47 protein-coding genes and 3 tRNA genes (1 of these 50 running past the window's edge) are annotated in these 53039 nt (G+C 66.8%); 19 read left to right on the top strand and 31 right to left on the bottom strand.

The genetic code is table 11. The annotated features are described in order from the left end of the window. Nucleotides 1-109: 109 nt before the first annotated feature. From H3H37_RS18280 to ybiB, 8 genes are all read right to left on the bottom strand, one after another. Nucleotides 110-535: a hypothetical protein gene (locus H3H37_RS18280; RefSeq protein WP_182165113.1), complete on the bottom strand. Its 426-nt coding sequence runs from the start codon at nucleotides 533-535 to the stop codon at nucleotides 110-112. Between the two features lie 103 nt (nucleotides 536-638). Then, a tRNA-Ile gene (locus H3H37_RS18275) sits at nucleotides 639-717 on the bottom strand. A gap of 104 nt (nucleotides 718-821) precedes the next feature. After that, complete coding sequence (gene rpoD, locus H3H37_RS18270; protein ID WP_182165111.1) at nucleotides 822-3071, bottom strand: RNA polymerase sigma factor RpoD; 2250 nt, start codon at nucleotides 3069-3071, stop codon at nucleotides 822-824. Nucleotides 3072-3566: 495 nt separating this feature from the next. After that, nucleotides 3567-5363 carry a DNA primase gene (gene dnaG / locus H3H37_RS18265; protein WP_182165108.1) on the bottom strand — a complete coding sequence of 599 codons (1797 nt, stop codon included), beginning with the start codon at nucleotides 5361-5363 and terminating at the stop codon, nucleotides 3567-3569. Between the two features lie 93 nt (nucleotides 5364-5456). After that, the gene (locus H3H37_RS18260) at nucleotides 5457-5906 is read right to left on the bottom strand and encodes a GatB/YqeY domain-containing protein (protein WP_182165106.1); all 450 of its coding nucleotides are present in this window, start codon (nucleotides 5904-5906) and stop codon (nucleotides 5457-5459) included. A gap of 161 nt (nucleotides 5907-6067) precedes the next feature. Further along, the gene (gene rpsU / locus H3H37_RS18255; protein ID WP_008451879.1) at nucleotides 6068-6280 is read right to left on the bottom strand and encodes a 30S ribosomal protein S21; all 213 of its coding nucleotides are present in this window, start codon (nucleotides 6278-6280) and stop codon (nucleotides 6068-6070) included. 185 nt (nucleotides 6281-6465) lie between these two features. After that, on the bottom strand, nucleotides 6466-7677 hold the full coding sequence (locus tag H3H37_RS18250) for a BaiN/RdsA family NAD(P)/FAD-dependent oxidoreductase (protein WP_182165104.1): 1212 nt from the start codon (nucleotides 7675-7677) through the stop codon (nucleotides 6466-6468). Between the two features lie 185 nt (nucleotides 7678-7862). Then, a complete protein-coding gene (ybiB, locus tag H3H37_RS18245; protein ID WP_182165102.1) occupies nucleotides 7863-8849 on the bottom strand; it encodes a DNA-binding protein YbiB in 987 nt (328 codons plus the stop codon). Nucleotides 8850-8955: 106 nt separating this feature from the next. Between ybiB and H3H37_RS18240 the strand changes: the two genes are divergently transcribed. Further along, on the top strand, nucleotides 8956-10014 hold the full coding sequence (locus H3H37_RS18240; protein ID WP_182165100.1) for a 3-deoxy-7-phosphoheptulonate synthase: 1059 nt from the start codon (nucleotides 8956-8958) through the stop codon (nucleotides 10012-10014). A 173-nt stretch (nucleotides 10015-10187) separates the two neighbouring features. Then, nucleotides 10188-11228: a tRNA (adenosine(37)-N6)-threonylcarbamoyltransferase complex transferase subunit TsaD gene (tsaD, locus tag H3H37_RS18235; protein ID WP_182165098.1), complete on the top strand. Its 1041-nt coding sequence runs from the start codon at nucleotides 10188-10190 to the stop codon at nucleotides 11226-11228. A 29-nt stretch (nucleotides 11229-11257) separates the two neighbouring features. Here tsaD and H3H37_RS18230 read toward each other — a convergent pair whose 3' ends face one another. From H3H37_RS18230 to ybaK, 5 genes are all read right to left on the bottom strand, one after another. Beyond that, on the bottom strand, nucleotides 11258-12562 hold the full coding sequence (locus H3H37_RS18230) for a metal-dependent hydrolase (RefSeq protein ID WP_182165096.1): 1305 nt from the start codon (nucleotides 12560-12562) through the stop codon (nucleotides 11258-11260). Nucleotides 12563-12670: 108 nt separating this feature from the next. Continuing rightward, a complete protein-coding gene (locus H3H37_RS18225) occupies nucleotides 12671-13714 on the bottom strand; it encodes a sensor domain-containing diguanylate cyclase (protein ID WP_182165094.1) in 1044 nt (347 codons plus the stop codon). A 136-nt stretch (nucleotides 13715-13850) separates the two neighbouring features. After that, the gene (locus tag H3H37_RS18220) at nucleotides 13851-14498 is read right to left on the bottom strand and encodes a DsbA family oxidoreductase (RefSeq protein ID WP_182165092.1); all 648 of its coding nucleotides are present in this window, start codon (nucleotides 14496-14498) and stop codon (nucleotides 13851-13853) included. Nucleotides 14499-14640: 142 nt separating this feature from the next. Beyond that, complete coding sequence (gene plsY / locus H3H37_RS18215) at nucleotides 14641-15279, bottom strand: glycerol-3-phosphate 1-O-acyltransferase PlsY (RefSeq protein ID WP_182165090.1); 639 nt, start codon at nucleotides 15277-15279, stop codon at nucleotides 14641-14643. A 112-nt stretch (nucleotides 15280-15391) separates the two neighbouring features. Then, complete coding sequence (gene ybaK, locus H3H37_RS18210) at nucleotides 15392-15883, bottom strand: Cys-tRNA(Pro) deacylase (RefSeq protein WP_182165088.1); 492 nt, start codon at nucleotides 15881-15883, stop codon at nucleotides 15392-15394. Nucleotides 15884-15921: 38 nt separating this feature from the next. Between ybaK and H3H37_RS18205 the strand changes: the two genes are divergently transcribed. Next, a complete protein-coding gene (locus H3H37_RS18205) occupies nucleotides 15922-16932 on the top strand; it encodes an endonuclease/exonuclease/phosphatase family protein (protein WP_182165086.1) in 1011 nt (336 codons plus the stop codon). Here H3H37_RS18205 and H3H37_RS18200 read toward each other — a convergent pair. Beyond that, nucleotides 16929-19382, bottom strand: coding sequence for a sensor domain-containing protein (locus tag H3H37_RS18200; RefSeq protein ID WP_182165084.1), 2454 nt, complete (start codon nucleotides 19380-19382; stop codon nucleotides 16929-16931). The two genes, H3H37_RS18205 and H3H37_RS18200, sit on opposite strands and share 4 nt — an antisense overlap. Before the next feature lie 376 nt (nucleotides 19383-19758). On the opposite strand from H3H37_RS18200, the gene H3H37_RS18195 reads away from it, so the two are divergent. Next, nucleotides 19759-20967: an efflux RND transporter periplasmic adaptor subunit gene (locus H3H37_RS18195; protein ID WP_182165082.1), complete on the top strand. Its 1209-nt coding sequence runs from the start codon at nucleotides 19759-19761 to the stop codon at nucleotides 20965-20967. A 3-nt stretch (nucleotides 20968-20970) separates the two neighbouring features. After that, entirely contained in the window at nucleotides 20971-24096 is a 3126-nt protein-coding gene (locus H3H37_RS18190; protein WP_182165080.1) for an efflux RND transporter permease subunit, read from the top strand. Between the two features lie 77 nt (nucleotides 24097-24173). Here H3H37_RS18190 and H3H37_RS18185 read toward each other — a convergent pair whose 3' ends face one another. From H3H37_RS18185 to H3H37_RS18170, 4 genes are all read right to left on the bottom strand, one after another. Further along, complete coding sequence (locus H3H37_RS18185; RefSeq protein ID WP_182165137.1) at nucleotides 24174-24374, bottom strand: hypothetical protein; 201 nt, start codon at nucleotides 24372-24374, stop codon at nucleotides 24174-24176. 73 nt (nucleotides 24375-24447) lie between these two features. After that, complete coding sequence (xerD, locus tag H3H37_RS18180) at nucleotides 24448-25350, bottom strand: site-specific tyrosine recombinase XerD (RefSeq protein WP_182165078.1); 903 nt, start codon at nucleotides 25348-25350, stop codon at nucleotides 24448-24450. Beyond that, complete coding sequence (locus tag H3H37_RS18175; RefSeq protein ID WP_182165076.1) at nucleotides 25326-25847, bottom strand: methylated-DNA--[protein]-cysteine S-methyltransferase; 522 nt, start codon at nucleotides 25845-25847, stop codon at nucleotides 25326-25328. The genes xerD and H3H37_RS18175 overlap by 25 nt, the downstream gene beginning before the upstream one ends. A gap of 439 nt (nucleotides 25848-26286) precedes the next feature. Next, on the bottom strand, nucleotides 26287-27273 hold the full coding sequence (locus tag H3H37_RS18170; RefSeq protein ID WP_182165074.1) for a TRAP transporter substrate-binding protein: 987 nt from the start codon (nucleotides 27271-27273) through the stop codon (nucleotides 26287-26289). 136 nt (nucleotides 27274-27409) lie between these two features. Between H3H37_RS18170 and H3H37_RS18165 the strand changes: the two genes are divergently transcribed. Both H3H37_RS18165 and H3H37_RS18160 read left to right on the top strand, forming a co-directional pair. Next, on the top strand, nucleotides 27410-29422 hold the full coding sequence (locus tag H3H37_RS18165; protein ID WP_182165072.1) for a sensor histidine kinase: 2013 nt from the start codon (nucleotides 27410-27412) through the stop codon (nucleotides 29420-29422). A 3-nt stretch (nucleotides 29423-29425) separates the two neighbouring features. Continuing rightward, the gene (locus H3H37_RS18160) at nucleotides 29426-30013 is read left to right on the top strand and encodes a response regulator transcription factor (RefSeq protein ID WP_182165070.1); all 588 of its coding nucleotides are present in this window, start codon (nucleotides 29426-29428) and stop codon (nucleotides 30011-30013) included. A gap of 28 nt (nucleotides 30014-30041) precedes the next feature. On the opposite strand, the gene queG is transcribed toward H3H37_RS18160, so the two are convergent. Then, a complete protein-coding gene (queG, locus tag H3H37_RS18155) occupies nucleotides 30042-31142 on the bottom strand; it encodes a tRNA epoxyqueuosine(34) reductase QueG (RefSeq protein ID WP_182165068.1) in 1101 nt (366 codons plus the stop codon). Between the two features lie 72 nt (nucleotides 31143-31214). On the opposite strand from queG, the gene tsaE reads away from it, so the two are divergent. The 3 genes from tsaE to H3H37_RS18140 are packed head-to-tail and all read left to right on the top strand — an operon-like array spanning nucleotide 31215 to nucleotide 34001. After that, complete coding sequence (tsaE, locus tag H3H37_RS18150) at nucleotides 31215-31700, top strand: tRNA (adenosine(37)-N6)-threonylcarbamoyltransferase complex ATPase subunit type 1 TsaE (RefSeq protein ID WP_182165066.1); 486 nt, start codon at nucleotides 31215-31217, stop codon at nucleotides 31698-31700. After that, on the top strand, nucleotides 31664-33139 hold the full coding sequence (locus tag H3H37_RS18145; protein ID WP_182165064.1) for an N-acetylmuramoyl-L-alanine amidase: 1476 nt from the start codon (nucleotides 31664-31666) through the stop codon (nucleotides 33137-33139). Before tsaE ends, H3H37_RS18145 begins: the two co-directional genes overlap by 37 nt. 22 nt (nucleotides 33140-33161) lie before the next feature. Then, nucleotides 33162-34001 (top strand): D-hexose-6-phosphate mutarotase, encoded by an 840-nt coding sequence (locus tag H3H37_RS18140; protein WP_182165062.1) that lies wholly within the window; start codon nucleotides 33162-33164, stop codon nucleotides 33999-34001. Between the two features lie 39 nt (nucleotides 34002-34040). On the opposite strand, the gene H3H37_RS18135 is transcribed toward H3H37_RS18140, so the two are convergent. Next, nucleotides 34041-35120, bottom strand: a complete 1080-nt coding sequence (locus tag H3H37_RS18135; protein WP_182165060.1) for a carbonic anhydrase — start codon at nucleotides 35118-35120, stop codon at nucleotides 34041-34043. A gap of 137 nt (nucleotides 35121-35257) precedes the next feature. Continuing rightward, nucleotides 35258-35902 carry a VTT domain-containing protein gene (locus tag H3H37_RS18130; RefSeq protein ID WP_182165058.1) on the bottom strand — a complete coding sequence of 215 codons (645 nt, stop codon included), beginning with the start codon at nucleotides 35900-35902 and terminating at the stop codon, nucleotides 35258-35260. 174 nt (nucleotides 35903-36076) lie between these two features. Between H3H37_RS18130 and H3H37_RS18125 the strand changes: the two genes are divergently transcribed. From H3H37_RS18125 to H3H37_RS18105, 5 genes are all read left to right on the top strand, one after another. Continuing rightward, the gene (locus H3H37_RS18125) at nucleotides 36077-37021 is read left to right on the top strand and encodes a peptidylprolyl isomerase (RefSeq protein ID WP_182165056.1); all 945 of its coding nucleotides are present in this window, start codon (nucleotides 36077-36079) and stop codon (nucleotides 37019-37021) included. Nucleotides 37022-37053: 32 nt separating this feature from the next. After that, a complete protein-coding gene (gene mutL / locus H3H37_RS18120) occupies nucleotides 37054-39021 on the top strand; it encodes a DNA mismatch repair endonuclease MutL (protein WP_182165054.1) in 1968 nt (655 codons plus the stop codon). A gap of 35 nt (nucleotides 39022-39056) precedes the next feature. Continuing rightward, a complete protein-coding gene (gene miaA, locus H3H37_RS18115) occupies nucleotides 39057-40013 on the top strand; it encodes a tRNA (adenosine(37)-N6)-dimethylallyltransferase MiaA (protein ID WP_182165052.1) in 957 nt (318 codons plus the stop codon). Nucleotides 40014-40128: 115 nt separating this feature from the next. Next, nucleotides 40129-40205: transfer RNA gene (locus tag H3H37_RS18110), tRNA-Met, on the top strand. A 47-nt stretch (nucleotides 40206-40252) separates the two neighbouring features. Then, nucleotides 40253-40329: transfer RNA gene (locus H3H37_RS18105), tRNA-Met, on the top strand. A 62-nt stretch (nucleotides 40330-40391) separates the two neighbouring features. Here the strand turns inward: H3H37_RS18105 and H3H37_RS18100 are convergent. Further along, nucleotides 40392-40853 (bottom strand): MarR family winged helix-turn-helix transcriptional regulator, encoded by a 462-nt coding sequence (locus H3H37_RS18100; RefSeq protein ID WP_182165050.1) that lies wholly within the window; start codon nucleotides 40851-40853, stop codon nucleotides 40392-40394. A 134-nt stretch (nucleotides 40854-40987) separates the two neighbouring features. Between H3H37_RS18100 and H3H37_RS18095 the strand changes: the two genes are divergently transcribed. From H3H37_RS18095 to H3H37_RS18085, 3 genes are all read left to right on the top strand, one after another. Beyond that, nucleotides 40988-42031 carry an alpha/beta fold hydrolase gene (locus H3H37_RS18095; RefSeq protein ID WP_182165048.1) on the top strand — a complete coding sequence of 348 codons (1044 nt, stop codon included), beginning with the start codon at nucleotides 40988-40990 and terminating at the stop codon, nucleotides 42029-42031. Nucleotides 42032-42111: 80 nt separating this feature from the next. Beyond that, nucleotides 42112-42921, top strand: a complete 810-nt coding sequence (locus H3H37_RS18090) for an alpha/beta fold hydrolase (protein WP_182165046.1) — start codon at nucleotides 42112-42114, stop codon at nucleotides 42919-42921. A 99-nt stretch (nucleotides 42922-43020) separates the two neighbouring features. Further along, nucleotides 43021-44178 (top strand): thioredoxin family protein, encoded by a 1158-nt coding sequence (locus H3H37_RS18085; protein WP_182165044.1) that lies wholly within the window; start codon nucleotides 43021-43023, stop codon nucleotides 44176-44178. Nucleotides 44179-44252: 74 nt separating this feature from the next. On the opposite strand, the gene H3H37_RS18080 is transcribed toward H3H37_RS18085, so the two are convergent. The 9 genes from H3H37_RS18080 to H3H37_RS18040 form a co-directional block, all read right to left on the bottom strand. Next, complete coding sequence (locus H3H37_RS18080) at nucleotides 44253-44801, bottom strand: TPR end-of-group domain-containing protein (protein ID WP_182165042.1); 549 nt, start codon at nucleotides 44799-44801, stop codon at nucleotides 44253-44255. A 52-nt stretch (nucleotides 44802-44853) separates the two neighbouring features. Continuing rightward, on the bottom strand, nucleotides 44854-45237 hold the full coding sequence (gene pcaC / locus H3H37_RS18075) for a 4-carboxymuconolactone decarboxylase (protein WP_182165040.1): 384 nt from the start codon (nucleotides 45235-45237) through the stop codon (nucleotides 44854-44856). Nucleotides 45238-45293: 56 nt separating this feature from the next. Further along, the gene (locus H3H37_RS18070; RefSeq protein ID WP_220456488.1) at nucleotides 45294-45581 is read right to left on the bottom strand and encodes a type II toxin-antitoxin system RelE/ParE family toxin; all 288 of its coding nucleotides are present in this window, start codon (nucleotides 45579-45581) and stop codon (nucleotides 45294-45296) included. A 2-nt stretch (nucleotides 45582-45583) separates the two neighbouring features. Further along, nucleotides 45584-45808, bottom strand: a complete 225-nt coding sequence (locus H3H37_RS18065) for an addiction module protein (protein WP_182165036.1) — start codon at nucleotides 45806-45808, stop codon at nucleotides 45584-45586. A gap of 67 nt (nucleotides 45809-45875) precedes the next feature. After that, nucleotides 45876-46670 (bottom strand): 3-hydroxybutyrate dehydrogenase, encoded by a 795-nt coding sequence (locus H3H37_RS18060; RefSeq protein WP_311197543.1) that lies wholly within the window; start codon nucleotides 46668-46670, stop codon nucleotides 45876-45878. 2 nt (nucleotides 46671-46672) lie between these two features. Further along, entirely contained in the window at nucleotides 46673-48058 is a 1386-nt protein-coding gene (locus H3H37_RS18055) for a GntP family permease (RefSeq protein ID WP_182165034.1), read from the bottom strand. Nucleotides 48059-48357: 299 nt separating this feature from the next. Continuing rightward, nucleotides 48358-49884: a sigma-54 interaction domain-containing protein gene (locus H3H37_RS18050; RefSeq protein ID WP_182165032.1), complete on the bottom strand. Its 1527-nt coding sequence runs from the start codon at nucleotides 49882-49884 to the stop codon at nucleotides 48358-48360. Nucleotides 49885-49901: 17 nt separating this feature from the next. Then, nucleotides 49902-50951: a helix-turn-helix domain-containing protein gene (locus H3H37_RS18045; protein ID WP_182165030.1), complete on the bottom strand. Its 1050-nt coding sequence runs from the start codon at nucleotides 50949-50951 to the stop codon at nucleotides 49902-49904. 149 nt (nucleotides 50952-51100) lie between these two features. After that, nucleotides 51101-51883, bottom strand: coding sequence for a substrate-binding periplasmic protein (locus tag H3H37_RS18040; RefSeq protein WP_182165028.1), 783 nt, complete (start codon nucleotides 51881-51883; stop codon nucleotides 51101-51103). Nucleotides 51884-52211: 328 nt separating this feature from the next. Between H3H37_RS18040 and H3H37_RS18035 the strand changes: the two genes are divergently transcribed. After that, nucleotides 52212-53039: the 5' portion of an SDR family NAD(P)-dependent oxidoreductase gene (locus H3H37_RS18035; RefSeq protein ID WP_182165026.1), read on the top strand. It continues 9 nt past the right edge of the window; only the first 828 of its 837 coding nucleotides appear in the window; it begins with the start codon at nucleotides 52212-52214; its stop codon lies beyond the right edge, outside the window.

The following is a 53039-nucleotide window of genomic DNA, read 5'->3' as shown; positions in this document are numbered from 1 at the left end:
AGTAAAGCCACGTCGATCACTCCGATCTCCTGTCGAAAGGACAGGAAGGATTGTGCTATGAACGTGGGTCAGATTCCGTTGCAAATTCGTGGGGAAGATGGGTCAATTTTCAATGCAAATTAACACTAAGAGCCGCTACTTCCAAACGAACACTGGTAGTGGACAACTTTTTCTTTGTCCGCGAGGAGATGTGAACTGAGCGTTTGTCGATGTAGTCGTAAATCGCTCCGGGAGCATTTTGCAAATTTACCAACGAGTATCCACCGAGCTCCTCTAACACCGCTTTTATGCGCTGGGCCTCGGTATCACGCGTACGGTCCTTTTTTGTCAGATAGGTTTGCGATTGTGAATATCGTTCCCATGCCTCGGAAAGTGTGATGTCGCTTGTCGTCGCGACGGCGGCCTGCTCGCCAAGAACCGAAGTCTCAGCAATGACGGCCGCGTCCCTTGTCAGAAAAACTTTATCGAACTTCGGGAACCCGGCGCGCCGAATTTGAACACGAAACCGACCGTTAGGTAGCTCAATGACTGACATAAACAACTCCGCCTCTATTTTCCATGTGCAATATCTTTGCACAACGGAATGAGCACGGTCAAGAAAAAAGGGGTTACGATTTAACGTAACCCCTTGATTTTATTGGTAGGCCTCCCCGGAGTCGAACCGGGCACCAACGGATTATGAGTCCGCTGCTCTAACCAGGCATGAGCTAGAGGCCCAGGGTGCTGCTGTTGCGCTGGGGTCCGGTGCCGGCACCCGCTCACGCGTTCGTTGTGAAAACGAACCCGAGAGGATAAGCGGCATCCGGGACGCTAGTCAAGTCTTAGTTACCTTCGAGGAAGCTCTTCAGCTTGTCCGAACGCGATGGGTGACGCAGCTTGCGCAGGGCTTTCGCTTCGATCTGGCGGATACGCTCGCGGGTCACGTCGAACTGCTTGCCCACCTCTTCCAGCGTGTGGTCGGTCGACATTTCGATGCCGAAGCGCATGCGCAGCACTTTCGCTTCGCGCGGCGTCAACGAGTCGAGCACGTCCTTCACCACGCCGCGCATCGAGGCGTGCAGCGCGGCGTCGGACGGCGCCAGCGTGTTGTTGTCCTCGATGAAGTCGCCCAGATGGGAATCGTCGTCGTCGCCGATCGGCGTTTCCATCGAGATCGGCTCCTTGGCGATCTTCATGATCTTGCGGATCTTGTCCTCTGGCATCTCCATCTTGATGGCCAGCGTGGCTGGGTCCGGCTCGGCGCCCGTCTCCTGCAGGATCTGGCGCGAGATGCGGTTCATCTTGTTGATGGTCTCGATCATGTGCACCGGGATGCGGATGGTGCGCGCCTGGTCGGCGATCGAGCGCGTGATGGCCTGGCGGATCCACCACGTGGCGTAGGTCGAGAACTTGTAGCCGCGGCGGTATTCGAACTTGTCCACCGCCTTCATCAGGCCGATGTTGCCTTCCTGGATCAGGTCGAGGAACTGCAGGCCACGGTTGGTGTATTTCTTGGCGATCGAGATCACCAGACGCAAGTTCGCTTCCGTCATTTCGCGCTTGGCCTTGCGCGCCTTCATTTCACCGGCCGCCATCTGGCGGTTGATGTTGCGCAGGTCCGGCAGCGGCAGCACGACGCGCGCCTGCAGGTCGATCAGCCGTTGCTGCAGTTCCTTGATGGTCGGGATGTTGCGGCCCAGGATGGCGCTGTAGGCGTGGCCGGCGGCCACTTCGCCGTCGACCCAGTCCAGATTCGTTTCATTGCCGGGGAAGACCTTGATGAAGTGGGCGCGCGGCATGCCGCACTTGTTGACGGCCACGTCGAGGATCTGCTTCTCGATGTGGCGCACTTCGTCCACCTGGCCGCGCAGCGTGTCGCACAGCTTTTCCACCACCTTGGCCGTGAAGCGGATGCCCAGCAGTTCCAGCGAGATCGCTTCCTGCGCCTTCACGTAGGCCTTGGAGTTGTAGCCGTCCTTTTCGAAGGCCTTGCGCATCTTGTCGAACTGCATGGAGATGACGTCGAACTTCTCCAGCGCCGTCGCCTTCATCGCTTCCAGCTGTTCGGCCGAGAAACCGGCGGCGCCCGACGTGCTGGGCTCTTCCTCCTCTTCCTCTTCCTCTTCTTCCTCTTCTTCCTCTTCCTCGTCGTCCTCGCTGGCGGCGGCCGGGGCCGGCGCGGCGGCGGCGGCCGCTTCCTCGTTCTCGTCGACCAGGCCGTCGACGATCTCGTCGATCTTGATCTCGTCGGCGCGGATGCGGTCGGAGGCGGCGATGATCTCGGCGATCGTCACCGGGCAGGCGGAAATGGCCTGGATCATGTCCTTCAGGCCATCCTCGATGCGCTTGGCGATCTCGATCTCGCCTTCGCGGGTCAGCAGTTCCACCGAGCCCATTTCGCGCATGTACATGCGCACCGGGTCGGTGGTGCGGCCAAAGTCGGAGTCGACCGTGGAAAGCGCGGCCTCGGCCGCCGCTTCCGCCTCATCGTCGCTGGTGACGGTGGCCACGTTGTCCGACAACAGCAGCGTCTCGGCATCGGGCGCGTGCTCGTAGACGGCGATGCCCATGTCGTTGAAGGTGCCGATGATGCCTTCGATCGCTTCCGGATCGACGATGTTCTCGGGCAGGTGGTCGTTGATCTCGGCATAGGTCAGGAAACCGCGTTCCTTGCCGAACTTGATCAGGGTCTTGAGTTTCTGGCGCCGGCGCTCGAGTTCTTCCTCGGTCGCTTCCGTGTCCGACGAGAACGCATCTTTCAGCAGCGCCTTTTCCTTGGCCTTGCGGTCCTTGGCCTTGGCCTTGTCCACCGCCTTGAGCTCGGCCCGTTCGACGGCGTTCAGGGCCGCCACTTCGTCGTTCTCGGGCTGGAATTCCTTGGGCTTGCGGCCGCGCCGGCCCGGCACTTTCACCGTCGGCAGGACGTAGCCGGACGTGTCGATGGCGGCCAGCGTGGCCGCATCCGTCGTCTGGCTCACCGCCGGCGGATTGCTGGCGACGCGCGTTTCCGGCTTGTCCGTCGCTTTCGCAGACTTGGCGGTCACTTTGCTGGGCTTCTCAGCCGCTTTGGATTCAGGTTTCTTGGTTGGCACAGGCGCTTTCGATTACACAACGACTTGCTTATTTAGGATAAAGTTTCTTGCGGCCCTTGTGGGACCTCTGTCTTCGAACTTGCCGACCACACAAGTCCGACAATACTACGACTTACTTACACCTTGTTGGGCACGATCCGCGTCCACAACAGATTCCCTACCGACGGCCAAGACAGCCGTTTTCGGCAGAAATTCTACTGCATTTGACATGCGTGTGGGGGCTGGGAGCCATGACTGGTTCACGGGCGAACGGACCGTCCGCCATCGGCCGCACGTTCATGCGCCGGTTCAACCAAAGCCGGCCCTGGCCGCCGACGCTGCCTGACTGCGCCGATCAAGAGCCTAACTTGCTAAAAAACAAACACACTCTGAACTGAAAAACGATGCCAAAATAGACAACACTTAGCGTTTTATTATAGCACGCACATTTGCAATTTCCAGAGGGCAGGCGGCCGCCCCACCCTGTGGCAAATCATGCCCGCCCCTGTGACAGGCCTAGCGGTGCGACAACTCCGCCTCTGCCTCGCGCAACAACTGATCTTGCTTCGAGGTAATTTCGCGGTAGCGCACGCCCAGCTCGTCGGACGACAGGCCGGCCGCCAGCAGATCATGCAATTGCTGCTTCAAGGCATCGTTCTTGACCTGGCGGATGGCGCCGCGCAGGAACAGGCGCACGGCGTCGAAATCGGACTCGGGCTCCTTGACGATCTCGGCGATGATGGCGTCGTATTCGTCGCCCTGCGACTTCAAGTGTTGCGCAAAAGCAGCAAAACCACCGTTCGGCCCCATGGCCTGGGCTTGCGCCACGAGCTGGGCCAGCCGTTCGGCCGGTTCCGGGCCGAAGAACTGGAACGCGGCCAGCGCGTCGGCGTCGATGTCGAGCGCCAGCGGCGGATGCGCCACCAGCAGGCGCACGATCTGCAATTCCAGGCCGACGGGCACGGGCCGGCCGCTGCGCGGCGGCGCCTGGCGCGCCACGGCCACCGGCTTGGCCAGCTCGAACAGCGCTTCGATCTCGGACGGCGTGCTCTGCGTCAACTGCGCCAGCGCGCGCACGATCTGCAGCCGCAAGGCCGACGGCGCCATCGCCTGCAGCAGCGGCTTGGCGTCGAACTGGGCGCGGGCCCGGCCTTCCGGCCCGTTCAGGTCATGCTCGCCGACCACCTCCTTGATCAGGAACTGCGACAGCGGCATCGCTTCGTGGATTTCCTGCTCGAACGCTTCGGCGCCGTGGGCGCGCACATAGCTGTCCGGGTCGTGCTCGGTGGGCAGGAACAGGAATTTGATGGTCTTGTTATCGGACACGTGGGGCAGGCAGGCCTCCAGCGCGCGGCGGGCGGCGCGGCGGCCGGCCTTGTCGCCGTCGAAGCTGAAGATCACGTTGTCCGTCTGGCGCAGCAGTTTCTGCACGTGGTTGGTGGTGCAGGCCGTGCCCAGCGTGGCCACGGCCTGCGGGAAGCCCATCTGGGCCAGCGCCACCACGTCCATATAGCCTTCCGTCACCAGCACGTAGCCGGCGTCGCGGATGGCCTGGCGCGCCTCGAACAGGCCGTACAGCTCGAAGCCCTTGGAGAACAGCGGCGTTTCGGGCGAGTTCAAGTATTTTGGTTCGCCATGGTCGAGCACGCGGCCGCCGAAGGCGATCACCTGGCCCTTGGTGTTCTTGATGGGGAACATGATGCGCTCGCGGAAGCGGTCGTAGCGCTTGCGGTTGCCGCCATCCTCGTCCACCTTGTCGATCACGAGGCCGGATTCGGCCAGCACCACGGCTTCGTAGTCGGGGAACACGGCGCGCAGGTTGTCCCAGCCGGCCGGCGCGTAGCCGAGGCCGAAGCGGGCCGCGATCTCGCCCGTCAGGCCGCGGTTCTTCAGGTAGGCAATGGCGTTGGTGGCGCCGCGCAACTGGGCCCGGTAGAAGTCGCAGGCGCGCGTCATGGCGTCCGTCAGGGCCATGCTGTGGGCCTGCATCTGGGCGCGCTGGGCCGGCGGGATCTTGTCGTCCTGCTCAGGCACCACCATGCCCACGTTCTGCGCCAGTTCCTTGACGGCGTCCACGAAGCCCATGCCCGAGTATTCGATCAGGAAACCGATCGAGGTGCCGTGCGCGCCGCAGCCGAAGCAGTGGTAGAACTGCTTGGTCGGGCTGACCGTGAAACTGGGCGATTTTTCGCTGTGGAACGGGCACAGGCCCATGAAGTTGGCGCCGCCCTTTTTCAGCTGCACATAGCGGCCCACGATGTCGACAATGTCGACCCGGTTCAATAAATCGGCAATGAAAGATTGGGGTATCACGGGCTGGCGCGGCCTTGTTTTGGATCAGACTATACCGCCGCACCGGGGCCGGCCTTGCGGCGGCTCAAGGTGCGGCGGCGAACTTCTCAACTATTACGCGGGGCTCAGGGCCTTCTTCACCAGGGCCGACACGACGGTCATGTCGGCGCGACCAGCCAGCTTGGGTTTGACGATGCCCATCACCTTGCCCATGTCCTGCGGACCGGCGGCGCCCGAGGCGGCCACGGCGGCGGCCACTTCGGCCGCGATCTCCTCGTCCGACAAGCCGGCCGGCATGTAGGCCGACAGCACGGCCAGTTCCGCTTTTTCGATCTCGGCCAGGTCGGCGCGGCCGCCGGCTTCGAACTGGGTGATGGAATCCTTGCGCTGCTTGATCATCTTTTCCACGATGGCGATGGTCTGGGCGTCGTCCAGTTCGATGCGCTCGTCCACTTCCTTGCGCTTGATCTCGGCGATCAGCAGGCGGATCGTGTTGAGCTTGCCGGTTTCCTTGGCGCGCATGGCGGCCTTCATGTCTTCGGTGATTTGTGCTTTCAAGCTCATGGCGATCTTTCTATCAAAATAAACAGTTTATAAATGAGAAAACCCGCTGCGGCGAACCGGAGCGGGTAAGCGACTCATCTGGACCAACGGCATCCAAACGCTGCGCAACATGGCCCGAGGCGACATACGCCGCACTACCGGGGCCAGCTGCCAGAGCAGTCTTAGAACAGTTTCTTAGGCAGTTGTTGGCTGCGGATGCGCTTGTAGTGGCGCTTCACGGCAGCTGCCAGCTTGCGCTTGCGCTCAGCCGTTGGCTTTTCGTAGAACTCGCGTGCGCGCAGTTCGGTCAGCAGACCGGTTTTTTCGATGGTGCGTTTGAAGCGACGCATTGCGACTTCGAACGGCTCGTTTTCTTTAAGGCGAATAGTGGTCATGTAAAAATTCAAACCGTTGAGGTTATAGGAAGAAAGAGACTATAGCAGCTTTTATCCAAAAATGGAAGATGCCTGGCCGCCGAAACGGCCCGCCATGCGGCTTTCAGTCAACAAAACTTAGGCCGGAGTGCAATCTTTCCCGCATCTCAAGGCCAACTGCCGCTACTTCAAGGTCGGCCAGTATATCAGACTGCTTGCCCGGCCGCCACACCGGAGGCCCACGCCCACTGGAAGTTGTAGCCGCCCAGCCACCCGGTCACATCCACCGTCTCGCCCACGAAGTACAGGCCGGGCACCTTGGTGGCCATCATGGTCTGCTGCGACAGTTCGCGCGTGTCCACCCCGCCGCGCGTCACCTCGGCCTTGCGGTAGCCTTCCGAGCCGTTGGGCACCAGCGTCCACTGGTTGATGGCCTGGCCCAGCCGGCGCAGCTGGGCGTCCGGCATATCGGCCAGGCGCGCGTCGAGCGCAAAGCCGTGGGCCAGCAGCAAGCCTTCGGCCAGCCGGGCCGGCAGCCACTGGGACAGGACATTGCCCAGTTGCTTCTTGATCGTGCCCTTGCCCTCGATCAGGGCCTGGGCCAGATCCATCTCCGGCAGCAGGTTGATGACGATGGGCGTGCCCGGCTGCCAGTAGCTGGAAATCTGCAGGATGGCCGGGCCGGACAGGCCACGGTGGGTGAACAGCAAATCCTCGCGGAAGCGCCCGCCCGTCGGGTTACGGCCCTTGAAGCTGCCGGTCTCCACATCCACTTCCAGCGCGATGCCGGCCAGCGGCACGAACGGCTTCCACGCCGCCTCGTCGAAGGTGAGCGGCACCAGCGCGGGGCGCGGCTCGACCAGTTTCAGGTCGAACTGGCGCGCGATGCGGTGGCCGAAATCGGTGGCGCCAATCTTGGGGATGGACAGGCCGCCCGTGGCCACCACCACGCTGGCGGCCTCGATGTCGCCGCAATCCGTTTGCAGCAGGAAGCGGCCATCCACCTGGCGCTCGACGCCGGCCACCTTGCACGGCATGCGCCATTCGACGCCGCCGGCCGCGCATTCATCCTTGAGCATCTGGATGATCTGCTCGGCCGAGTCGTCGCAGAACAACTGGCCCTTGTGCTTCTCGTGGTAGCCGATGCGGTGCTTCTTCACCAGCGCGAGGAAGTCCTGGGCCGTGTAGCGCGACAGCGCACTCTTGCAGAAGTGGGGATTGTCGGACAGGAAGTGCTGCGGGCCCGCGTGCAGATTGGTGAAGTTGCAGCGCCCGCCGCCGGAGATGCGGATCTTTTCGGCCAGCCGGGCCGCATGGTCGAGCAGCACCACGCGCCGGCCCCGTTGGGCCGCCACGGCCGCGCACATCATGCCGGCCGCGCCCGCGCCGATTACTGCCACATCAAACTGTTTCGCCATGTTGTTTCCGGTCCCGCTTCATTACAAAGGCGTGATTGTACTGTGGGACGCTCGAACCACGTCGTTCCCGCGCAGGCGGGAACCCATGCTGAGCATCTGCATTCGCGGTCTATGGGTTCCCGCCTGCGCGGGAACGACGGATCGAAGGTTCTCGAAGTGTCCCTATGTACCGGAGCGCCAACCGCTCAGGCCAGCGATTCGCTCGCGTGCAGGCGCGAGCGCAGCGTGCGCGAGACCAGCACGATCTGCGCCACCTGCTCGGCGATCGACGGCGGCACCGGCACCTCGCCGCGCAGCACCGATTCGATCCAGGCGGCCGTGGTGGCGGCGTCCTTCTCCTCGGGAAGCACGGGCAGCTCTTGCACCAGGGTCTGCTTGGGCACCAGCATGGTGCGCAAGCCGCCGTGGAACCAGTCGATCTGCTGGGCCTTGTTGGCGTTGGCCACGGTCTCGCCTTCCGTGCCGCGCATCAGGAAGGCGTCGCCGCGCTCGTGCGGGGCGGCCGTGGTGAAATACTCACCCAGCATTTCCAGGTACTCGGGGTGGGTGTAGGACACCAGCCGCAGCGCCGGCCCGGCGAACGGCTGCATGATCTTGACCAGCGTGTGGGTGGAATTGCGCACCCCCAGCACACCGCGCAGCGCCAGCATGCGCGCCAGCTTGGGCGCCAGCGCGTCGATGGTGATGAAGGCGGCGCGGCCCTGGGCCATCGCTTCCTCGGCCTCGGCATGGTCCTGCGCGGCGGTCACGCCCAGCGCCTCGAACACCTCCGCCGTGGCGACCCGGCCGACGTCGCGCGCCACACCGTGCACCAGCACCGGCACGCCTTCGCGCGCCAGCAGCATGGCCAGCAGCGCCGTCAGGTTGGCCATCTTGCGCGCGCCGTTGTAACTGGGGATGAGCACGGGCGCGTACGGCCCCGGCGGCGCGGCCAGCGGCGCGAACGAGGCTTCGGCCGCGTCCAGGAAACCGGCGATCTCCTCCACCGATTCGCCCTTGATGCGCATGGCCAGCAGGATGGCGCCCAGTTCGAGGTCGGAAACGCGGCCATCCAGCATGGCCTGGTACAGGTCGTGGGCGTCCTCGCGCGTCATGCTGCGGGCGCCGTTTTTGCCGCGGCCTATCTCCTTGATGAAGCGGGCGGCTGGGAAGGGGGTGTCGGGTGTCGTCATGCCGATAGCTTACACGGAATTGACGCGGTGCAGCGACGCCGGGCCCGTTCGCGCCATTTCAGCTACACTATGGCTCCCCCGGAAAACACCACAGCAGAGAACCACCATGATCTCCCCAGATATCGAAAACATCAACGTCACCTCGTTCGGCCCCATGCCGTCGCCGGAAGCCCTGCACGCCAAGCTGCCGCTGACCGACCTGGCCTCGGACACAGTGATGAAGGGCCGCGAGGCGCTGCGCAACATCATCGACCGCAAGGACAAGCGCCTGTTCGTGGTGGTCGGCCCCTGCTCCATCCACGACCCGGTGGCCGGCCTCGATTACGCGCGCCGCCTGAAGGCGCTGCAGGAGGAAGTGGCCGACACCATGCTGCTGGTGATGCGCGTGTATTTCGAAAAGCCGCGCACCACGACCGGCTGGAAGGGTTACATCAACGATCCGGACATGGACGATTCGTTCCGCGTGGACGTGGGCATGGAGAAGGCCCGCCAGTTCCTGCTCGACGTGTGCGAACTGGGCCTGCCCACGGCCACCGAGGCACTGGACCCGATCTCGCCCCAGTACCTGGGTGACCTGATCGCGTGGACGGCGATCGGCGCGCGCACCACGGAATCGCAGACCCACCGCGAAATGTCGTCCGGCCTGTCCACGCCGGTGGGCTTTAAGAACGGCACCGACGGCGACATCGGCATCGCCATCAACGCCATCCTGTCGTCGGCCCATCCGCACTCCTTCCTGGGCATCAACAGCCAGGGCAACGTGGCCATCGTGCGCACGCGCGGCAACGCCTACGGCCACGTGGTGCTGCGCGGCGGCGACGGCCGCCCCAACTACGATTCGGTGTCGATCGCTATCGCGGAACAGGCGCTGGCCAAGGCCAAGCTGCCGGCCAACCTGGTGGTGGACTGCTCGCACGCCAACAGCTACAAGAAGCCGGAACTGCAACCGCTGGTGATGGCCGACGTGATCCATCAGATCGTCCAGGGCAACAAGTCGCTGGTGGGCGTGATGATCGAATCGAACATCGTGGCCGGCAACCAGAAGATCCCGACCGACCTGAGCGAGCTGAAATACGGCTGCTCCGTGACGGACGCCTGCATCGACTGGGACACCACGGCCAAGATGCTGCGCGACGCGGCAGCCCAGCTGCGCCACCGGCCGTAAGCCACACGGCGCAGGCATACTACGCAGTCGCGCAGCGCGGGCGTAACGGCACGCCTGCGCTGTGGCGGCGCCGTGGCGCCCCGTCCCGGCGCCGCTCCGTGCCCGCCGCCGCGCAGACCGGCACGGCGCTTTCCTTTACAATGGCGGATTACCTGTTCACATCCGCACTCTTCATGATCGTTCTCGGCGTCGAATCCTCCTGTGACGAAACCGGCCTTGCGCTGTATGACACGCAACGCGGCCTGCTGTCGCACGCCCTCCATTCCCAGGTGGCCATGCATGAGGAATATGGCGGCGTGGTGCCGGAACTGGCTTCGCGCGACCATATCCGGCGCGCCATCCCGCTGCTGAAAAAGACGCTGGACGGCGCCGGCATCGCCATGGCCGACATCGACGCCATCGCCTACACGCAAGGGCCCGGCCTGGCCGGCGCGCTGCTGGTCGGTTCCTCCATCGCCTGCAGCCTGGGCCTGGCGCTGGACAAGCCGGTGCTGGGCGTGCACCACCTGGAAGGCCATCTGCTGTCGCCGCTGCTGGCATCGCAGCCGCCCGCATTTCCGTTCGTGGCGCTGCTGGTGTCGGGCGGCCACACCCAGCTGATGCGGGTCGATGGCGTGGGCCAGTACACGCTGCTGGGCGAAACGCTGGACGATGCGGCCGGCGAAGCGTTCGACAAATCGGCCAAGCTGCTGGGCCTCGGTTATCCGGGCGGCCCCGCCATCTCGCGCCTGGCCGAATTCGGCGACCCGCTAGCCTACACGCTGCCGCGCCCGATGATGCACACCAAGGATTTCAATTTCAGCTTCTCGGGCCTGAAGACGGCCGTGCTGACGGTGGTGAAGAACCACCAGGAACAGGTGATCGCCAACATCTGCGAGCAGGACAAGGCCAACATCGCGCGCGGCTTCGTGGACGCCATCGTCGACGTGCTCACGGCCAAATGCGTGAAGGCGCTCAAGCACACGGGCCTGAAGCGACTGGTGATCGCCGGCGGCGTGGGCGCCAACGCGCAGCTGCGCGCCTCGCTCAACGCGGCCGCCGCGAAGAAGCGCTTCAAGGTCTACTACCCCGAGCTGGAGTTCTGCACCGACAACGGCGCCATGATCGCCTTCGCCGGCGCCATGCGCCTGCAGATCAATCCGCAGGCGGCCCAGCGCGACTATTCGTTCAACGTGCGGCCACGCTGGCCGCTGGACGAGCTGCGGGTCATCTAAGCTCCCCTTCCCTCCCGATACACGCGGCGTCAACGCGCCGCAGCCGGCGCGCTGCGCCGGCCCTCGGCCAGCGTGGCCTGCGCGGGCGTCGTTGGCGCGGGCATGGCCAGCAGATCGGCGCGCGGATCAGCCCAACCGGGCACGCCCTGCGGACAGGCATCGCCACGCATCGCCCCGAAATGCAAGGTGGTGAAATTGCCGCGCGGCGTGGTAGCGAAACGGTAGTCGGACGCCTCGCCCGTGGCCATGGACAGCGCGGGCGCGCGGGCGAAGCGCAGCCAGGCATTGACGTGGCAATCGTCGCGCTGCAACTGGCGCAGCGCTTGCAGGCTGGCCGTGACCTCGCTCATTTCGACAATGGCCGGTGCAAGCGTGACCCTGCCCCCCTCGTCCACCAGCCGGCGCGGGCAGGCCAGCGGCGCCAGCCAGCCGGGCGCCAGGCTGGCCACGCCGCGCCGCATGCGATAGCGGCCCGCCGCCTCGTCGCTTTCCACCGACACGAAATTCCAGCACAAGGGCTGGGACGGATAGGCCGTCATGGCCACGTCCAGCACGCGCCCGGCCGGATCAATGTGCTGCAGCGCGGCCCGGATGCGCTGGCCGCCGACGTGCGACGCCACGCCCTGCCCCGCCACATACACGCCGCACAGCCCCAGCGCCAGCAACAGCGCCGCGCGTCCCTGCGCGCCGGCCCGGTGCTGCACCATCCCCAGCAGCAAGCCGGTGCCCAGCAAGGCCGCGCACGAGGCCGCGCCCAGGTAGCCTTGGGCTGTGAAGAACAACAGCGCGGCTACCGGCACGGCCAGCGCCGCCACGCGCGCGCGCCGCGTGGCCAGCATCATGGCCAGTGGCGCGCCGAACGCGATCCAGTACAAGGGCTCGACGATGAACACCATGTCGCCATAAAACCAGCGGCCATCGAAGGGATAGAACGGATGCAGGCCGTAGGAATTGGTGTAGTCGAGCAGCAGGTGCAGCCCCAGGCCGGCGGCGATGCTGCCCGCCAGTCCCCAACGGGCGGGCCGGCTGGCCCGCAGCAGGGCGCGCGCGGCCGGCCAGCATAGCCACAGCAGCGCGGCCAGCGCCAGCGCCTGCGGCAGCGCATACAGCAGCGTGTGGGTGTGGCCACGGTGGTTGAGCAGGTAGCCCAGCGGATCGGGCAGGCGCCCCGAGAGCAGGATGTCGAGATCGGGAAAATTGCTGGCCAGCGCGCACGCGGTCAGCAGCAACCGGCGCCGCGTGCGGGCCAGCCGCGTATCAGCCTCCGGTGGCAGGCTGCGTTCCAGCAGCTCGCCCACGCCCAGGCCGACGACGGTGTGTGTGATGTTATCCATGCACGGCATCTTACCGGATGCCGGATGGCGGCGCCGGGGGCCACTACCATGCGGGCCGGCGCCTCAGGCAACGCAGACAACGCGGGCAACGCGGCCCGGGCAGGCAGCTCAGTAGGCGATCTGGTTGCGGCCCGATTGCTTGGCCCGCAGCAGGGCCGCGCCGGCCTGGCGCAGCAGGCTGTCGCCGTCCGCGATCTCCATGTGGTTGAACGCGCCCACGCCCACGCTGGCCGTCATGGGCAGCACGCGCGAGCCCACCAGGTGCTGCTGCGCCTCGATCTTGATGCGCAGGTTCTCGGCCAGCTTGCAGGCGCCATCGAACGGGGTGTTGGGCAGCACGATGCAGATTTCCTCGCCGCCGTAGCGGGCCGGGATGTCGATCACCCGCACGCTCTCGCGCAGCATGCGGCCCACGCTGGCCAGCATCTGGTCGCCCACGGCCGGGCCGTGGGTGTCGTTAATCTGGCGGAAGTGGTCCAGGTCGATCATCAACGCCGACAGCGGCGCGCGGAAGCGCTTGGCGCGCGCCGATTCGAACTTCAGGCGCTGCAGCAGCGAACGGCGGTTGTGCAGGCCGGTCAGCTCGTCCGTGATGGTCAGCTGTTCCAGCTCGCGCATCGAGTCGCCCAGCGCCTTTTCCTTGGCCCGCAATTCGATCAGTGCCATGGCCTGGCGCGCCAGCCGCGCCAGCACCTGGCGCTGCTCCTCGCTCAGCCGGCCCGGCACGGTGTCCATCACGCACAGCGTGCCGATGGCGAAGCCGTCGGACGAGGTCAGCGCCACGCTGCTGTACATGCGCATGAACGGCGCGTTGGTGGTCAGCGGCATGTGGGCCGTGCGGTAATCGGCGCGCAGGTCGGTGATTTCGGTGGCGCTGTCGCCGAGGATGGCCAGCGAGCAGTAGCAGTCGGTGCGCGGCAGCGCGGACAATTCCATGCCCGTGTGGGCCTTGATCCAGACCCGCTCCGCGTCGACCAGTGAAATGAAGGAATACGGTACGTTGCACAACCTGGCAGCGAGCTCGGTGAGGAAATTGAATTCCTCGCTGGCGGGGGTGTCAAGGATGTTGTAACGGTGCAAGGCGGCCAGGCGGAACTGGTCGGTTTGCGGCCTCGCCGTGGGCAAGACGTGGATTTTTTCTGCGGCCAGCATAAGCCCCCCAAAGCAGCGCTATCGATACCGGCGACGGGATAGCCGGAGTGGCCGGCCCGAGCCTTTTGCTACTTTGACAGTTTATCGTAAAACAGGGGCGGCGGGCGCGCATCTGGGCCGCGTCCGCCACCATTTTTTATGACTCCGTCATGATCTGGCGCAGCGCGCGCTCGAATACCTCGACGGGTTGGCCGCCGGAAATCAAATGGCGCTGGTTGATGATGATGGCCGGCACGGAATTGATGCCATGGCGGGCGAAGAATTGCTCGCGCTCGCGCACCTCGTCCGCGTATTGATTGCTTTCGAGAATCTCCGACGCCGTGGCCGGGTCCAGGCCCGCTTCGCCGGCCAGGCGCACCAGCACGTCGTGCGCGCTGGGGTTGAGGCCACGGCTGAAATACGCTTCCAGCAAGGCCAGCTTGAGTTCCTTCTGGCGTCCTTCCAGCTCGGCCCAGTGCAGCAGGCGGTGGGCGTCGAAGGTGTTGTAGATGCGGCTGCGCTGGTCGAGCGCGAAGTCGAAGCCCACCTCGGCGCCACGGGCGCGGATGGCGGCCCGGGTCTGGGCTTGCTGCTCGGCGCTGGCGCCGTATTTCTGCATCAGGTGTTCGGTGATGTCCTGGCCTTCCGGGCCCATGTTGGGGTTCAGTTCGAACGGCTGGAAATGCAGCGTGACGTCGGCCTCGTCGCCGATGCGGGCGATGGCCGCATCCAGCGCCTTCAGCCCGATGGCGCACCAGGGGCAGGAAACGTCGGACACGAAATCGATGGTCAGGGGGGTAGTCATGTGGGGCCTTTGCAATGGTGACGCGCCGCGCGAGGTGCCGGCGCCCGCGCCCCAGATGGCGGCGGCGCGGCAAAATTCAAGCGGGCCGGACGGGCCAGGCCCTGCGCCGGCCCGCTGCGCTCAGTGGCGCTTACTCTGATGCTTACTTATGCTTGCTGGCGCCAGGCTTGGCGGCGCCGGCGCTCTTGCTGCCGATGCGGCTTTCCTTGCCAGCCAGCAGGTTCGAGATGTTATGGCTGTGGCGGTAGGCCAGCAGCACGCTCATGGCCACCACGGCGAACAGCTGTGGCTCCACGCCGAACAGCAAGCCATAGTAGAACGGCGCGAACAAGGCTGCGATCAGCGCCGCCAGCGAGGAGTAGCGGAACGCGAACGCCACCACCAGCCAGGTGGCCAGCGTGGCCAGGCCCAGCCAGGGGTTCAGGCCCAGCAGCACGCCCAGCGCCGTGGCCACGCCCTTGCCGCCCACGAAGCGGAAGAACACCGGCCACAAATGGCCGAGGAACACGGCGATCGACACCAGGGCGATGGTCATGTCGCCCACCTGGAACTGGTCGGCATAGCGGATCGCCAGCCACACGGCCAGCCAGCCCTTGGCGCCGTCGCCGATCAGGGTCATGATGGCGGCCTTCTTGTTGCCACTTCGCAACACATTGGTGGCGCCGGGATTCTTGGAACCGTAGGTGCGCGGGTCGGCGATGCCGAACAAAGCGCTCATCACGACGGCGAACGAGATCGAGCCCACCAGATAGGCGGCCACGGTCATCCATACTGTATTCATTGTGTCCCTTTGCAGATAATTCCCGGCGCGCTGGGCCGGGGGAGGCTGAATATACACCAAGCCCGCACGCCATCGGGAAAATTGTGTGGTTCTGGAAACAGCGGAGGTCCGCTCAATCGGCCAGCGCGCAGTTGACCGGGCGCGCGTTCAGCACATCCACCAGCACCTGCGGCGCGATACCCACCAGGTAGCCGCGCCGGCCGCCATTGATATAAATCGTTTCCAGGTCGAGGATGGACTGCTCCACGTAGACCGGCATGGCCTTGCGGGTGCCGAACGGCGAGGTGCCGCCCACCTGGTAGCCGCTGTGGCGCTGCGCCACTTCCGGCTTGCACGGCTCGACCGACTTGCAGCCGATGGCGCGCGCCAGGTTCTTGGTCGACACCTTGCAGTCGCCGTGCATCAGCACGATCAGCGGCTTGGCCGCCTCGTCCTGCATCACCAGCGTCTTGACCACGTGGTGCTCGTCCACGCCCAGTTCACGCGCCGACACGGTGGTGCCGCCATGGTCTTCGTAGTCGTAGGGGTGCTCGCTGAACGCCACCTTGTGCTTGCGCAGCAACTGGGTAGCCGGGGTTTCCGAAATGTGTTCTTTCTTTGCCATGCCGTGATACGCTAAACGTTCCTAAGGAGTGTCGCATTATGCCGCAAGAAATTCGCCTTGCCACTTTCAATGTTTGCAACCTGGCCCCGCCGGGCGCGAAATTGTATGACAACCTGGCGCCGCTGACGGCGGCCGAATACGAGGCGAAAATCGATTGGACGGCGCGCCAGCTCGACCAGCTCGACGCCGACGTGGTGGGGCTGCAGGAAGTGTTCAGCCTCGACACCCTGCGCGCCGTGCTGGCGCGCTGCCGGCGCTACGATGGCGCCACCGTGGCCGGCGTGGCGCCCGATCCGCTGGCCGAGCGCCTCACGCCGCAGGTGGCGCTGATCTCGCGCCTGCCGCTGGCCGGACCGGCCTCCAGCCACCCCGCCTTCCCCGCCGGCGTGGCCATGCCCTCCGCCTGCCGCGACGCCGACCGCTACGCGCGCGCGCCCGTGCACGCGCCGGTGCTGCTGCCCGGCGGCGGCGTACTCGATGTGCTGGTGGTGCACCTGAAGTCGAAACGGCCCGACTACAGGAACGGCGGCGGCGACGCCAACGGCGTCAATGGCGGCATTGGCGCCAACGGCGGCGCCGATCCCATGCAATACGCCCAGGCCAACCTGCGCTCGCTGATCCGGCGCGGCACGGAGGCGGTGGCGCTGCGCGCGCTGGCGCATGAACTGGCGCTGGGCCCGCAGCGGCCGTGCGTGGTGCTGGGCGATTTCAACGACATGATCGATGCCGTCACCACCGGCATCGTGCTGGGCGCCGGCGCCCCGTGCCAGCCCGGCGAGGAACTCCGCGGCCGGCTGTTCGATTGCAACCAGATCCAGCTGCGCCAGGACCAGGCGCGCCACTTGGGCTACACCAACGTCCACGAAGGCCGCTACATGACCATCGACCATGTGCTGGTGTCGGAGCAGTTCCACCCCGCCTCGCCCCACGCCATCGGCGAGGTGCTCGACGTGAGCTACCTGAACGACCACCTGCTGCTGCAACGCCCGGAGGCGTCCGACCATGGCCAGGTGCTGGTGCGGCTGCGCCTGCACGGCGCGCCGGGCTAAGCCCGGTCCATGCCGTCGCCGCGCAGGTAGCTGCCCTGGTACTGGTCGCAGCCCTGCTCGCGCAGGTACTGCAACTGCGCCGCCGTCTCCACGCCCTCGGCCAGCACCTTCATCTTCAGGCTGTGGGCCAGCGCGATGATGGCGCTGACCACGGCCGCCTCGGCCGGCTCGTGCTCGAAGTCGTTGACGAAGGAGCGGTCGATCTTGAGCTTGTCGACCGGGCAGTCCTTCAAGTGGCCCAGCCGCGAGTAGCCGGTGCCAAAGTCGTCGATCACCAGGCTCACGCCCATGGCCCGCAGGTTCTGCAGCGTAGCCAGTGCGCCGCCGCCATCGTGCATCAGCACCGTTTCCGTGATCTCCAGCGCCAGCAGCGACGACGGCAACGCCGACGCCGCCAAGGCCTCGCGCACCGTGGCCGCCAGGCCGCGCTGCATGAACTGGCTGGGCGACAGGTTGACGGCCACCACCAGCGGCCGGCCTTCGTCCTGCCAGCCGCGCGCGTGGCGGCACGCCTCCTGCAACACCCAGGTGCCGATGGCCACCATCAGGCCGCAGTCCTCGGCCACGCCGATGAAGCGGGACGGCGCCAGCAGGCCCAGTTCCGGATGACGCCAGCGCACCAGCGCCTCCATCCCCAGCACCTGGCCGGTGGCCATATCCAGCTCGGGCTGGAAGGCCAGCTCGAACTGGCGTTCGGCCACGGCGCGCCGCAGGTCGCTCTCGAAGCGCAGGCGCTCCGTGATCTGCAAATTCATCTCGGCGTTGAAGAACTGGTAGCGGTTGCGGCCATGCTGCTTGGCGTGGTACATGGCCAGGTCGGCGTGGCGCACCAGCGTGTCGGCGTCGGTGCCGTCACCGGGGTAGACGGCGATGCCGATCGAGGTGGTCACGTCGAGCCGGTGCTGCTCCAGCACATACTGCTGGGTGATCGATTGCAGCACGGTGGCCGCCACGTGGGCCGCCTGGTCCACGGCGCCGATGTCGGTCAGCACGATCAGGAATTCATCGCCACCCTGGCGGCTCACCGTGTCCACGGCGCGCACGCAGCGCACCAGCCGGGCGGCCACTTCGCGCAGCAGCAGGTCGCCCACGTGGTGGCCCAGCGCGTCGTTGATGTGCTTGAAGCGGTCCAGGTCCAGGAACAGGATGGCCATCAGGCTGTGGTGGCGGCGGGCCGCCGTCAGCGCCAGGTTCAGCCGGTCCAGCAGCAGCGCGCGGTTCGGCAGGCCGGTCAGGAAGTCGTGTTCGGCCTGGTGGCGCGTCTGGGCCTCGGCCTGCTTGCGCTCCGTGATGTCCGACAGCATGCCCATGTAGTTGCACACCTGGCTGCGGGCGTCGCGGATGGCCGTCAGCGTCAGCCAGGCCGGGTAGCGCTGGCCGTTGGCGCGCACTGCCCACACTTCGCCCTGCCAGTGCCCGCCCGCCTCCACGGCAGCCAGGATGCGTTGGTACTGGGCCTCGTCCTCGATGCCGCAGCGGTGCGCGCCCAGCGGCTGGCCCAGCATCTGGGCGCCGTGGAAGCCGGTCACGTCGCTGTAGGCGCGGTTGACGGCGGCGATGACGTGCCCGCCATCGGTGAGCACGATGGCGTCGCGGCTGTTCTCGAACACCTGGGCCGCCAGGCACAGCGACTGCTCGGCCGCCTTGCGGACGGAAATGTCGCGGATCACCGTGTAGAACGTGGGCTGGCGGTCCAGCGTCACGGAGGTCATCAGCACCTCGGCCCAGAACGGCTGGCCGGCGCCGTTCAGGTAGCGCCAGTCGTAGCGCAGGTTGCCCTGCGCGCGCGCTTGCCGGGCCCGCAGGCGGGCGGCGGCGGCCGAGGCCTCGCCGTCGGCCTGGCACGGCGGCGACAACTGGGCCAGCGTGCGCCGCAGCAGGGCGTCCTTGCCGGCGCAGCCGAACAGGGACAGCGCGGCCGGGTTGGCGGCGGCGATGCGGCCGCGCCGCAGCAGCACGATGGCGTCGCACGAGCGCTCGACCAGGTGGCGGAAATTGGCGCCGGCCGCCAGCCGTGCGCTGTCCTCGGCCTTGCGGGCCGTGATGTCGACGTCCATGCAGAAGATCTGTTGCGGCACGCCGTCGCGTCCGACCGGGAACATGGTGGAATAGATCCACACGGCGCGCCCGTCGGGCAGCCGCATGCACCAGTCGCGCGCGGCGCCGGGCCGGCCCGTGCGCCACACGCGGTCCAGGGCAGCGGCGTAGTCGGCGGCCCGGCTGGCCGGACGCATCAGCGCCTCCAGCGGCCGGCCCAGCGCGTGCTCCGTGGCCACCCCGTACAGCCGGGCGCTGCTATGGTTCCAGAACCGCACGATGCCGTCCCGGTCCACGCTGCGCACGGCCACCAGCGGCGTGACCTCGATGGCGGCCACCAGGTGGGCGATCAGGTCGAGCGCCTGGTGGCCGGGGCCGAGGTAGCGCTCGCCGCTGGGTACTGGAAGACTCACGTTGGCCTCACGAAAGATATGCGCTCAACCGCGCTCAAGCCATTTTTCCTTGGCCCGCGCACGCCCGTTTGACTTCGCTCAAGAAAGCCACGCCCTGCCCGGCGCGCGCCAGCATTGCTTACCACAAACCAACAATCCGGACGGCCGCGCGGGTCCCGGCGGTGGCGCTGGCGTCCGTTTTTTTGCAGCTCACGCCCGTTTTCTTGCGCTTTGTCGCATTCCGGTGGCGGCGGACGCCCGGACTTCATAAAGTGACAAGATGCGTTCAACGGCAGACGGAGGCAAGGGGGACAGGACTGCCCCCCTTCCAACTATGCGGTGCGCTGCAACCGGTCCCTGGCGCCCCGCCGCCCCCATTCCACAAGAAGACGACGACATGAAAATCGAGACCCTGCCTCCCCAGCCTGCCGTGCGCCGCCACCGCTGGCGCGTTCCTGTGATCGCCGTGGCCGTGCTGGGCCTGGCCGGCGGCGGCTGGGCCCTGCTGCGGCCCCAGCCCACGGCCGCCCACGCCAGCGAACCGGCCCCCAGGAAAGCCGAGGCGCCCCCGGTGCTGGAACTGGCCGCCACCGACGTGGCCAGCATCACGGCCCGTTCGCTGGCGCAGCGCTTGCCGCTGTCCGGTTCCCTGGCGCCGCTGAGCCAGGCCACCGTCAAATCCAAGGTGTCGGGCCAGGTGGAGCTGACCACGGTGCAGGAAGGCATGGCCGTCACGGCCGGCCAGGTGCTGGCGCGCATCGACCTGGCCGACCTGCGGGCCCGGCTGGCCCAGCAGCAGGCGGCGCTGGACGAAGCCCAGGCCAAGCTGTCGCTGGCCACCAAGAACGAGGCCAGCAGCCAGGCCCTGCTCAAGCAGAAATACATCGCCCAGACCGCGTACGACGCCACCCAGAACAGCGTGGAACTGGCGCGCGCCAACGTCAAGGCGGCCGCCGCCGCCGTCGAGGTGGCGCGCATCGCCGTCAACGATGGCGTGATCCGCGCCCCCATCAGCGGCATCGTCAGCAAGCGCCACGTGCAGGCCGGCGAGAAGCTGGCGCCCGACATGCCGGTCTACACCATCGTCAACCTGGCCGAGCTGACGCTGGAGGCGCAGGTGCCGGCGTCCGAGATCCCGCGCATCGCCGTGGGACAGGAAGTGCGTTTCAACGTGGACGGCTTCCAGCAGCGCGAATTCACGGGCAAGGTGGCCCGCATCAACCCGACCACGGAGGCCGGCTCGCGCTACATGCTGGTGTACGTGGCCGTGCCCAACGCCGACGGCGCGCTGCGCGGCGGCATGTTCGCCAAGGGCAGCCTGGTCACGGCCCGCTCGGCCGTGGCGCCGCTGGTGCCGCTGGCGGCCGTGCGCACGGAACAGGGCCGGCAAGTGGTGTACACCATCGTCCAGGACAAGGTGGCCGTGCAGCCCGTGGTGCTGGGCATGCGCAACGAGGACGAGGGCTATGCCGAGGTGACGGACGGCCTGGCGCCCGGCGCCAGCGTGATCGTGGCCAAGCTCGATGGCCTCAAGGCCGGCAACCCCGTCAAGCTGCCAGCACGCGCGGCCGCGCCCCGCCCGGCGCAACTGGCGCAAAAGGACTGAGCCATGTGGATCACCAAAGTCAGCATCCAGAATCCCGTGTTCGCCACCATGGTGATGGTGGCACTGGTCGTGCTGGGCCTGTTCTCCTACCAGGGACTGGGCCTGGAAGCCATGCCCAACGTGCAGATCCCCGTGGCCATCGTGGAGGTGCAGTATCCGGGCGCCTCGCCCGAGGCGGTGGAGAACGACATCACGCGGCCGCTGGAAGACATCATCAACACCGTCAGCGGCGTCAAGACCCTGCGCTCCAATTCGTGGGAAGGCCGGGCCGGCGTGTACATCGATTTCAACCTGTCCACCAACATGGACAAGGCCATGCAGGACATCCGCGACAAGGTGGCGCTGGTGCGACCGCGCTTCCCCAAGGAGGCCAAGGACCCGTTCATCGCCCGCGTGGAAGGCGAGAACGAGCAGCCGATCGTGCAATTGAGCCTGACCGCCAGCGCCCACTCGCTGCGTGAACTGTCCACGCTGGCCGACCAGGTGATCACCAAGCGCTTCCAGGCCGTGCCCGGCGTGGGCCAGGTGCGCCTGACGGGCACGCGCGCGCGCCAGGTGCTGGTGAGCTTGCGCCCGGCCGACATGACGGCCCAGGCCGTGGGCGTGGACGAGGTGATCGCCGCCATCCAGGCCACCAACACCAACCTGCCGGCCGGCAGCATCAGCTACGGCGCCAGCGAACAACTGGTGCGGGTGGAAGGCAAACTGAAACAGGCGCGCGATTTCAGCAAGATCATCGTGGCGCGCCGCGCCAACGGCCCCGTGTTCCTCGACCAGGTGGCCAGCGTGGTCGACGGCGAGCAGGAGGAACTGTCGATCTCGCGCCTGAACGGCCAGCGCGCCATCTCGATCGAGATCACCAAGCAGCAGGACGCCAACGTGGTGGCGGTCGGCACCGGCATCCAGCAGGTGGCGGCCGACCTGAAAAAGACGCTGCCGGCCGACATCGCGCTCAAGGTGCTGAATGACGATTCCGTGCGCGTGCAAAGCCAGCTCACCAACGTCAAGGAAACCATCATCGAGGGCGCCGTGCTGACCATGGTGATCGTGTTCCTGTTCCTGCACTCGTGGCGCAGCACCATCATCACCGGCCTCACGCTGCCGATCTCGGTGATGGCCAGCTTCATCGCCATGAAGGCGTTCGGCTTCACGCTCAACTTCCTGACGCTGATGGCGCTGTCGCTGTGCATCGGCCTGCTGATCGACGACGCCATCGTGGTGCGCGAGAACATCGTGCGCCACCTGGGCATGGGCAAGGACCACCGCCGCGCGGCCGGCGACGGCACCAACGAGATCGGCCTGGCCGTGATGGCCACCACCTTCGCCATCGTGGCCGTGTTCGTGCCGGTGGCCTTCATGCAGGGCATCATCGGCCGCTTCTTCCTGCAGTTTGGGGTGACGGTGGCGGTGTCGGTGCTGGTGTCGCTGTTCGTCAGCTTCACGCTCGACCCCATGCTGTCGTCCGTGTGGCGCGATCCGGTCGAGGACCGCTTCAAGTATGCGCCCTGGCTGGGCCGCTTCATGGCCTGGCTGGAAGGCGGCGTGCACCGCCTGCACGGCGTGTACGGCAAGGTGCTGGCGGTGGCGCTGCGCTGGCGCAAAACCACGCTGGCCGTGGCCCTCGCCCTGTTCGTGGCCAGCCTGGCGCTGGTGCCCATGATAGGCGGCGAGATGTTCCCGGACACGGACGATGGCCGCATCTTCATGCGCTTCAAGACCCCGGTCGGCTCCAGCCTCGAATACACGGACAGCAAAGTGGCGCAGGCCGAGGCGGCGCTGAAGGCCTTCCCCGAGATCGTCGACGTGCTGTCGCGCGTGGGCACCCAGGACGGGCGCAACACGGCCGACGTGATCATGAAGCTGAGCGACCTGAAAACGCACAAGCGCCGCTCGCAGAAGGAACTGGAGAAACTGGTGCGGGCGCGCTTGTCCAGCATCGCCGGCATCACGCTGTCGGTGGGCCAGAAGCCGATCTTCATCGCCATCCTCGGCACGGACGAGGGCAAGCTGGACGCCGTGGCCCACCGCCTGATGGACAAGATGAAGCAGATCAAGGGCGTGGCCGACCTCGAATACAGCCAGGAAGGGGCCAACCCGTCCACCACGATCAAGATCAACAACGAGCTGGCCAGCGACCTGGGACTGTCGGTGCAGCAGATCGGCGCCGCGCTGCGCCCGTTCGTAGCCGGCGACACGGTCAGCCACTGGCTGGCCGACGATGGCCAGAACTACGACGTGAACGTGCAGCTGCCCAAGTCGGGCCGGCAGAAGGTCGCCGACCTGGCCGATTTGTCGCTGGCATCAAGCAAGCTGGGGCCGGACGGCAAGCCCGTCATGATCCCGCTGCGCCAGGTGGTGGAGTTCGTGCCCTCGTCCAGCCCGCAGGTGCTCAAGCGCCAGGCGCTGCAGCGGCGGGTGGCCATCTACGCGGCCGTGGAAGGCCGGCCCGGCGGCGACGTGGACGCCGACATCAAGCGCGCCATGCAGCAGATCGAACTGCCGGCCGGGGTGCGCTTCGACGTGGCCGGTTCGGCCCAGGACATGGCCGAAACCATGTCCGGCGCGGCCATGGCGCTGGGCATCGCCGTGATCTTCATCTACCTGGTGCTGGCCTCGCAGTTCGGCAGCTTCCTGCATCCGGTGGCCATCATGATGTCGCTGCCGCTGTCCTTGATCGGGGTGCTGGTGGCGCTGCTGGTGACGGGCACCACGCTCAACATCTTCTCGGTGATCGGCTTCATCATGCTGATGGGCCTGGTGACCAAGAACGCCATCCTGCTGGTGGACTTCACCAACCACGGCCAACGGGCGGGCCTGAGCCAGTTCGACGCCATCATGGAGGCGGGCCAGGTGCGCCTGCGCCCCATCCTGATGACGACGCTGGCCATGGTGTTCGGCATGCTGCCGATGGCGATCGGCATGGGCGACGGCGGCGAGCTGCAGGCGCCGATGGGCCGCGCCGTGATCGGCGGCGTGCTGACCTCCACCCTGCTGACGCTGGTGGTGGTGCCGGTGGCGTACACCTATCTCGATAATCTGGGTAAGCGGGCTGCCCGCTATTTCAAGGGCAAACCAGAACGCGGCGTGGCGGCCGTGCCGGCGGAGCAGCAGCAAGCGGAAGTGGCCTGAGGCCGCTTTCGGGCGCTACGCGCAACGGAGGAAGAAAAACAGGGGCGATATGCCCCTGTGCTGATTCGGTAATCCGGTTATTCGGTCGCGGTGCCGCCGGCGCCATCGTTGGTATCGGCGTCGCCGGTGTCGCCATCGTCGGCGTCCGCCTCGGCTGCCTCATCGCGGGCGCCGGGGTTGGCCTTCATCTCAGCCTTGCGCCTGGCTTTTTCCTCGGCTTTCTTTTTCTTCTCTAACTCGCGTTGCCGCTTTTCATATTGGAAATTTGTCTTTGCCATTTGCATCCTCTGGTTTCACGATAAGGTCGTCACTCAGGCACATTATGACGCAGATACGGGCCGCGCAAGTTTTTCATCCACGCGGATGATGCTGCGCATGTAAATGCTTGAGCCGCTCGCGCGCCACGTGGGTGTAGATCTGGGTGGTGGAAATGTCGGCATGCCCCAGCAGCAGCTGCACCACGCGCAAGTCGGCGCCATGGTTGAGCAAATGGGTGGCAAAGGCGTGGCGCAGCGTGTGCGGCGACAGGTGGGCCGTGATGCCGGCCCGCTGCGCGTGCTTCTTGATCAGCACCCAGAACATCTGGCGCGTCATGGGGCCGCCGCGCGCCGTGACGAACAGGGCGTCGTCCACCTGGCCGTCGAGGATCACGCCGCGCGCCTCGCGCAGATAGCGCTCTATCCACTGGCGGGCCTGGGCGCCGAACGGCACCAGCCGGGTCTTGGCGCCCTTGCCCGTGATGCGCAGCACGCCATCGTTCAGGCTCAGTTCCAGCAGCTTGAGCGCCACCAGTTCCGACACCCGCAGGCCGCTCGCATACATCAGCTCCAGCATGGTGCGCTCGCGCAGGCCCAGCGGGGTGCCGACGTCGGGCGCGGCCAGCAGCGCTTCCACCTGGGCTTCGCTCAGCGTGTGGACGAAACGGGTGGCCTGCTTGGCCGACGGCAGCCTGGCGCAGGGATCGGCCGTGACCTGTTTGTTGCGCAGCGCGTGCTGGTAGAAGCGCTTGAGCACGGACAGGCGCCGGTTCGATGAACTGGGCTTGGTCTGGTCATGGCGGGCCGCGAAATAGGCGCTGATATCATGCCCGGCCACCGCGTGCAGGTCGGGCAGGTCCGGCCGCTGCACCTGCAGCCAGCGGGCGAACAGGCGCAGGTCGCGCCGGTAGGCTTCCAGCGTGTTCTTCGACAGGCCATCCTCCAGCCACAGGCTGTCGCAGAAGGCGTCGATCAGAGCAACGTTGTCTGGCGCCATGCGTACTCGCTCGCTCCCTCGTGCGCCAGCAGCCAGCGCTTGATGTCCAGGTGGTAGCTGTGTTGGTCGTCGTTGTTGGAGAAGCCGCCCAGGCCGTTGGCGGCCGTCACCCGGTGGCAGGGGATCACCAGCGGGAACCAGTTGGCGCCGCAGGCCTGGCCCACGGCGCGCGGCGCCGAGCCGATGTGGCGCGCCACTTCGCCGTAGGTGCGCACGCTGCCGCGCGGGATGGAGGCGATGGTGTCCCACACCTTGTGCTGGAAGGCGCTGCCCACGCGCGCCAGCGGCAGGTCGAACACGAAGTCGGGGTCCTGGCAGTAACGCAGCACCTGTTCGGCGGCCAGTTCGGCCACCTTGTCCTGCGGCGCCTTTTCATCGAAATGGGGCGCCAGGTAGAACAGTTCCGTCACCAGCGATCCGGCCGTGCGTATGCCGAACTTGCCGAACGGCAAGTCTAGGATGGCGGAAAAGAGTTCGCTGCCCTGTTGTTTTTTCATCACGCAAGTTGTCCTTCTGGCTGTTCTCGTGTCGCGCCGGCACGACACCGGTGCCCGCTATTGTAAAACTTCGGGACAAAAAAAAGCGCACCCGAAGGTGCGCTTGAATCCTGCTTCACGTTCCCGGCCGTTTGGTTCCCGCCGTAGCGCGCTTGTGGCGGCTTGCAGCAGTGATACCAACAGCATTCTGTAAAACGTGTGTCTCCTCAAAATATGTCCGGCTCTGGTTCGCCGTTGTTATACCCACTCCCCACAACTAATCTTGCGTGCTGCTGTTATGTTCTTTGCTACCCGGACGCATTTGTTTATCAGTTATATGTCCGACAGCGACGCCATCATAACGTATCTGAATGGCTTTTTCCCATTTTTTTTGTCGCAAGAAAAAGACAGCAATACCTAATATTTTAGCAATGAATAAATCAAGGCCAGTGCCTGCGCCTTACTTGGATGCTTCCTTGTTGATGGCCGAGATCAGCTCCTTGCCGATGCGCCCTTCCATCTCGGTCTGCACCGGCGCCAGCGCCCGGCGCCACTCGGCCTGTTCCTGCACGCTCAGCGCGTAGATGGTGGTCTTGCCGGTCTTCCTGATGGCCTCCAGCGCCGCGTCGTTGTCGCGCTGGGCGATCGCCTTCTCGAACGTGGTGGCGTCCTTCATCGCCTTCTCCAGCGCGCCGCGGATGTCGCCCGGCAGGCCGTCCCAGAACTTCTTGTTGACGATCACGGCGTAGCCCAGATAGCCGTGGTTGGACACGGTCACGTGGCGCTGCACCTCATACATCTTCTGGGTGTACATATTCGACGGCGGGTTCTCGGTGCCATCGACCACCCCCGTCTGCAGGGCGCGGTACACATCGGAGAAGGCCAGCACCTGCGGACTGGCGCCCAGCGCGCGCATCTGGGCGTCGAGCACGGTGGAGGACTGGATGCGCATCTTCAGGCCCTTGAAGTCGGCCGGCTTGTGCAGCGGCCTGTTGGCCGACATCAGCTTGAAGCCGTTGTCCCAGAACGCCAGCCCGGTGATGCCCTTGGACTCCAGCTTCTTCAGCATGCCCTTGCCGATCTCGCCCTCGGTCACGTTGTACAGCGCGGTCTTGCTGGGGAAGATGTAGGGCAGGTCGAAGGCTTCGAATTCCTTCACGCCCAGCGGCCCGAACTTGGCCAGCGACGGCGCCAGCATCTGCACCAGGCCCAGTTGCAGCGCCTCCAGTTCCTCCTTATCCTTGTACAGCTGGCTGTTCGGATAGATCTCGACCTTGACGCGGCCATGGGTGGCCTGCTCGGCCAGCAGCTTGAAACGCTGGGCGGCCTGGCCCTTGGGCGTGTCGGGCGCCACCACATGGCTGAACTTGATGAGGATGGGACCTTCGGCGTAGGCGTTCGCGCACAGGGCGGCGCACAGGGCCGCCAGGCAGGCTCTCAGATGCATACGGTCTCCGGGGGTAGGGGTGCTCGAAAATACACTATTATGATGTTTGTCGCCGATTCTCGGCAGTCGCCCACGGCCACGCAACTGTGGAAAGCCACAATGGCGACGCCAGCCCAACTGGATAACCTTGCCGGCAATGAGCCCTGTTCCCACCTTCGCGCGCCGTCCCCAATTCAATAGCACGCTGCGCTGGCTGCTGCCGGTGGTGCTGGTGCTGCTGTTCCTCACCATCCTGATCTGGCTGCCGTGGCAGGCGCGCGAGATGGAGAGCAACGAGCGCCAGGAACAGCTGATCGCCGACACCTTGTGGGTCGAGCAGACGATCCGTTTCCAGCTGGGGCGCGACGAGGAAAGCCTGCGTGCGCTGGGCGCCGACATCGTCAACGGCCACCTGAGCCAGAACCAGTTGCGCGAGCGGATGGCGCAACTGCTCAGCAACGGCCACGAACTGCTGCGGGTGCAGTGGATTGATCCCCAGGGCCGGATGCTCATCGGCAGCGACGACGGCGCGCCCCTGTCGGAGGCGTCGCGCACGGCGGCCGACATCGCGCGCCGCACCCACAACGCGCTGTACGCCCAGCCCGAAGCCCAGAACCCGGACCCGCACGCGCCGCCGGCGGCGGTGCTGATGGACTACCACGCGCCCCTGTACCGGGGCGGCGCCTACCTGGGCAACCTGGTGGCCACCTACCAGGTCAGCGCGCTGCTGGAGGAAATGGTGCCGTGGTGGTTCGCCCAGGAGAACCAGATCAGCCTCACCGACCGCGACGACCGCGTGCTGGCGCGGCGCGCCGCCGCCGGTCCCGGCCACGGCGTGTACACCCACAAGCGGGCGCTGGACCTGCCGGGCGTGAACATCACGCTGGTGACGGACAGCGTGAAGAGCGCGCCGCGCCTGCTACCCAACCTGCTGGTCGGCTCCGTCATCGTACTGTCGCTGGGATTGCTGTGGAGCCTGTTGGCGCTGTGGGGCCACATCACGCGCCGGCTGGCGGCCGAGGGCGCGCTGCGCCAGCAGATGTCGTTCCGCACGGCGATGGAAAACTCCCTCGTCACGGGCCTGCGCGCGCGCGACCTGGAAGGCCGGGTCACCTACGTCAACCCGGCGTTCTGCCAGATGGTAGGCTACCCGGCCGAGGAGCTGATCGGCAAGCTGCCGCCCATGCCCTACTGGGCGCCCGAGGCGATGGCCGAATACCAGCACCGCTTCGCCGCCGTGCTGGCCGGCACCGTCACGCCCCAGTTCGAAACCATTTTCCAACGCTCGGACGGCACCCGCGTGCCGGTGCTGATCTTCGAAGCGCCGCTGGTGGACAAGGACGGGCGCCAGACCGGCTGGATGGGCTCCATCCTCGACATCTCGGACCGCAAGCGCATCGAGGAACTGAACCGCCAGCAGCAGGAAAAGCTGCAGACCAGCGCGCGCCTGGCCACCATGGGCGAAATCGCCTCCATGCTGGCCCATGAGCTGAACCAGCCGCTGGCCGCGATCTCCAGCTACACCACGGGCGCGCTCAACGTGCTGGGCCGGGCCGAAGCGAGCGGCGCGCCGGTCGACGGCGCCATGCTCAAGCCGGCGCTGGAGCAGGCATCGGCGCAGGCCCAGCGGGCCGGCCAGATCATCCGCAGCGTGCACGCCTTCGTCAAGAAGCGCGAACCGCTGCGCGAGGAAGTGACGCTGCCGGCGCTGCTCGACGGCATACGGGCGCTGATCGAACTGCAGGCGCGCCGCTTCTACGTCATCATCCACACGGAACTGGCGCCCGACCTGCCGCCGCTGCGCATCGACCGCATGATGATCGAACAGGTGCTGCTGAACCTGACCCGCAATGCGATCGAAGCGATGGCCCACATCCCGCCCCAGCGCCGCGTGCTGACCTTGCGCGCGGCCTACGACGCGGCGGCCGGCCAGGTCAGCGTGGCCGTGATCGACCAGGGCCACGGCATCCCGCAGGACGTGGCCGAGCGCCTGTTCTCGCCGTTCTTCTCCACCAAGGCCGAGGGCATGGGCATGGGCCTGAACATCTGCCGCACGGCCATCGAATTCCACGGTGGCGCGCTCACCCACCGCGCCAATCCGGATGGCGGTACTATCTTCACATTCACCTTGCCGGCCGTGCCGGTGGCCACGCTCACGGGAGAAACCTGAACCATGCTGCACATAGTCGACGATGAAGTGGTGGTGCGCGACGCGCTGACCTGGCTGGCCAGCTCGCGCGCGATCGCGGCGCGCGCCTACGACAGCGCGCACGCCTTCCTGGCCGAGGTGGCGCGCGGCCAGTTCGACCCGGACGGCGATTGTGTGCTGCTCGACGTGCGCATGCCCGACATGAACGGCGTGGCCGTGTTCGACCAGCTGGCGACCAAGGGGCTGACGCAGCGCCTGCCGGTGATCTTCCTGACCGGCCACGGCGACGTGCCGATGGCGGTCGACACGCTCAAGCGCGGCGCCTTCGATTTTTTCGAGAAGCCGTTCAACGACAACGAGTTGATGGACCGGGTGCAGGAAGGCCTGGCCGGCTCACGCCAGGCCGGCGCGCGCGCGGCCGTGCAGGCGCGCCTGGCCACGCTGTCGGCGCGCGAGCGCGAAGTGCTGGACCTGATCCTGGCCGGCAAGATGAACAAGGTGGTGGCCGACCAGCTGGGCATCAGCATGCGCACGGTGGAGGTGCACCGCGCCCATATCTTCGACAAGATGCAGGTCAAGACTGCGGTTGAGCTGGCGGGCTTGCTGAAATAGCTGCGGCCAGGGCCGCTGTCCTAATCGTTTAGTCGTGCGCGGCCTCGTGCCGCGCCAGCGCCCACGCCACGTGCTCGCGCACCAGTTCCGAGGGATGGTCGCGGCGCGACTGTAGCGCGGCCACGATGCGCGCGTCGCCGCGCGCGCCGGACGCCGCCGCGTTACCCAGGCCGACGGCGATATTGCGCAGCCAGCGCTCGTGGCCGATGCGCCGGATCGGGCTACCGCCCAGGCGCTCGTTGAACTCCTCCTCTGTCCACGCGAACAGTTCCACCATGCCGGCCGCGCCCAGGCCGTTGCGCTCGTCGAAGTCGGGCAGCACGGCGCGCTGGGCGAACTTGTTCCATGGGCAGACGGTCTGGCAATCGTCACAGCCGTACACACGGTTGCCGATCAGGGGCCGCATGTCCTCGGGGATGGCGCTTTTCAGTTCGATGGTCAGGTAGGAGATGCAGCGCCGCGCATCGAGCTTGCCGGGGCCGACGATGGCCTGCGTGGGGCACACGTCCAGGCACGCCGTGCACTGGCCGCAGTGGGCGCCCGTGGGCGGGTCCACCGGCAGCGGCAGGTCGACCAGGATCTCGCCCATGAAGAAGGTGGAGCCGGCCTCGCGGCTGATGAGCAGCGTGTGCTTGCCGCGCCAGCCCAGGCCCGCCTTCTCGGCCAGCGGCAATTCCATCACCGGCGCCGAATCCGTGAAGACGCGGTAGCCGAATTCGCCGGTCGCGGCGCGGATGCGGTCGGCCAGCTGCTGCAAACGGGCCCTCAGCACCTTGTGGTAATCGCGTCCCCGCGCATACAGCGAGATAACGGCCGCGCCGGGGTCGGCCAGGCGCGCCGTTTCCCGCTCGCGCCAGTCGTCCGGCGTGGCCGATGGCAGGTAGTCCATGCGGGCCGTGACCACGCGCACCGTGCCCGGCACCAGTTCCGCCGGCCGCGCGCGTTTCATGCCGTGGCTGGCCATGTAGTCCATTTCGCCGTGCATGCCGGCGTCCAGCCAGGCCTGCAGGCCCGCTTCGGACGCGGTGAGGTCGATATCGGTGATACGCACTTCGGCGAAGCCCAATTCACGCCCCCATTGCTTGATGCGGGCGGCAAGTTCGGCTAAATTGGCTTCGGACAGGGACATGGCGACGGGCGGGCGGTTACAATGCAGGCAGGCGGGCCACGCGGCCCACGGTGAATTCGGATATTTTAATTGATGCAGCACTTTCAAGCCCATCTCCACGACGAAGCCGGCACCTGCGCGCTGGGCGCCTCGCTGGCGCGCGCACTCGCGCCCGGCCTGACCATCTACCTGCACGGCGACCTGGGCGCCGGCAAGACCGCCCTCACCCGCGCCCTGCTGCACGCGGCCGGCTACGAAGGCACGGTCAAGAGCCCCACCTACACGCTGTCCGAACCGTACCGCGTGCAACTGGGCGGGCGCGCCGTGAACGTGATCCATTTCGACCTGTACCGCATGGGCAGCCCCGAGGAGTTCCTCGACGCGGGCTTCCGCGAGGATTTCAACGGTGACAACATCTGCATCGTCGAATGGCCGGAAAAGGCGGACACCGTGCTGCCGCCGCCTGACCTGAACCTGTTCCTGTCCGTCGCCGGCGACGGCCGTGATGTAGAATTGCAGGCAACCACCGCCCTGGGTAACTCATGCCTCGAACGCCTCCATTTCGCGCCCAACCTGTGAGCGGCACCGCTCCCCGGGCCATGCGGCGCACCATCCTGAAAGCCGGCGGCACGCTGCTGCTGTCCGTGCTCGCGCCGCTGCCGGCGCGCGCCGCGCAGATCCTGGCCGTGCGCGTGTGGCCGGCCGACGACTACACGCGCGTGACGCTGGAGAACGATTCGAGCCTGAAGGCCACCCATTTCCTCGTCAAGGACCCGGACCGGCTGGTGGTCGATATCGAAGGCCTGGAACTCAATCCCACGCTCAAGAGCCTGGTGGCCAAGATCCAGTCCAACGATCCCTACATCAAGCAGGTGCGCGTGGGCCAGAACCGGCCCAACGTGGTGCGGCTAGTGTTCGACCTGAAGGAGGAAGTGACGCCGCAGGTGTTCACGCTGGCGCCCGTGGGCAATTACAAGCACCGCCTGATCTTCGACCTGTATCCGGTCAAGGCGGTCGATCCGATCGCCGCCATGATCGAAAAGGGCAACTGGTCGGACGACGCCGGCAAGACGCCGCCGGCGGCCACGGATGCGGCGCGCGACGGCGCCCCCGCGACGGGCGGCGGATCGGCACCGACGGTACCGTCGTCACCATCGGCGCCCGGCGCCGACCTGGCGCAGGCGCAGAAAGCGGACGGCAAGGCCGACGGCAAGCCTGACAGCCGCGCGGACGCCAGGGCCGCCATCAAACCGGAAGACCGTTTCGAGGCCCGCAGCGAAGCCAAGGCCGGCCCGGGCCAGAAGATGGTGCGCATGCTGACCATCGCGCTCGATCCCGGCCATGGCGGCGAGGACCCCGGCGCGTCCGGCAGCAACGGCAGCCACGAGAAGGATATCGTGCTGGCCATCGCCAAGCGCCTCAAGGCCCGCATCGAGGAACACCCCAACATGCGCGTGATGCTCACGCGTGACGCCGACTACTTCGTCCCGCTGGGCACGCGGGTGGAGAAGGCGCGCAAGGTGCAGGCCGATCTGTTCGTCTCCATCCACGCCGACGCGTTCGTGGAACCGACGGCGCGCGGTTCGTCCGTGTTCGTGCTGTCGGAAAAAGGCGCCAGCTCCAGCGCGGCGCGCTGGCTGGCCAACAAGGAAAACCTGGCCGACAACATCGGCGGCGTCAACGTCAAGAACCACGACAAGCAACTGGCCAGCGTGCTGTTCGACCTGTCCACCACGGCCCAGATCAACGACAGCCTCAAGCTGGGCAAGGCCGTGCTGGGCGAGATCGGCGGCATCAACCGCCTGCACCGGGGCGCCGTCGAACAAGCCGGCTTCGCCGTGCTGAAAGCGCCGGACATCCCGTCCATCCTGGTCGAAACGGCCTTCATCTCCAATCCGGAGGAGGAAGCCAAGCTGCTCGACAACGCCTACCAGGACCAGCTGGCCGACGCCATCGTCAAGGGCATACGGCGCTACTTCGCCAAGAATCCGCCGCTGTCCAAGAACCGCCTGACCTGACCCCCACCCAAGGATCATCCCGATGACAGTAGTAACGATGGTGAAGTACGGCCAATTGCCGGCCGTGCGCCTGACCGCGCCGGACGGCGCGCAAGCGACGGTGGCGCTGTTCGGCGGCCACCTGCTGTCCTGGCAGACGGCCGACGGCAAGGAACACCTGTTCTGCAGCGCCAAGTCGGCGCTCGATGGCAGCAAGGCCATACGCGGCGGCGTGCCCGTCATCTTCCCCCAGTTTAATGCGCGCGGCGACGGCCAGCGCCACGGCTTCGCCCGCACCAGCCTCTGGCGCCTGGACGACAGCGGCGCCGACGATGGCCGCGCCTGGGCCGAATTCGTGCTGACGCAATCGGACCTGGCCACGCCCGTGGCGCAAGCCTGGCCCCATGCGTTCGAACTGCGCCTGCGCTTCACCGTGGGCGGGTCGGCGCTGGACCTGCTTTGCACGGTGCGCAACACGGGCGCGCACGCGTTCCCGTTCGGCGTGGCCCTGCATACCTATTTCGACGTGGGACGGCTGGAGGCGGCCGCCATCGAAGGCTTGCAGCACTGCCGCTACACGGACCACCACCTGGCCACGCTGGAACAGCAGGAACCCGCGCTGCGCTTCACGGAAAAAACGGACCGCCTGTACCAGGCCCCGCCCGCGCTCACGCTGCGCACGGCCGATGGCGCGCTGCGCCTGGAGCAGCAAGGTTACAGCGAGTGGGTGGTGTGGAATCCGGGCGCCGCCGACGCGGCCGCGCTGGCCGACATGGCCGATGACGAGTACCTGCACTTCGTCTGCATCGAGCCGGCCCGGGTGGACCAGCAGTTGCTGGCGCCGGATGCGCAGTGGGTGGGACGGCACCGGATCAGCCGCTGAATTAGCGGCCGGCCCGCGCCGCCGGGATCCCGGTAAAAGCTAGTTCGATTCCTTGACGATGCGCCCCGACGAGGGCTGCACGGGACGGGCGTTGAGCGGATACAGGCGGCTGAACAGCGCCATCTGCGCCGGCGAGGCCTGCACCGGTTCCTTCATCACCAGCCACAGCACGCCTTCCGAGCACGGCGGCGTGGTCAGCGAACCCATGAAGGTGTAGTAGTCGCGCCGGGCCGGGATCAGGTCCATCGGATCGAGCACGATGGACGGGGCCATCGTTTCGAACTTCTCCAGCGGCAGGTTGTTCCACACGGTCTGGATGGTCGGTTGCGGCTTACCCCGCTCCAGCAGCAGCGCCAGCACGGCCAGGTGGCCTTCCGCGTCCTTGTGCACCAGGTGCACCACCATCTCGTAGCCCTTGCCGTTGATGCGCTCCTCGGATGGCCGGTGGAAGTGGAACTGGATCAGTTCATACATGCGGTTGGCCACGGTGATGAAATTGCCGCCGCTGACCATCACCTGCACCGTGTGGCCGTTGTCCGTCACGTTGAACGACGATGGCTTGTAGTCGAAGGTGATCTGCTCCAGGTCCACCTTCATGCCGTCGCGGATATCGATCGGCGACTGGCGGTTGCCGGTGCTGCACTTGGCCCATTCCGGATTGATGCGACCCCAGTTGGCCGGGCCGCTCTCGCCTTCATACGACCAATGATTGCTGTAGACCTTGGGAGCCGCTGCCACGGCCGCAGCGGCTGCGGCGGCGGCCTTCTTGGCCTTGGCCTGCTGCGCCACGCGCGCGGCCTGGTTGGCGCGCATGATGGCCAGCCGGGCCGCGATCTTGGCCGACAGGTCAGCCTCGGCCTGCTCCTCGCGCTCGCGCTCGGACATGGCGCGCGCACGCACGGGGGCGCCCGATTTGGCCGATGCCGACGGGGCCGACGATGCCGACGCCGATACGGCGCCGGCGCCCGATCCCGCGCTGGCCGCAGCCGGCGTGTGCGGACGGATCGATTCGATCGGTTTGGGGACCGGGTTCTTGGCCGACGGCGTGATGCCCGGATCGGCGGCGCTGGCGGTGGCGGCGACGATACTGCAAGCGATCAGGGCGATCAGTGTACGCATGGGTGTCCAGGAAAATGAAAATTACACTCCTGTATACGGATGCAGTACGGCAAAACTTGAGCCGCCCCGGCCCTGCGCACGCGAATAATTTGCGATGCAACACGCCGCGGCGCGGCCGGGGCGTGTCGGGTGTATCGTCAGCGGCCCAGCATGCGGCGCGACAGCTTCCACATGCCGCCCAGCGCCATCGGCACCACGGCCACGCCCACGCCGAACAGCACGATCTCGGTCAAGTGTTCGCGCACCACGGTGATGTTGCCGAAGAAGTAGCCGGCTGTGGTCAACAGCAGCACCCACAGGGTGGCGCCGGTGATGTTGTAGAGCTGGAAGCGGGCATGCGTCATGTCCGACACGCCGGCCACGAACGGGGCGAAGGTGCGCACCACGGGCACGAAACGGGCCAGCACGATGGTCTTGCCGCCATGTTTTTCAAAGAACACGTGGGTTCGTTGCAGCGCCTGCTTGTTGATCCAGCGGTAATCATGGGTGAACACGCGGTGCCCGATGGCCTCGCCTATCCAGTAATTGAGGGTGTTGCCCGTCACGGCCGCCGTGATCAGCAGCAGCATCAGGAGCGCCAGGTTCATCTCGCCCAAGGCGCACAGGGCACCGGCGATGAACAGCAGGGTGTCGCCGGGGAAGAAGAACAACACCACCAGTCCCGTCTCGCAAAAGATGATGGCGAACAACACCGCGTACACGAGGGTGCCGTATTGCTGTATCAGCACTTCCAGCGTCTTGTCGACATGCAGCAGCATGCCGAAAAATTGCATCAAATCCATATTCGTCCCATAAAGGTTGCGCCGGAATCATACACCACCGGCAGCAGTCCTGCCGCGATCGTTGGCGGATATTTGCGTTTCCAAATTAACCATCTTTCCGATTACAATCGGCGCAGCGCGCGCCACCCGCCGCGCCCCATGTCACCACATCGCCACTATCCGAGGAGAGCCTGGATGCACACCCCATTTTCCCTGCCGCTTCGCTGCGCCGGCGCGCTGGCGCTGGCCCTGGCCACCCTGCCCGCGCTGTCGCTGGCCGCCAAGGCCGACGCCCCCGCCGGCCTGCCCGTCAAGCCCACCGTGGCCGACATCGTCAAGGCGTCGGGCCCAGCCGACTGGCGCCCGCTCGACCCGGACAACACGCTGTACATGGAACTGCCGGGCGGGCGCGTGGTGATCGAACTGGCGCCCGACTTCGCGCCGCAGAACGTGGCCAACATCAAGCTGCTGGCACGCGAGCACTATTACGATGGCCAAGCCGTGGTGCGCTCGCAGGACAACTACGTGGCCCAGTGGGGCGACGCCGACGAGGCCCATCCCAAGCCGCTCAAGACTGCGCGGGAAAAAGTGCCCGGCGAATTCACCGTGCCGCTCAAGAACGACCGCCACTTCACGGCCCTGCCCGAGCGCGACGGCTACGCGCCGCAGGTGGGCATCTCGAACGGCTTCCCGGCCGGGCGCGACCCCAAGGCCGGCCGCACCTGGCTGGCGCATTGCTACGGCATGGTGGGCGTGGGCCGCGACGTGGACAACGACAGCGGCAACGGCACCTCGCTGTACGCGGTGACGGGCCACGCGCCGCGCCACCTGGACCGCAACATCACGGTGGTGGGGCGGGTGGTGTCGGGCATGGCGCTGCTGTCGACGCTGCCGCGCGGGCACGAGGCGATGGGTTTTTATGGCGCCAATGAAGTCCATCCGCCCATCACTTCGGTGCGGCTGGCGGCCGACGTGCCGGAGGCCGAGCGCAGCCACCTGGAGGTGATGCGCACGGACACGGCCACCTACAAGGCGGCCGTGGAAGCGCAGCGCAACCGGGGCGGCCCCTGGAACAAGTACGCGGCCGGCTACGTCGAACTGTGCAACGTGCCCATCCCCGTGCGCGAGCAGGCGAAGTAATCGGGGCCGGCGGCAGCCGGTATAATCGCGCCATGAACGCGCCCGACCCGACCCAACGCCCCCTCCGTCCCATCCAGGCCCTGCCGGACAAGCTGATTTCCCAGATCGCCGCCGGCGAGGTGGTGGAGCGGCCGTCGGCCGTGGTCAAGGAATTGCTGGAGAATGCGCTCGACTCGGGCGCCACCCAGATCACGGTGCGGCTGGAGGAAGGCGGCGTGAAACGCATCGCCATCACCGACAACGGCCGTGGCATCCCGCCCGACCAGTTGCCGCTGGCCCTGGCCCGCCACGCCACTTCCAAGATCGCCACCCTCGACGACCTCGAAAACGTGGGCACGCTCGGTTTCCGGGGCGAGGCGCTGGCGTCGATCGCCTCGGTGGCCGCCATCACCGTCACCACCCGCACGGCCGATGCGCCCCATGCGTGGGAGATCGTGGGCTCCCACCTGGGCGCCGTGTCGCCCTCTTCCGGCGCCCACGGCACCACGGTGGACGTCAAGGACCTGTACTACAACACGCCGGCCCGGCGCAAATTCCTCAAGTCCGAGCAGACCGAATTCGGCCACTGCGCCGAGGTGGTGCGCCGCATCGCGCTGGCGCGGCCCGACGTGTCGTTCTCGCTGAGCCACAACGGCCGCACCATCGACCACTGGAACGTGACGGAGATGGCCAAGCGCAGCGCCCACATCCTGGGCGACGGTTTCGCGGAAGCGCGCCTGCCGATCGACGAGGCGGCCGGCCCGCTGCGCTTGCACGGCTACGCGGGCCTGCCCACGGCCTCCAAGGCGCGCGCCGACGGCCAGTTCTTCTACGTGAACGGGCGCTTCGTGCGCGACAAGCTGCTGGTGCACGCCGTCAAGGCGGCCTACGCCGACGTGCTGCACGGCGACCGCTTCCCGTCCTATGTGCTGGCCCTGGAGATCGACCCGGCGCTGGTGGACGTGAACGTCCATCCGTCGAAGATCGAAGTGCGCTTCCGCGACAGCCGCGCCGTCCACCAGTTCGTGTTCCACGCCGTGCAGCGGGCGCTGGCACAGACCTCGGCCACCGCGCACGGCAGCGTGCCATCGCCGCTGCCGGCGGCCGAATCGCTGAGCGCGGGCGACAACTGGCGCGGCCAGGCGCAGCAGGCGTCGTTCGGCCCGCTGCTGGCGCCCGGCTACACGCCGACCTTCTCGCCGTCGCCGTTCGGCCCGTCGCGCCAGGCCGGCGCCGGGGTGGCGCAAAGCACGGAGCGCTACGGCGCGCTGTTCAGCGGCGGACCGGCGGGCGATGGGCGCGCAGCTGCCGAAGCTTCGGCTTTCCCGGACGGCATGGCAGCAACGGCCACCTCGGTCACCTCAGCATCGGTGATCGCACCGGCCACGCCCTACGTGGCCTCGCCCGCCGCCATGGCGCAGGAAGAATTCCCGCTCGGCTTCGCGCTGGCCCAGCTGCACGGCATCTACATCCTGGCCCAGAACAGCAAGGGCCTGGTGCTGGTGGACATGCACGCGGCCCATGAACGCATCCTGTACGAGCAGCTCAAGAACGCACTCGACGACCAGGTGGCCGGCCAGCAGATGCAGGTGCAGCCGCTGCTGATCCCCGTCACCTTCTACGCCGAGGAAGTGGAAGTGGGCACGGCCCAGGAGCACCAGGAAACGCTGCAGGCGCTGGGCTTCGACATCGCCGCCCTGTCGCCGACCACGCTGGCCGTGCGCTCGGTGCCGGTGCTGCTCAAGAACGCGGACGCCCAGACGCTGGCGCGCGACGTGCTGCGCGACGTGCGCGAATTCGGCGGCTCGCGTGTGCTGATCGAACGCCGCAACGAGCTGCTGGGCACCCTGGCCTGCCACACGGCCGTGCGCGCCAACCGCATCCTGTCGGTACAGGAAATGAACGCCCTGCTGCGCCAGATGGAGAGCACGGAGCGGGCCGACCAGTGCAACCACGGCCGCCCGACCTGGGTGCAGGTGGAAATCGGCGCGCTCGACAAGCTGTTCCTGCGCGGCCAATAAGCCGTTCCCTCCCGCGCCTTCACGTACAAGACATCATGACCCATCACGCATCACGCCCGCTGGCCGTCGCCATCATGGGCCCCACGGCGTCCGGCAAGACAGCCGCCGCGCTGGCCATCGCCGAGCGCATCGATTGTGAAATCATCTCCGTCGATTCGGCCCTGGTCTACCGGGGCATGGACATCGGCACGGCCAAGCCCACGCGCGCCGAGCAGGCCGCCGTGCCGCACCACCTGATCGACATCATCGACCCGCTGGACACCTATTCCGTGGCCCAGTTCCGCGAGGCCACGCTGCGCCTGGTGGCCGACATCACGGCGCGCGGCAAGTTGCCGCTGCTGGTGGGCGGCACCATGTTGTACTTCAAGGGCCTGACGGATGGCCTGGACGACCTGCCCGGCGCCGATCCGGCCCTGCGCGCGGAACTGGAGGACGAGGCGGCCCGCCACGGCTGGCCGGCGCTGCACGCGCGCCTGCGCACGCTGGACCCGACCACGGCCGCGCGGCTGGCGCCCAACGACGCCCAGCGCATCCAACGCGCGCTGGAGATCTGCACGCTGGCGGGACGCCCCATGTCCGAGCTGCTGGCCCAGCGCGAGAAGACGGAACTGCCGTTCGAGCTGCTGTCGTTCGCTCTGGAGCCCTCCGACCGCGCCGTGCTGCACGAACGCATCGCGCGCCGCTTCGACCTGATGCTCAAGGAAGGCGAGGATGGCAGCCTGCTGACGGAGGTGGAGATGCTGCGCCGGCGCGGCGACCTGCACCCCGCCCTGCCCTCGATGCGCTGCGTGGGCTACCGCCAGGCGTGGGAATACCTGGACGGCTACATCGACTTCGCCACGCTGCGCGAGACCGGCATCGTGGCCACGCGCCAGCTGGCCAAGCGCCAGCTCACGTGGCTGCGCGCCATGCCGCAGCGCGTGGTGCTCGACTGCCTGGCGCCGCATCCGGCCGCCGCCATGCTGGCGCGGATCGAGGCCGGGCGCGGCTGAGCGCAGGTCGTGACAATGTGGCAATCCATGCCGCGCACGGCGCAGAAAAACACGGAATATTTTCGGGCCAGTCTTGACAGGCCGGCGTCCAGCCTTGATAATGCTGGGCGTTGTCGGTGATATAGCTCAGTTGGTTAGAGCACAGCATTCATAATGCTGGGGTCGATGGTTCAAGTCCATCTATCACCACCAAGATTTCTTAGAAGATGGTCTGATCACGATCAGGCCATTTTTGTTTCGGTGATATAGCTCAGTTGGTTAGAGCACAGCATTCATAATGCTGGGGTCGATGGTTCAAGTCCATCTATCACCACCAGAATCTGCAAAGCCGCTGTCCCGCAAGGGCCAGCGGCTTTTTGCATTGCGGCCCGCCGGCGCTTACTGGCCGGCCGCGTTCATCAGGTTGGTGCGCAGGTTGACGATGGCCTTCTGCAGCACGCGGAACTCGTCGGGCGACAGGCCGGCCGCCTTGGCCGTCACGGCGCGGTAGTCGAAGGCCTTTTCCCGCAACTGGCGTCCCGCCTCCGTCAACGACACGCGCACGCTGCGCTCATCCTCGGTGTCGCGTTCGCGGCGCACATAGCCCATCGCCTCCAGGCGCTTGAGCATGGGCGTAATCGTGCTCGGCTCCAGGAACAGCTTCTCGCTCAGGCTTTTGACCGTCTGCATCTCCTCCTCCCACAGGCAGACGATGGCCACGTACTGCGGATAGGTCAGCCCCAGTTCCTCCAGCACCGGCTTGTAGACGCGCGAGTAGGCGAGGTTGGTCGAATAGATGGCGAAGCACATGAAGTCGCCCAGCCTGGCCGTGTTTTTACCGGCATCCATCTTGTTGCTCATTTTGCATCCCCAAAAAGAATTTATCGCGATAATGATTATCGTACTTGAAAACGGCGGAGAAGCTGGATATAGTTGTCGTCATAATGATTATTTCGATAAATACTTTTCAACCACAGGACAACCGGAGTATGAAAATGCGCAAGCACCGCACCACCTATCGCCGCCATGCCGTCGCCGCCCTCCTCGCCTTCGCCGGCGCCCAGTTCGGCATATCCACCGTTGCGCACGCGGAGACGGCCAGCGCCAGGCCGGCCGCAGCCACGTCGGCGCCGGCGCTGGCCACCTTCCAGGCTATCAGGCAGATCGATGCCGGCGTGCTGAATGTCGGCTACGTCGACCAGGGGCCGGCCGACGGCCCGGTGGTAATCCTGCTGCACGGCTGGCCGTACGACATCCACAGCTACATCGACGTCGTGCCCATGCTGACCCAGGCCGGCTACCGCGTGATCGTGCCGCACCTGCGCGGCTATGGCAGCACGCGCCTGCTCGACGCCAAGGCCCCGCGCAACGGCGAGCCGGCCGCGCTGGCCGCCGACGTGGTGGCGCTGATGGACGCGCTGAAGATCGACCGCGCCATCCTCGCCGGCTACGACTGGGGCGCGCGCACGGCCGACATCGTCGCCGCGCTGTGGCCGCAGCGGGTCAAGGGACTGGTGTCCGTCAGCGGCTACCTGATCGGCAGCCAGGAGGCGGGCAAGCAAGCCTTGCCGCCCAGCGCCGAGCTGCAATGGTGGTACCAGTTCTACTTCGCCACCGAGCGCGGCGCCGCCGGCTACGCCAGGAACCACCATGATTTCGCCAAACTGATCTGGCAAACCGCGTCGCCGCAATGGCGCTTCGACCAGGCCACGTTCGAGCGCAGCGCCGCCGCCCTGGAGAACCCCGATCACGTGGCCATCACCATCTCCAACTACCGCTGGCGGCTGGGGCTGGAACCGGGCGAGGCCAGGTACCGTGAACTGGAAACGCGGCTGGCCAGCTTCCCCGCCATCACCGTGCCCACCATCACGCTGGAAGGCGACGCCAACGGCGCGCCCCATCCGGACCCGGCGGCCTACGCCCAACGCTTCAGCGGCAAGTACAAGCACGAGCAGATCTCCGGCGGCGTTGGCCACAACCTGCCGCAGGAAGCACCGCGCGCCTTCGCCAACGCCGTGATCGAAGTCGACCACCTCTGAACACGGCTGCCGCCCACTCGCGCTGCCCAACCAGCGCACGACACAACACCTACGCCACTCAACAAGAAAAGGAAACCACCATGTTCGCCAAAAAACTGCTGATCACCGTCGCCGCCGCCACCGCGTTTGCCACCGCCTTGCCGCAAGCGCAGGCCATGGGCGCCATCACCGCGCACGAGGGCACGGCCGCCAAGCCCACCATCGTGCTCATACACGGCGCCTTCGCCGATTCCAGCAGCTGGGACGGCGTGGCCCAGCGGCTCACAGCCAAGGGCTATCCGGTGCTCAGCGTGGCCAATCCCCTGCGCGGCGTTGGCAACGACGCGCAGTACGCGGCCAGCGTGCTCGCCGCCGTCAGAGGGCCCGTCGTGCTGGTCGGCCACTCCTACGGCGGCATGGTCATCTCCAAGGCGGCCGAAGGCAATCCGGAAGTGAAAGCGCTAGTCTATGTGGCCGCCTTCGCGCCCGAGCAGGGCGAGACGGTGGCCGGCCTGGCCGGCAAGTTCCCCGGTGGCACGCTTGGTGACGCCCTGGCTGACCCCGTGGCGCTGGCCGACGGCAAGGAGCTCTACATCCGCCAGGACAAATTCCCGCAGCAGTTCGCCGCCGATGTCGCGCCCAAGCAGGCCGCGTTGATGGCCGCCGGCCAGCGTCCCGTGACGGTGGCCGCGCTCAACGAGGCGGCCGACGGCGTCGCGTGGAAGCAGTTGCCGTCCTACTTCGTGTACGGCACGGCCGACAAGAACATCCCGCTCGAAGCGCTGCGCTTCATGGCCAAGCGCGCCCACGCGAAGGACGTGGTCGAAGTGCCGGGGGCCTCCCATGTGGTCATGGTATCGCGCCCGGACGCGGTGACCACACTGATCGAAGAAGCGGCGGGCAACAAGTAATCGTGCCATCGTCCCTTGCCGGCGCAGCATGCGCCTGCCGGCAGGCCACGCGCCCCGCATCGCGCATCCCTCCATCGCTTGTTTTTTGGGAGTCCCACGATGTCTGAAGACAGCACTCTCTTTCGCCGGCGCCGCCGCCTGGCCGTCGCCGCCCTCGCCGCCCTCGCTTCGCTTGGCGCGGGTGCGACGCTGGCCAAGCTGGCCACCGCCGGCACCACCGGAACCGGCAACACGACAGGCAATGCGGCGGGCGGCGCTGCGGGCGACGCGCCGGGCGGCGCCTACCGCAGCGGTCTGCCCCACCTCGGCGCGCTGCCCGCGCTGGATGGCGCGACCACCTGGCTGAATTCCGCGCCGTTGACCACGCAGCAGTTGCGAGGCAAGGTCGTGCTGGTCGATTTCTGGACCTATTCCTGCATCAACTGCATCCGCACCCTGCCGCACGTGCGCGCCTGGGCGCAAAAATACCGCGACCAGGGGCTGGTCGTGATCGGCGTGCACACGCCGGAGTTCAGCTTCGAGCAGGATGCCGCCAACGTCAGCAAGGCGGTTGAGCGCTTCCAGATCGACTACCCGATCGCCGTCGACAGCGAGCGGCGCATCTGGAACGCCTACCGCAACAACGCGTGGCCGGTGTTCTACGTCGCCGACGCGCAAGGACAGGTGCGCGCGCGCCTGGTCGGCGAAGGCACACGCGCAGTTGAGCAGGTCATCCAGATGCTACTGGCCGAGGCGGGACGGCACGATGCGATGGGTCCACTGGCCACGCCGCAGGCCACCGACGAGCAGGCCGCGCCCGACGGCGCGCACCTGGGTTCAGGCGAAACCTATGTCGGCTATGAACAGGCAGCGCATTTCGTCGGGCGCGGCGGCTTGCGGCGGGACGTGGCGCATGACTACACGGCCGGCGCGCCGGGGCTGAACGAATGGAGTTTGACCGGCGACTGGACCGTGGGCGCGGAGCGCGCGCAGCTGAACCGCGCGGGCGGCGGCATCGTCTACCGCTTCAGCGCGCGCGATTTGCATCTGGTGCTGGGACCGGGCGCCGATGGCAAGCCGGTGCGCTTCGTGGTCAGCATCGACGGCCGCGCACCGGGCGCGGACCACGGCACGGATACCGACGCAGCCGGCCATGGCGTCGTCACGGCGACCCGCCTCTACCAGCTGGTGCGCCAGTCCGGTACGGTGCAGCCGCGCACCTTCGAGATCCGCTTCCTCGATCCCGGCGCCGGTGCGTTCGCATTCACGTTTGGCTGATAAGGCAACAGGATGTGCCAACGGTCGCGCGCAGGCGCGCGCGCCGCGCTGCGCAGGGAAGCCCCGGCCGCGCCTTACTTGGCCGGCGCCGGTTTGCGGTACTTGGCCACCAGCGCCACGAAGCGGGGATCGTCGCGCAGCGGGTCCAGGTCGTTGTCCATGTCGAGCTGGTCGAAGTAGCTGAAGCCGGCCGCGAAGCTGGCTTCCAGTTCGCGCAGCGCGTCGTCCATGCGGTGCTGTTTCACGCGCAAGATGGCCGTGTTGTACGCCACCAGCGGCTGCTGCGGCGCGTGGGCGCGGGCGGCCTGCAAGTCCTTCTCGGCCTCGTCCAGGTTGCCCTGTTCGATGTGGCTGATGGCGAGGTTCATCAACTGGTTGACGGTTTTGCTGTCCTTCTGGATCGGCCCCGCCTCAGGTGGCGGCGCCGGGTGATTGGCCGCTTCGTCCGCCGCCGACTGCGTAGCCGGCCCGGACTTGACGTAATACAGCCCCGCCCCGGCCATCAACACCAGCACGGCCGCCGCCGCCGCGACCATGGGCCGGGTCATGCCCGCTTGCCGCGCGCGCGCCAGCTTGCGCGCCTGAACTTGCTCGCCTGCGATAGAACCCGTCCGTTTCACCATCGTTGTCCGCCTTTCCAGTTTTTGCCTATCTTCACAGGTGGGCGGTCCGGCGTCAATCCTTTGCTGCTTCCATCGCCTGCAAGGCTTCCTGCGCGGCGCGGAACGCGTCCACCGCCAGCGGCGCGCCGCAGTAGACGGCCGCGTGCAGCAGCACTTCCTGGATTTCCTTGATGGTGGCGCCGTTGTTGATGGCGCCGCGCACGTGGCCCTTGATCTCGTGCGAGCGGCCCAGTGCCGTCAGCATCGACAGCGTCAGCAGGCTGCGGGTTTTCAGGTCCAGGCCATCGCGGCACCAGACCGTGCCCCAGGCGTTGCGGGTGATGAATTCCTGCAGCGGCAGGGTGAATTCGTCGGCGTTGGCGAACGCGCGCTCGACGAAATCGTCGCCCATCACCTGCTTGCGCTTTTGCAGGCCATCGTTGAATTGCTGGTCCATGTCACACCTCCTTGGAATTGTTGTATTGGTTAATTCGCAGCCAGCGAACCGCATGGCTACTTCCGGCCCGACCAGTAGGCGGGGCGACGCTTTTGATGGGCGATCGCCAGCACCCGCAGTTCATTCTGGACGACCTGATAGATGGCACTGTAGGGAAATCTGCGAAGGAAATATCGGCGCTGGTCGCCGCGAAATACAGCCCCCAGCTGAGGGGAAGATGACACGAGCTTGGCAACCCGCTCAAACTCGTCCACAAACGCGCGCGCCAAGTCTGCATTGACCTGTGCCGCGTAATAAGCGGCGGCGTCCTGCAGCTCCGCGAGCGCCGCAGGAACGATGACCAACTTCACTTCAGTCCTGCACGTACCGACGCCAACGCCTCGGCAAGGGGAATGGCTTGGGTCGCGCCGCTTTCCAGCGTGGCGATGCGGCTTGCCACCTCGGCTGCGAGCGCATCATCCTCGGTGGCATCCGTATCCAGACTGGCGGCAAGCAGTTGCATGAAAGCCTCCCGCTCATCCGGAGTGAGCTTCAACGCCTGCGCCGTCAAGATGTCAAATTGCGATTGCATGCGCCGTCTCCCTGTTCAAGCCCAGACTGTACCGCCAATTGCGGGGGCCAGCAAGCGCCCCACCCCGCTATTGTGCCACCCAGCCGCCATCCATGTTCCAGGCCACGCCGCGCACCTGGCTGGCGGCGTCGCCGCAGAAGAACACGGCCAGCGCGCCCAGTTGCTCCGGCGTGACGAACTGGCCGGACGGCTGCTTTTGCGCCAGCAGCGCCGCGCTGGCCTCCTCCCCGCTGATGCCGCGCTGGGCCGCCAATGCATCCACCTGGTTCTGCACCAGCGGCGTGAGCACCCAGCCGGGGCAGATGGCGTTGCAGGTGATGCCGGTCTGCGCCAGCTCCAGCGCCACCGCCTTGGTCAGTCCCACCACGCCATGCTTGGCGGCCACGTAGGCCGATTTCTGGGCCGAACCCACCAGCCCGTGCACCGAAGCCACATTGATGATGCGGCCCCAGTTGCGCTCCTTCATCGACGGCAGCGCCAAGCGCGTGGTGTGGAAGGCGGAGCTGAGGTTGATTGCGATGATGGCGTCCCACTTCTCGACCGGGAAGGCGTCCACGTCGGCCACGTGCTGGATGCCGGCGTTGTTGACGACGATGTCGATGCGGCCGAAACGCGCCAGCATGGCGGCCATCATCGCCTCGATGTCGGCCGCGCGCGCCATGTCGGCAGGCTGGTACGCGGCCTGCACGCCGTAGCGCTGTTCGATGCCGGCGCGCAGCGCCTCGATCTCCTGCGCGTCGCCGAAGCCATTGAGCACGACGTGCGCGCCGCTGGCGGCCAGCGCCTGCGCGATGCCCAGGCCGATGCCGGAGGTGGAGCCCGTGACGAGGGCGACTTTGTCTTGCAACATGGCGGTGGTCATGGTCAGTAAACTCCGGTGAGCAGGAAGGCGGCGATCACGACGAACACGGCGGCCGTCTTGATCATGGTGATGGCGAAGATGTCGCGGTAGGACACGCGGTGCGTGAGGCCGGTCACGGCCAGCAGCGTAATCACGGCGCCGTTGTGGGGCAAGGTGTCCATGCCGCCGCTGGCCATGGACGCCACGCGGTGCAGCACTTCCATCGGAATGTGGGCGGCTTGCGCGGCCTGGATGAAACTGTCGGCCATGGCGGCCAGCGCGATGCTCATGCCGCCCGACGCGGAACCGGTGATGCCGGCCAGCGCGGTGACGGTGACGGCTTCGTTGATCAGCGGATTGGGCACGCTCTTGAGCGCGTCCGACACCACGAGGAAGCCCGGCAGCGCCGCGATCACCCCGCCGAAACCGTACTCGGACGCGGTGTTCATCGACGCCAGCAGCGCGCCGCTAATGGCAGCGCGCGAGCCGTCGGCCAGGTGGGCGATCACGCGCTTCCACGCGAACGCCAGCACCACCAGGATGCCGGCCAGCAGCGCGCCTTCCACGGCCCAGATGGCGACCAGTTTACTCACGTCCACCACCAGCGGATGGCCGGGCAGGTTGGCCGTGAAGCTGGCGCCGAACACCTTGGGGATGGCCAGCGTGAAGTATTTATTGAGCACGCCCACCAGCACCAGCGGCAACAGCGCCAGCAGCGGATGGGGCAGACGGTCCAGCGCCACCGTGGCCGGTTCATTGTGGTGACCGCTGCCATAGCCTTCGCCGGCGGCGAGGGCCTGGCGGCGGCGCCACGACAAATAGCTCAGGCCCACGATCAGGATGAACACGGAGCCGATCACGCCCAGCCACGGAGCGGCCCAGGTGTCGGTCTTGAAGAAGGTGGTGGGGATGATGTTCTGGATTTGCGGGCTGCCCGGCAGCGAATCCATGGTGAAGGTGAACGCGCCCAAGGCGATGGTGCCGGGGATCAGGCGCTTGGGGATGTCGCTCTGGCGGAACATCTCGGCCGCGAACGGGTAGACGGCGAACACCACCACGAACAACGACACGCCGCCGTAGGTGAGGATGGCGCACACCATGACGATGGACAGCATGGCGCGCTCGCGTCCCAGCACGCGGATCACGGCCGACACAATGGCTTGCGAATAGCCGGACAATTCAATCAGCTTGCCGAACACGGCGCCCAGCATAAACACGGGGAAGTACAGCTTGACGAAGCCGACCATCTTCTCCATGAAGATGCCGCTGAACATGGGCAGCACGTAAGACGGGTCCGTGAACAGCACGGCCAGCAGGGCGCACACGGGTGCGAACAGGATGACGCTGTAGCCGCGATAGGCGACCAGCATCAGCAGGGCCAGGGCGGCCAGGACGATGATGAAGCTCAAGGGTAGTCTCCAGTACAGGTGATTCGTAGGTCGGGTCATGCCGCCGACGGCTCTGCTGGCCGCTGCGGTCGGGCATGCGTGCAGCGGACGATTGCAACGATCGTGCCAAGCACGCCAAGTGCTTGTTTCAAAAGTGAAAGTTGTCGCGACGGGGAGGAAAAGATGCCGCAGAGGTGACATTCATGGCAATTTTGTCTCGTTGACGAGACTAAATCACTGTCGGAGGCAGTGGCATGGGTCTTGTGCGGCGCACAAACCCGCGAGTCTCGCTGGCGAGACTCGCGTCTTGTTGACGAGACTTAGCCGGGTTGTCGTCCGCCCCGGGCCAGCGCCGCCACCCGCTTGTACATGGCCGCGCGCGACAGGCCCAGCAATTTGGCGGCGGCCGGCACGTTGCCACCGGCGGCGGCCAGCGCGTTCTCGACGACGGTGCGGTCGAAATCGGCCAGCGCCTCGGCATAGGGGCGCACGACGGGCGCCGCTGGCGACGCGCCGGGCGCGCCATGGTGCCCGGCCACGGCGCGCGCCGCAGCATCGACACCCACGTCCGCCCCGGCGGCCGCTTCGGCCCCCACCTCGGCGCCCGCTTCCACCGGCAGCATGGCGGCGAAATCCTCCACATCCAGCCGCACCCGGTCGCTCAGGATGCAGGCCCGTTCCAGCACGTTGCGCAGCTCGCGCACATTGCCCGGCCACGGGTAGCGCGCCAGCAGCGCGCAGGCGGCCGGTGTGACGGAACGGCGCCGCATGCCGTTGCGCTCGAAGATCTGCTGCAGCAGCGCGTCGCACAGGGACGCCAGGTCGGCCAGGCGCGCGCGCAGCGGCGGCAACTGGATCGGCAGCACGTTGAGGCGGTAGTACAGGTCGGAGCGGAAGCGGCCCTGCGCCACCAGGGCCGGCAAGTCCACGCTGGTGGCGGCGATCACGCGCACGTCGATCTTGAGCACCTTGTTCGAGCCGAGCAACTCGATCTCCTGCTCCTGCAGCACGCGCAGCAGCTTGCCCTGCACCGGCAGCGGCATGTCGCCGATCTCGTCGAGGAACAAGGTGCCGCCATCGGCCAGCTTGAATTTGCCCTCGCGCGCCTTCTTGTCGGCGCCCGTGTAGGCGCCCGGCGCGACGCCGAAAAATTCCGCCTCCAGCAGCGACTCCGGCACGGCCGCCATGTTCACGCCGATGAACGGCGCGCCGGCGCGGGCCGACATGGCGTGGATGGCGTTGGCCAGGATTTCCTTGCCGGTGCCCGTTTCGCCCAGCAGCAGCACGCTCACGTCCTGCTGCGCGGCGCGCCGGGCCTGACGCTTGATCTCCACCGTGGCCGGCGCCTCGCCCACGAACTGGTCCAGCGTGTACTTGGCGCGCCGGTGCTCGGCCAGGCCGCGCCGGGCCGCGTCCAGCTCCTGCTGCAAGGTGGCGAACTTGGCCACCAGCGGCTTGAGGTGGGCCAGCCGCTCGTACAGCACGAAGCCGACGGCGCCCACCACCTCGCCGTCCGCGTCGCGCAACGGCAGGCGGGTGACGACGAACGATTGCTGGCCGAACTCCATGATGTCGAGCAGGATGGGCTGGGCCGTGCGGATCACTTCGCGCAGCAGGCTGTTGGGGATGACCTGCTCGATGTCGCGCCCCAGCACCTGCTGCGGGTCGCGCAGGCCCAGCATCGACATGTACTTGTCGTCGATCCAGCTGATGCGGCCCTGGCAGTCGACGGCGATGGCACCCTCGTACAGGCTGTCGAACTGGTCGAACAGGGCCCGCATCGCGTGCTGGCGCACGGCGGCGGACGACGCCGGGGTGTGGTAAACGGGCTGGGGCTGGATGGGCATGGGGAACGGTGCTCGTGCTAACTTGGTTCGGTGGCCGGGGATGGCGCCAGGCCCTGGCGCCAGGCGCGCGGACTGCAGCCCGCTTCGGCCTTGAAGGCGTGGCTGAAATTGGCCACGTCGCTGTAGCCGAGGCGGTAGGCGATCTGCGACACCGGTTGCAGCGGGTCGCGCAGCAGCGCGCACGCGCGCTCGTGGCGCACCTGCTTGGCCAGCGCGCGCAGCGACGTGCCCTCCTGCTCCAGCGTGCGCGCCAGCGTGCGCGCGCTGACGTTGAGCAGGGCCGCGAAATCGGCGATGGTGGGCTGGTAACCCTCGGCCGCTTCGAGCATCAACCGCATCCAGCCGCTGCAACCGCCGGCGCGGCCGATGTCGGCCAGCAGGGTGTCCAGGTCGGGCACGTCCTGCATGGCGCCCGGCGCCTCCTGCCAGCGCAGCGGCAGATTGAGGGTAGCGTTCGGCAGCACCACCCGCGCCTGCGGCAGGCTGCCATCGCTGAAGTGGAAACGGGCCGGCTTCAGTTCCGCGTAGCGCCGCACATGGGCCGGCGCGGCGATCGACATATACACGTCGTACGGCGGCAAACGCTGGCCCAGCGTGGCGCGCAGGTAGGGGTGGACGGAGACCACGTACACCTCCATCATCATCACCATGATGTCGGCGGCCATCGGCGCGGCGGGACGGTAGACCAGTTCACCGCGGTCCGCGTAACGCTGGTAGCTGATGGAGAAAATCGGCGACATCAGGCGGAAGTAGCGCATCACCACCCGGAACACCTGCTCCAGCGTGGTGCAGCGGCGCATCAGCGGCACCAGCGGGCCATGGTCCTCCGGCCGCATGGCCAGGCCCAGCGCGAAACCGAGGTCGCTGCGCCCGGTGCGTTGCGACAGCCCGGCCAGCATGCGCTCGAAAGCGGCCATGGTGACCCGGTTGCCCGGCTCGGCCAGCATGGCCACGGTCAGTCCCAGTTCGGCCAGCCGCGCATCCAGCCACGCGCGCTCGGGCGCCGCGAGCAGCGGCAGCAACAGCGTCAGGTAGCGCGACGGCAGGATGGGTTCGTACAACGGCATGGCGGGAATGCGCGTGGCTGAAAATCACAAGTATAGACCGGATCGCGCCGGCCCCGGCAACCCGCCCGCGCCCGCGCCCCGCCCTGCCTCGCCCTGCCCCGCCCTGCCTCGCCGCGCCGCTGCCCGCCTGCCGTGCGTCCCACTCCCGCCTACCGGGACGCGGCGGCGGGCAAATTCCACTTGCGGTCGATGGTGCGCTTGACGCCGTTGGCCACGATGGCGGCGTAGCCGCTGTTGAACAGCGCGCGGGCCCGCTCGCCGTCCGGGTGGGTCAGTGAGAAGCCCAGGTAGGAGCCCTGCGGCGCGGCCTGGAACGCGAACGCCACGCCCTCCACCTGCGCCTCGTACAGCAGCACCTGATCGGTCTTGAGGTCGTCCATCATGGCCAGCACCAGGTCCACCCGTCCGGCCGCCAGCTTCTTCAGGTTGACCACCTCCGAACGGGCCGCCAGCAGCCGCACGCCGCGCTGCTCCAGCCGCATCACCTCGGGCGGATATTCGTAGCCGTTGACGATGGCCACCCGGGTGCCGGGCGCCAGGTCGACCAGCCCGCGCGCGTTGACGGGATGGGCCGTGTTCTGGAAAAAGCGCGGATAGGCGAGGAACAAGGGCACGTCCGCGAAGCGCACCTTGCCGTGCAGCTCGGGCGCGTCGGACATGCTGAAGCAGCCGGCCACCGCCCCCGCCATCACATAGGTCTTGCAGCGCGCGTAGGGCACCACCGTCAACTTCACCTCGGCGTGGGCGGCGGCATAGGCGGCCAGCACCACGTCGTTGGCGTAGCCGGTGCCGTCGCTGTTGGACCAGGGCGCGGCGGCATCCTCCACCATCAGTTCAATGGGCGCGGCGCCGGCCAGGTGGGCCGACAACAGCCAGGGAACGGCCAGCCAACTGGCCAGACGACGGATGACAGGACTGGTGAAACGGGCCATGACCACACTCTCGCACTGCGCTACATTCAATCGGACCGGTACGACGCGGGGAGCGCCGGCGGCGATGCCATCGGCCGATTATAGCGTTGACAACTGCGCCGGACGCAAGCAAATACGCGCCAATCTTGCGCTCGCGGACAATAAAAGCGGCCCCGGTCCACCACCGATGCTAGCGCGCGACCGCACCGGCGACTTGTGCTTTTGCGCCTATCGGCAGCCAGCGATACTTGCGTGCTCAAGTAATGCCCGGCCTGGCGACATGGCTGGAAATCACAAGTATTTCCGCACGGCACGCCACATAATCGCCCCATCCAACCACGAGGTGAGCATGGCCATCCCTGATCTGAACAACAAACACGTGCTGGTAACGGGCGCCGCCACCGGCATCGGCCAGGCGACGGCGCTGGCTTTCGCGCGGCACGGCGCCAGCCTGCTGCTGTCGGACATCAACGCCACCGCGCTGGAGACCACCGCGCAGCAGGTGCGGGCGCTGGGCGCGTGCTGCCGCACTTTCGTCGTCGACGTGACGGACGCCAGCGCCATGGCCCGCTTCGCGGCTGACGTGCATGCGGCCGTGGGGCCGCTCGACGTATTGGTCAACAACGCCGGCATCGCCTACCTGGGCCCGTTCGTGCACACCCCGCTCGACTGGTGGCACAAGGTGGTGCAGGTGAACCTGATGGGCGTGGTGCACGGCTGCCACTTCTTCCTGCCGGCCATGCTGGGCGCGAGCGGCCCGCGCCACGTGGTCAACGTGGCCTCGGCCGCCGCGCTGGCGCCGGCCTGCAACATGAGCGCCTACGCCGCCTCCAAGCACGCCGTGCTGGGGCTGTCGGACAGCCTGGCGCTGGAGCACGCGGCATCCCAGGTGGGCTTTTCCGTGATCTGCCCCGGCGTGATCAACACGCCGATCGCCGCCATGCAGGGCGGGAACGTGGCGCGCGTCATCAGCGCCGGCCAGGTCGAGCGCCTCGGCCAGTACTACCGCGACAAGGGCGCGCCGCCGGACGTGGTGGCCGACGCCATCATCGACGCCGTGCGGCGCGGGAAAAGCATGGCCCTGCCCGGCCCGTACGCGCGCCTGATCTACCACCTGCGCCGCCTCTCGCGCACGGTGCTGATGAAACTGATCCTGATCGATTCGAAAAAGATGGGC

Origin of the sequence: Rugamonas brunnea (assembly GCF_014042345.1) — a bacterium.
GTDB classification, from domain to species: Bacteria; Pseudomonadota; Gammaproteobacteria; order Burkholderiales; family Burkholderiaceae_D; genus Rugamonas; species Rugamonas brunnea.
The sequence above is the reverse complement of the archived record's forward strand: the minus strand, read 5'-3'. Positions and strand labels throughout refer to the sequence as shown.

Excerpts from the sequence above, each read along its gene's own strand:
- H3H37_RS18205 (WP_182165086.1), top strand. The coding sequence starts at position 15,922 with ATGCCGCAAGAAATTCGCCTTGCCACTTTCAATGTTTGCAACCTGGCC.
- H3H37_RS18185 (WP_182165137.1), bottom strand. The coding sequence starts at position 24,374 with ATGGCAAAGACAAATTTCCAATATGAAAAGCGGCAACGCGAGTTAGAG.
- H3H37_RS18170 (WP_182165074.1), bottom strand. The coding sequence starts at position 27,273 with ATGCATCTGAGAGCCTGCCTGGCGGCCCTGTGCGCCGCCCTGTGCGCG.
- H3H37_RS18195 (WP_182165082.1), top strand. The coding sequence starts at position 19,759 with ATGAAAATCGAGACCCTGCCTCCCCAGCCTGCCGTGCGCCGCCACCGC.
- pcaC (WP_182165040.1), bottom strand. The coding sequence starts at position 45,237 with ATGGACCAGCAATTCAACGATGGCCTGCAAAAGCGCAAGCAGGTGATG.
- H3H37_RS18065 (WP_182165036.1), bottom strand. The coding sequence starts at position 45,808 with ATGCAATCGCAATTTGACATCTTGACGGCGCAGGCGTTGAAGCTCACT.
- H3H37_RS18260 (WP_182165106.1), bottom strand. The coding sequence starts at position 5,906 with ATGAGCTTGAAAGCACAAATCACCGAAGACATGAAGGCCGCCATGCGC.
- H3H37_RS18230 (WP_182165096.1), bottom strand. The coding sequence starts at position 12,562 with ATGGATAACATCACACACACCGTCGTCGGCCTGGGCGTGGGCGAGCTG.
- H3H37_RS18220 (WP_182165092.1), bottom strand. The coding sequence starts at position 14,498 with ATGACTACCCCCCTGACCATCGATTTCGTGTCCGACGTTTCCTGCCCC.
- H3H37_RS18175 (WP_182165076.1), bottom strand. The coding sequence starts at position 25,847 with ATGAAAAAACAACAGGGCAGCGAACTCTTTTCCGCCATCCTAGACTTG.
- tsaD (WP_182165098.1), top strand. The coding sequence starts at position 10,188 with ATGATCGTTCTCGGCGTCGAATCCTCCTGTGACGAAACCGGCCTTGCG.
- H3H37_RS18130 (WP_182165058.1), bottom strand. The coding sequence starts at position 35,902 with ATGGATTTGATGCAATTTTTCGGCATGCTGCTGCATGTCGACAAGACG.
- H3H37_RS18045 (WP_182165030.1), bottom strand. The coding sequence starts at position 50,951 with ATGCCGTTGTACGAACCCATCCTGCCGTCGCGCTACCTGACGCTGTTG.
- plsY (WP_182165090.1), bottom strand. The coding sequence starts at position 15,279 with ATGAATACAGTATGGATGACCGTGGCCGCCTATCTGGTGGGCTCGATC.
- xerD (WP_182165078.1), bottom strand. The coding sequence starts at position 25,350 with ATGGCGCCAGACAACGTTGCTCTGATCGACGCCTTCTGCGACAGCCTG.
- tsaE (WP_182165066.1), top strand. The coding sequence starts at position 31,215 with ATGCAGCACTTTCAAGCCCATCTCCACGACGAAGCCGGCACCTGCGCG.
- H3H37_RS18095 (WP_182165048.1), top strand. The coding sequence starts at position 40,988 with ATGCGCAAGCACCGCACCACCTATCGCCGCCATGCCGTCGCCGCCCTC.
- H3H37_RS18225 (WP_182165094.1), bottom strand. The coding sequence starts at position 13,714 with ATGCTGGCCGCAGAAAAAATCCACGTCTTGCCCACGGCGAGGCCGCAA.
- mutL (WP_182165054.1), top strand. The coding sequence starts at position 37,054 with ATGAACGCGCCCGACCCGACCCAACGCCCCCTCCGTCCCATCCAGGCC.
- rpsU (WP_008451879.1), bottom strand. The coding sequence starts at position 6,280 with ATGACCACTATTCGCCTTAAAGAAAACGAGCCGTTCGAAGTCGCAATG.
- ybaK (WP_182165088.1), bottom strand. The coding sequence starts at position 15,883 with ATGGCAAAGAAAGAACACATTTCGGAAACCCCGGCTACCCAGTTGCTG.
- H3H37_RS18080 (WP_182165042.1), bottom strand. The coding sequence starts at position 44,801 with ATGGTGAAACGGACGGGTTCTATCGCAGGCGAGCAAGTTCAGGCGCGC.
- H3H37_RS18060 (WP_311197543.1), bottom strand. The coding sequence starts at position 46,670 with ATGACCACCGCCATGTTGCAAGACAAAGTCGCCCTCGTCACGGGCTCC.
- H3H37_RS18050 (WP_182165032.1), bottom strand. The coding sequence starts at position 49,884 with ATGCCCATCCAGCCCCAGCCCGTTTACCACACCCCGGCGTCGTCCGCC.
- H3H37_RS18140 (WP_182165062.1), top strand. The coding sequence starts at position 33,162 with ATGACAGTAGTAACGATGGTGAAGTACGGCCAATTGCCGGCCGTGCGC.
- miaA (WP_182165052.1), top strand. The coding sequence starts at position 39,057 with ATGACCCATCACGCATCACGCCCGCTGGCCGTCGCCATCATGGGCCCC.
- H3H37_RS18250 (WP_182165104.1), bottom strand. The coding sequence starts at position 7,677 with ATGGCGAAACAGTTTGATGTGGCAGTAATCGGCGCGGGCGCGGCCGGC.
- queG (WP_182165068.1), bottom strand. The coding sequence starts at position 31,142 with ATGTCCCTGTCCGAAGCCAATTTAGCCGAACTTGCCGCCCGCATCAAG.
- H3H37_RS18135 (WP_182165060.1), bottom strand. The coding sequence starts at position 35,120 with ATGCGTACACTGATCGCCCTGATCGCTTGCAGTATCGTCGCCGCCACC.
- H3H37_RS18280 (WP_182165113.1), bottom strand. The coding sequence starts at position 535 with ATGTCAGTCATTGAGCTACCTAACGGTCGGTTTCGTGTTCAAATTCGG.
- H3H37_RS18100 (WP_182165050.1), bottom strand. The coding sequence starts at position 40,853 with ATGAGCAACAAGATGGATGCCGGTAAAAACACGGCCAGGCTGGGCGAC.
- H3H37_RS18190 (WP_182165080.1), top strand. The coding sequence starts at position 20,971 with ATGTGGATCACCAAAGTCAGCATCCAGAATCCCGTGTTCGCCACCATG.
- H3H37_RS18240 (WP_182165100.1), top strand. The coding sequence starts at position 8,956 with ATGATCTCCCCAGATATCGAAAACATCAACGTCACCTCGTTCGGCCCC.
- H3H37_RS18125 (WP_182165056.1), top strand. The coding sequence starts at position 36,077 with ATGCACACCCCATTTTCCCTGCCGCTTCGCTGCGCCGGCGCGCTGGCG.
- H3H37_RS18090 (WP_182165046.1), top strand. The coding sequence starts at position 42,112 with ATGTTCGCCAAAAAACTGCTGATCACCGTCGCCGCCGCCACCGCGTTT.
- ybiB (WP_182165102.1), bottom strand. The coding sequence starts at position 8,849 with ATGACGACACCCGACACCCCCTTCCCAGCCGCCCGCTTCATCAAGGAG.
- H3H37_RS18085 (WP_182165044.1), top strand. The coding sequence starts at position 43,021 with ATGTCTGAAGACAGCACTCTCTTTCGCCGGCGCCGCCGCCTGGCCGTC.
- H3H37_RS18040 (WP_182165028.1), bottom strand. The coding sequence starts at position 51,883 with ATGGCCCGTTTCACCAGTCCTGTCATCCGTCGTCTGGCCAGTTGGCTG.
- H3H37_RS18145 (WP_182165064.1), top strand. The coding sequence starts at position 31,664 with ATGCCTCGAACGCCTCCATTTCGCGCCCAACCTGTGAGCGGCACCGCT.
- H3H37_RS18165 (WP_182165072.1), top strand. The coding sequence starts at position 27,410 with ATGAGCCCTGTTCCCACCTTCGCGCGCCGTCCCCAATTCAATAGCACG.
- H3H37_RS18160 (WP_182165070.1), top strand. The coding sequence starts at position 29,426 with ATGCTGCACATAGTCGACGATGAAGTGGTGGTGCGCGACGCGCTGACC.